Source organism: Streptomyces sp. NPDC086519 (assembly GCF_040686075.1).
Taxonomy (GTDB): Bacteria; Actinomycetota; Actinomycetes; order Streptomycetales; family Streptomycetaceae; genus Streptomyces; species Streptomyces shenzhenensis.
Genome location: NZ_JBFBJL010000032.1, coordinates 1 through 55,859, shown reverse-complemented (window position 1 = coordinate 55,859; position 55,859 = coordinate 1). Strand labels below are relative to the sequence as shown.

56 protein-coding genes and 2 tRNA genes (1 of these 58 running past the window's edge) are annotated in these 55,859 nt (G+C 71.4%); 24 read left to right on the top strand and 34 right to left on the bottom strand.

What is annotated here, in order from left to right; translation table 11 throughout:
* Positions 1-1,029 carry the 5' portion of an NAD(P)/FAD-dependent oxidoreductase gene (locus tag AB0P24_RS27965; protein WP_365798638.1) on the bottom strand. Its footprint begins 513 nt before the window's first position, so the window shows 1,029 of its 1,542 coding nt (coding positions 1-1,029); its start codon is at positions 1,027-1,029; its stop codon lies off the left edge, out of view.
* A 210-nt stretch (positions 1,030-1,239) separates the two neighbouring features.
* Here AB0P24_RS27965 and AB0P24_RS27960 point away from each other — a divergent pair, with 210 nt between their 5' ends.
* Complete coding sequence (locus tag AB0P24_RS27960; RefSeq protein ID WP_365798735.1) at positions 1,240-1,866, top strand: MerR family transcriptional regulator; 627 nt, start codon at positions 1,240-1,242, stop codon at positions 1,864-1,866.
* Positions 1,867-1,986: 120 nt separating this feature from the next.
* Here the strand turns inward: AB0P24_RS27960 and AB0P24_RS27955 are convergent, their stop codons facing one another.
* On the bottom strand, positions 1,987-2,790 hold the full coding sequence (locus AB0P24_RS27955; protein ID WP_365798636.1) for an exodeoxyribonuclease III: 804 nt from the start codon (positions 2,788-2,790) through the stop codon (positions 1,987-1,989).
* A gap of 79 nt (positions 2,791-2,869) precedes the next feature.
* Here AB0P24_RS27955 and AB0P24_RS27950 point away from each other — a divergent pair, with 79 nt between their 5' ends.
* Entirely contained in the window at positions 2,870-3,370 is a 501-nt protein-coding gene (locus AB0P24_RS27950; protein WP_365798634.1) for a GNAT family N-acetyltransferase, read from the top strand.
* A 121-nt stretch (positions 3,371-3,491) separates the two neighbouring features.
* On the opposite strand, the gene AB0P24_RS27945 is transcribed toward AB0P24_RS27950, so the two are convergent.
* The 7 genes from AB0P24_RS27945 to galU all read right to left on the bottom strand — a co-directional run bounded on the left by AB0P24_RS27945 (position 3,492) and on the right by galU (position 9,549).
* A tRNA-Ala gene (locus AB0P24_RS27945) sits at positions 3,492-3,565 on the bottom strand.
* 105 nt (positions 3,566-3,670) lie between these two features.
* Positions 3,671-5,026: a gephyrin-like molybdotransferase receptor GlpR gene (gene glpR / locus AB0P24_RS27940; protein WP_365798632.1), complete on the bottom strand. Its 1,356-nt coding sequence runs from the start codon at positions 5,024-5,026 to the stop codon at positions 3,671-3,673.
* Positions 5,027-5,211: 185 nt separating this feature from the next.
* Complete coding sequence (locus AB0P24_RS27935) at positions 5,212-5,892, bottom strand: GNAT family protein (protein ID WP_365798630.1); 681 nt, start codon at positions 5,890-5,892, stop codon at positions 5,212-5,214.
* Between the two features lie 20 nt (positions 5,893-5,912).
* A complete protein-coding gene (locus AB0P24_RS27930) occupies positions 5,913-6,449 on the bottom strand; it encodes a molybdenum cofactor synthesis domain-containing protein (RefSeq protein WP_365798628.1) in 537 nt (178 codons plus the stop codon).
* A complete protein-coding gene (moaC, locus tag AB0P24_RS27925) occupies positions 6,446-6,958 on the bottom strand; it encodes a cyclic pyranopterin monophosphate synthase MoaC (RefSeq protein ID WP_361287248.1) in 513 nt (170 codons plus the stop codon). Before moaC ends, AB0P24_RS27930 begins: the two co-directional genes overlap by 4 nt.
* Before the next feature lie 360 nt (positions 6,959-7,318).
* Positions 7,319-8,641 (bottom strand): gephyrin-like molybdotransferase Glp, encoded by a 1,323-nt coding sequence (gene glp / locus AB0P24_RS27920; RefSeq protein WP_365798625.1) that lies wholly within the window; start codon positions 8,639-8,641, stop codon positions 7,319-7,321.
* On the bottom strand, positions 8,638-9,549 hold the full coding sequence (galU, locus tag AB0P24_RS27915) for a UTP--glucose-1-phosphate uridylyltransferase GalU (RefSeq protein ID WP_365798623.1): 912 nt from the start codon (positions 9,547-9,549) through the stop codon (positions 8,638-8,640). Before galU ends, glp begins: the two co-directional genes overlap by 4 nt.
* Before the next feature lie 132 nt (positions 9,550-9,681).
* On the opposite strand from galU, the gene AB0P24_RS27910 reads away from it, so the two are divergent.
* Positions 9,682-10,263, top strand: coding sequence for a 5-formyltetrahydrofolate cyclo-ligase (locus AB0P24_RS27910; protein ID WP_365798621.1), 582 nt, complete (start codon positions 9,682-9,684; stop codon positions 10,261-10,263).
* An 89-nt stretch (positions 10,264-10,352) separates the two neighbouring features.
* Here AB0P24_RS27910 and AB0P24_RS27905 read toward each other — a convergent pair whose 3' ends face one another.
* The gene (locus AB0P24_RS27905) at positions 10,353-13,112 is read right to left on the bottom strand and encodes a penicillin acylase family protein (RefSeq protein WP_365798619.1); all 2,760 of its coding nucleotides are present in this window, start codon (positions 13,110-13,112) and stop codon (positions 10,353-10,355) included.
* Positions 13,113-13,381: 269 nt separating this feature from the next.
* Between AB0P24_RS27905 and AB0P24_RS27900 the strand changes: the two genes are divergently transcribed.
* The 6 genes from AB0P24_RS27900 to mscL all read left to right on the top strand — a co-directional run bounded on the left by AB0P24_RS27900 (position 13,382) and on the right by mscL (position 19,340).
* On the top strand, positions 13,382-14,923 hold the full coding sequence (locus AB0P24_RS27900; protein WP_365798733.1) for a potassium/proton antiporter: 1,542 nt from the start codon (positions 13,382-13,384) through the stop codon (positions 14,921-14,923).
* A gap of 269 nt (positions 14,924-15,192) precedes the next feature.
* Positions 15,193-16,485 carry an MFS transporter gene (locus tag AB0P24_RS27895; protein WP_365798617.1) on the top strand — a complete coding sequence of 431 codons (1,293 nt, stop codon included), beginning with the start codon at positions 15,193-15,195 and terminating at the stop codon, positions 16,483-16,485.
* Between the two features lie 67 nt (positions 16,486-16,552).
* Complete coding sequence (locus AB0P24_RS27890) at positions 16,553-16,900, top strand: FmdB family zinc ribbon protein (RefSeq protein ID WP_365798615.1); 348 nt, start codon at positions 16,553-16,555, stop codon at positions 16,898-16,900.
* A gap of 102 nt (positions 16,901-17,002) precedes the next feature.
* A complete protein-coding gene (locus AB0P24_RS27885) occupies positions 17,003-17,836 on the top strand; it encodes an S-methyl-5'-thioadenosine phosphorylase (protein ID WP_365798613.1) in 834 nt (277 codons plus the stop codon).
* A 304-nt stretch (positions 17,837-18,140) separates the two neighbouring features.
* Positions 18,141-18,722, top strand: a complete 582-nt coding sequence (locus AB0P24_RS27880; protein WP_365798611.1) for a hypothetical protein — start codon at positions 18,141-18,143, stop codon at positions 18,720-18,722.
* Positions 18,723-18,860: 138 nt separating this feature from the next.
* Positions 18,861-19,340: a large conductance mechanosensitive channel protein MscL gene (gene mscL / locus AB0P24_RS27875; RefSeq protein ID WP_365798609.1), complete on the top strand. Its 480-nt coding sequence runs from the start codon at positions 18,861-18,863 to the stop codon at positions 19,338-19,340.
* 37 nt (positions 19,341-19,377) lie between these two features.
* Here mscL and AB0P24_RS27870 read toward each other — a convergent pair whose 3' ends face one another.
* Positions 19,378-19,554, bottom strand: a complete 177-nt coding sequence (locus tag AB0P24_RS27870; RefSeq protein ID WP_181809695.1) for a hypothetical protein — start codon at positions 19,552-19,554, stop codon at positions 19,378-19,380.
* An 89-nt stretch (positions 19,555-19,643) separates the two neighbouring features.
* Between AB0P24_RS27870 and AB0P24_RS27865 the strand changes: the two genes are divergently transcribed.
* The 3 genes from AB0P24_RS27865 to AB0P24_RS27855 all read left to right on the top strand — a co-directional run bounded on the left by AB0P24_RS27865 (position 19,644) and on the right by AB0P24_RS27855 (position 23,055).
* Positions 19,644-20,879, top strand: coding sequence for a low temperature requirement protein A (locus AB0P24_RS27865; RefSeq protein ID WP_365798606.1), 1,236 nt, complete (start codon positions 19,644-19,646; stop codon positions 20,877-20,879).
* 41 nt (positions 20,880-20,920) lie between these two features.
* On the top strand, positions 20,921-21,955 hold the full coding sequence (locus AB0P24_RS27860) for a P1 family peptidase (protein WP_365798604.1): 1,035 nt from the start codon (positions 20,921-20,923) through the stop codon (positions 21,953-21,955).
* Between the two features lie 353 nt (positions 21,956-22,308).
* Positions 22,309-23,055 (top strand): DUF6227 family protein, encoded by a 747-nt coding sequence (locus AB0P24_RS27855; protein WP_365798602.1) that lies wholly within the window; start codon positions 22,309-22,311, stop codon positions 23,053-23,055.
* A gap of 19 nt (positions 23,056-23,074) precedes the next feature.
* Here AB0P24_RS27855 and AB0P24_RS27850 read toward each other — a convergent pair whose 3' ends face one another.
* The 7 genes from AB0P24_RS27850 to AB0P24_RS27820 all read right to left on the bottom strand — a co-directional run bounded on the left by AB0P24_RS27850 (position 23,075) and on the right by AB0P24_RS27820 (position 31,838).
* Entirely contained in the window at positions 23,075-23,326 is a 252-nt protein-coding gene (locus AB0P24_RS27850; protein WP_365798600.1) for a hypothetical protein, read from the bottom strand.
* Positions 23,327-23,442: 116 nt separating this feature from the next.
* On the bottom strand, positions 23,443-25,533 hold the full coding sequence (locus tag AB0P24_RS27845; RefSeq protein WP_365798598.1) for a fructose-specific PTS transporter subunit EIIC: 2,091 nt from the start codon (positions 25,531-25,533) through the stop codon (positions 23,443-23,445).
* Between the two features lie 247 nt (positions 25,534-25,780).
* A complete protein-coding gene (gene pfkB / locus AB0P24_RS27840; RefSeq protein WP_365798731.1) occupies positions 25,781-26,728 on the bottom strand; it encodes a 1-phosphofructokinase in 948 nt (315 codons plus the stop codon).
* Positions 26,729-26,757: 29 nt separating this feature from the next.
* Positions 26,758-27,519 (bottom strand): DeoR/GlpR family DNA-binding transcription regulator, encoded by a 762-nt coding sequence (locus tag AB0P24_RS27835; protein ID WP_365798596.1) that lies wholly within the window; start codon positions 27,517-27,519, stop codon positions 26,758-26,760.
* 197 nt (positions 27,520-27,716) lie between these two features.
* Entirely contained in the window at positions 27,717-28,235 is a 519-nt protein-coding gene (locus AB0P24_RS27830; RefSeq protein ID WP_365798594.1) for a hypothetical protein, read from the bottom strand.
* 147 nt (positions 28,236-28,382) lie between these two features.
* Positions 28,383-29,114, bottom strand: a complete 732-nt coding sequence (locus AB0P24_RS27825) for a Crp/Fnr family transcriptional regulator (RefSeq protein ID WP_365798592.1) — start codon at positions 29,112-29,114, stop codon at positions 28,383-28,385.
* Between the two features lie 1,329 nt (positions 29,115-30,443).
* A complete protein-coding gene (locus tag AB0P24_RS27820) occupies positions 30,444-31,838 on the bottom strand; it encodes an MFS transporter (RefSeq protein WP_365798729.1) in 1,395 nt (464 codons plus the stop codon).
* Between the two features lie 248 nt (positions 31,839-32,086).
* Here AB0P24_RS27820 and AB0P24_RS27815 point away from each other — a divergent pair, with 248 nt between their 5' ends.
* Complete coding sequence (locus AB0P24_RS27815; RefSeq protein WP_365798591.1) at positions 32,087-33,052, top strand: YafY family protein; 966 nt, start codon at positions 32,087-32,089, stop codon at positions 33,050-33,052.
* A gap of 235 nt (positions 33,053-33,287) precedes the next feature.
* Here the strand turns inward: AB0P24_RS27815 and AB0P24_RS27810 are convergent, their stop codons facing one another.
* Both AB0P24_RS27810 and AB0P24_RS27805 read right to left on the bottom strand, forming a co-directional pair.
* On the bottom strand, positions 33,288-33,887 hold the full coding sequence (locus AB0P24_RS27810; RefSeq protein ID WP_365798727.1) for a TetR family transcriptional regulator: 600 nt from the start codon (positions 33,885-33,887) through the stop codon (positions 33,288-33,290).
* A 686-nt stretch (positions 33,888-34,573) separates the two neighbouring features.
* On the bottom strand, positions 34,574-35,590 hold the full coding sequence (locus tag AB0P24_RS27805; protein WP_365798590.1) for a sigma-70 family RNA polymerase sigma factor: 1,017 nt from the start codon (positions 35,588-35,590) through the stop codon (positions 34,574-34,576).
* Between the two features lie 237 nt (positions 35,591-35,827).
* On the opposite strand from AB0P24_RS27805, the gene AB0P24_RS27800 reads away from it, so the two are divergent.
* Positions 35,828-36,346, top strand: a complete 519-nt coding sequence (locus tag AB0P24_RS27800; protein ID WP_365798588.1) for an N-acetyltransferase family protein — start codon at positions 35,828-35,830, stop codon at positions 36,344-36,346.
* A 127-nt stretch (positions 36,347-36,473) separates the two neighbouring features.
* On the opposite strand, the gene AB0P24_RS27795 is transcribed toward AB0P24_RS27800, so the two are convergent.
* A complete protein-coding gene (locus AB0P24_RS27795) occupies positions 36,474-37,265 on the bottom strand; it encodes a class III extradiol ring-cleavage dioxygenase (protein ID WP_365798586.1) in 792 nt (263 codons plus the stop codon).
* A 148-nt stretch (positions 37,266-37,413) separates the two neighbouring features.
* On the opposite strand from AB0P24_RS27795, the gene AB0P24_RS27790 reads away from it, so the two are divergent.
* Entirely contained in the window at positions 37,414-37,926 is a 513-nt protein-coding gene (locus tag AB0P24_RS27790; protein ID WP_365798584.1) for a MarR family transcriptional regulator, read from the top strand.
* 100 nt (positions 37,927-38,026) lie between these two features.
* Here AB0P24_RS27790 and AB0P24_RS27785 read toward each other — a convergent pair whose 3' ends face one another.
* Both AB0P24_RS27785 and AB0P24_RS27780 read right to left on the bottom strand, forming a co-directional pair.
* Positions 38,027-39,565, bottom strand: coding sequence for an MFS transporter (locus tag AB0P24_RS27785; protein ID WP_365798581.1), 1,539 nt, complete (start codon positions 39,563-39,565; stop codon positions 38,027-38,029).
* A 209-nt stretch (positions 39,566-39,774) separates the two neighbouring features.
* Positions 39,775-40,425 (bottom strand): TetR/AcrR family transcriptional regulator, encoded by a 651-nt coding sequence (locus AB0P24_RS27780; RefSeq protein ID WP_365798579.1) that lies wholly within the window; start codon positions 40,423-40,425, stop codon positions 39,775-39,777.
* A gap of 587 nt (positions 40,426-41,012) precedes the next feature.
* On the opposite strand from AB0P24_RS27780, the gene AB0P24_RS27775 reads away from it, so the two are divergent.
* The 6 genes from AB0P24_RS27775 to AB0P24_RS27750 all read left to right on the top strand — a co-directional run bounded on the left by AB0P24_RS27775 (position 41,013) and on the right by AB0P24_RS27750 (position 47,204).
* Positions 41,013-42,272 (top strand): M6 family metalloprotease domain-containing protein, encoded by a 1,260-nt coding sequence (locus AB0P24_RS27775; RefSeq protein ID WP_365798725.1) that lies wholly within the window; start codon positions 41,013-41,015, stop codon positions 42,270-42,272.
* A 354-nt stretch (positions 42,273-42,626) separates the two neighbouring features.
* Positions 42,627-44,210: a helix-turn-helix domain-containing protein gene (locus AB0P24_RS27770; RefSeq protein ID WP_365798577.1), complete on the top strand. Its 1,584-nt coding sequence runs from the start codon at positions 42,627-42,629 to the stop codon at positions 44,208-44,210.
* A 169-nt stretch (positions 44,211-44,379) separates the two neighbouring features.
* Positions 44,380-45,024, top strand: a complete 645-nt coding sequence (locus AB0P24_RS27765; RefSeq protein ID WP_365798723.1) for a sigma-70 family RNA polymerase sigma factor — start codon at positions 44,380-44,382, stop codon at positions 45,022-45,024.
* Positions 45,021-46,112 (top strand): CU044_5270 family protein, encoded by a 1,092-nt coding sequence (locus AB0P24_RS27760; RefSeq protein ID WP_365798575.1) that lies wholly within the window; start codon positions 45,021-45,023, stop codon positions 46,110-46,112. The genes AB0P24_RS27765 and AB0P24_RS27760 overlap by 4 nt, the downstream gene beginning before the upstream one ends.
* A gap of 138 nt (positions 46,113-46,250) precedes the next feature.
* Complete coding sequence (locus AB0P24_RS27755; RefSeq protein ID WP_365798573.1) at positions 46,251-46,463, top strand: SDR family oxidoreductase; 213 nt, start codon at positions 46,251-46,253, stop codon at positions 46,461-46,463.
* 665 nt (positions 46,464-47,128) lie between these two features.
* Positions 47,129-47,204, top strand: a tRNA-Arg gene (locus AB0P24_RS27750).
* Positions 47,205-47,280: 76 nt separating this feature from the next.
* Here AB0P24_RS27750 and AB0P24_RS27745 read toward each other — a convergent pair.
* From AB0P24_RS27745 to AB0P24_RS27695, 11 genes are all read right to left on the bottom strand, one after another.
* On the bottom strand, positions 47,281-48,435 hold the full coding sequence (locus tag AB0P24_RS27745; RefSeq protein ID WP_365798571.1) for a site-specific integrase: 1,155 nt from the start codon (positions 48,433-48,435) through the stop codon (positions 47,281-47,283).
* On the bottom strand, positions 48,435-48,617 hold the full coding sequence (locus tag AB0P24_RS27740) for a helix-turn-helix domain-containing protein (protein WP_289933434.1): 183 nt from the start codon (positions 48,615-48,617) through the stop codon (positions 48,435-48,437). Before AB0P24_RS27740 ends, AB0P24_RS27745 begins: the two co-directional genes overlap by 1 nt.
* Positions 48,610-49,914 (bottom strand): replication initiator, encoded by a 1,305-nt coding sequence (locus tag AB0P24_RS27735; protein ID WP_365798721.1) that lies wholly within the window; start codon positions 49,912-49,914, stop codon positions 48,610-48,612. The genes AB0P24_RS27740 and AB0P24_RS27735 overlap by 8 nt, the downstream gene beginning before the upstream one ends.
* Before the next feature lie 139 nt (positions 49,915-50,053).
* Positions 50,054-50,302 carry a SpdD protein gene (locus AB0P24_RS27730; protein WP_365798568.1) on the bottom strand — a complete coding sequence of 83 codons (249 nt, stop codon included), beginning with the start codon at positions 50,300-50,302 and terminating at the stop codon, positions 50,054-50,056.
* Positions 50,303-50,327: 25 nt separating this feature from the next.
* Positions 50,328-50,522 carry a hypothetical protein gene (locus AB0P24_RS27725; protein WP_365798566.1) on the bottom strand — a complete coding sequence of 65 codons (195 nt, stop codon included), beginning with the start codon at positions 50,520-50,522 and terminating at the stop codon, positions 50,328-50,330.
* 16 nt (positions 50,523-50,538) lie between these two features.
* On the bottom strand, positions 50,539-50,730 hold the full coding sequence (locus AB0P24_RS27720; RefSeq protein ID WP_123975881.1) for a mobile element transfer protein: 192 nt from the start codon (positions 50,728-50,730) through the stop codon (positions 50,539-50,541).
* A 2-nt stretch (positions 50,731-50,732) separates the two neighbouring features.
* Positions 50,733-50,915, bottom strand: coding sequence for a hypothetical protein (locus AB0P24_RS27715; protein WP_365798563.1), 183 nt, complete (start codon positions 50,913-50,915; stop codon positions 50,733-50,735).
* A 12-nt stretch (positions 50,916-50,927) separates the two neighbouring features.
* A complete protein-coding gene (locus tag AB0P24_RS27710; protein WP_365798561.1) occupies positions 50,928-51,560 on the bottom strand; it encodes a DUF2637 domain-containing protein in 633 nt (210 codons plus the stop codon).
* Between the two features lie 88 nt (positions 51,561-51,648).
* Positions 51,649-53,028, bottom strand: coding sequence for an FtsK/SpoIIIE domain-containing protein (locus tag AB0P24_RS27705; protein ID WP_365798559.1), 1,380 nt, complete (start codon positions 53,026-53,028; stop codon positions 51,649-51,651).
* The gene (locus tag AB0P24_RS27700; protein WP_352222640.1) at positions 53,028-53,384 is read right to left on the bottom strand and encodes a hypothetical protein; all 357 of its coding nucleotides are present in this window, start codon (positions 53,382-53,384) and stop codon (positions 53,028-53,030) included. Before AB0P24_RS27700 ends, AB0P24_RS27705 begins: the two co-directional genes overlap by 1 nt.
* A gap of 170 nt (positions 53,385-53,554) precedes the next feature.
* A complete protein-coding gene (locus tag AB0P24_RS27695) occupies positions 53,555-54,346 on the bottom strand; it encodes a GntR family transcriptional regulator (RefSeq protein ID WP_365798557.1) in 792 nt (263 codons plus the stop codon).
* 107 nt (positions 54,347-54,453) lie between these two features.
* On the opposite strand from AB0P24_RS27695, the gene AB0P24_RS27690 reads away from it, so the two are divergent.
* The 3 genes from AB0P24_RS27690 to AB0P24_RS27680 are packed head-to-tail and all read left to right on the top strand — an operon-like array spanning position 54,454 to position 55,737.
* Positions 54,454-54,861, top strand: coding sequence for an NUDIX hydrolase (locus tag AB0P24_RS27690; protein ID WP_365798719.1), 408 nt, complete (start codon positions 54,454-54,456; stop codon positions 54,859-54,861).
* Between the two features lie 46 nt (positions 54,862-54,907).
* A complete protein-coding gene (locus AB0P24_RS27685; RefSeq protein WP_362719576.1) occupies positions 54,908-55,336 on the top strand; it encodes an ATP-binding protein in 429 nt (142 codons plus the stop codon).
* The gene (locus AB0P24_RS27680) at positions 55,336-55,737 is read left to right on the top strand and encodes a hypothetical protein (protein WP_365798716.1); all 402 of its coding nucleotides are present in this window, start codon (positions 55,336-55,338) and stop codon (positions 55,735-55,737) included. Before AB0P24_RS27685 ends, AB0P24_RS27680 begins: the two co-directional genes overlap by 1 nt.
* Positions 55,738-55,859: the final 122 nt, after the last annotated feature.

Here is a 55,859-nt window from a genome sequence, read left to right as displayed (position 1 = left end):
GTCGGTGACGTGGAAGCCGGTGCCGAAGATGATCGCGTCGACCTCGGCGCTGCTGCCGTCGGCGGCGACGACCGTCGACCCGCGCACCTCGCTGAGCCCGCTGGCCACCACGTCCACGTTCCGCTGGGTGAGCGCCGGATAGTAGGAGCTGGAGAGCAGGATCCGCTTGCAGCCGATGCGGTAGTCCGGGGTGAGCTTGGCGCGCAGCGCGGGGTCCTTGACGGCACGGGCCATGTTGCGCTTGGCGAGGCTCTCCACCAGGCCGAGCTCGTCGGGCCGCTTGGTGAACGCCTGGACCTGGAGTTCCCGGATCCCCCACAGGAGTCCGCGCCGGGCCTGGGCGGTGAAGGGCAGCGCCCGGTGCAGCCGGCGCTCGGCGGCGCTGATGGCCCGGTCCATCCGGGGCATCACCCACGGCGGGGTGCGCTGGAAGAGGGTGAGCCGCGCGACGTCGGGCTGGATGGCGGGCACGATCTGGATGGCGGAGGCGCCGGTGCCGACCATGGCGACCCGCTTGCCGCGCAGGTCGTAGTCGTGGTCCCAGCGGGCCGAGTGGAAGACCTTGCCGGGGAACGAGTCCAGCCCTGGGATCTCGGGGATCTTCGGGTCGGACAGCGGCCCGGTGGCCGAGACGACGACGTCGGCGGAGAAGGAGCCGGCGGCGGTCTCGATGTCCCAGCGCAGTTCCTCCGTGTTCCAGGTCATCCGCTTGACCTCGGCGTCGAGGCGGAGGTGCGGCCGGAGCCCGAACACGTCGGCGACGTGCTCCAGATAGGCGCGGATGTGCTCCTGCCCGGAGAAGGTGCGCGGCCAGTCGGGGTTGGGCGCGAAGGAGAAGGAGTACAGGTGGGAGGGCACGTCGCAGGCGCACCCGGGATAGCTGTTGTCCCGCCAGGTACCGCCGACGCCGCCGGCCCGTTCCAGGACGACGAAGTCGGTGATCCCCTCCCTGCGCAACCGCACGGCCGCGCCCAGCCCGCCGAACCCGGACCCGATCACCGCCACCCGTACATGCTCGTGCTGGGCCATCCCGGAGCCTCCACACCTCGCCCGTGATTACGCCAGTGAACACTGGCACGGTTGGACTGTAGAGCAGCCGCGTACTGATGGGTAGGGGGCGGACGGGCGAAAGTTACCGCCGGTACAACATAAGCTGCGCACGTGGCAGACGACGGCGGACGACGCACCCACACGGACCGCGGCCCATCCGCCGGGCAGGGCGGCCCGCGTGAGTACCGCATGGAGGAACTGGCCGCGCTGGCCGGCATAACCGTGCGCACCCTGCGCTTCTACCGCGAGCGCAAGCTGATCCGGCCACCCCGCCGCGAGGGCCGTATCGCCTGGTACGACGACCACCACCTGGCCCGGCTGCACACGATCTCGGCGCTGCTGGAACGCGGCCACACCCTGAACGGCATCGCCGAACTGGCGGAGGCCCTCGACCACGGCAAGGACGTCGCCGAACTGCTCGGCGTCGACACCCCCACCGAGGAGGAGCCGGTCCGCCTGACCCCCGAGGAACTCGCCGCCCGCTTCGAGGGCGAGGTCACCCCGGAGAACCTCGCCGCCGCCATGGAGCTCGGCTACCTCGGCACCGACGGGGACGACATCGTCCACATCAGCCGCCGCCTGCTGGACGCCTCCTCGGCCCTGGTCCGCGAGGGTTTCCCGCTCGCCGAGGTGCTGGCGGCCGGCCGCAGCGTCCGCGAGCACGCCGACGCGCTCGCCGAACTCTTCGCCGAACTCGTCCTGCGCCACGGCCCCGAGGAGGACATGGAACGCCTGCGCCCCCTGGCCCGGAGCGTGGTGGAGGCGGAGGTGTCACTGGCACTGGACCGCCGGCTGCGCAAGAAGCCGCAGTCGTGACAGAAGCCGCAGTCGTGGCGGAAACCGCAGTCGTGGCGGAAGCCGCGGTCGTGGCGGAAGCCGCAGTCGTGGCGGAAGCCGCAGTCGTGGCGGAAGCCGCAGTCGTGGCGGCGGAGGCGGTCAGTGGTCGTAGACGACGGTGACCGGCGCATGGTCGGACCACCGCTCGGCATGCGTGGCCGCGCGCTCCACGAACCCCTTGACGGCCCTGCCGGCGAGCCCGGGCGTGGCCAGCTGGTAGTCGATACGCCACCCTGAGTCGTTGTCGAAGGCCCGCCCCCGGTAGGACCACCAGGTGTACGGCCCTTCGGCCTCCGGGTGCAGCGCGCGCACGACGTCGACGTACCCGCCGCCGGCCGGGTCCAGGACACCGCCGAGCCACTCCCGCTCCTCCGGAAGGAAGCCGGAGTTCTTGGTGTTGCCGCGCCAGTTCTTCAGGTCGGCCTGCTGGTGGGCGATGTTCCAGTCGCCGCAGACGACGACCTCACGCCCGTCGGCGGCGGCCCGCTCGCGCAGTTCCTTCAGATAGGCCAGGAACTCGCCCATGAAGCGGTACTTCTCGTCCTGCCGCTCGGTGCCCACCTCCCCGGAGGGGAGATAGAGGGAGGCGACGGTGACACCGGGCAGGTCGGCCTCGACGTAGCGCCCGCTCGCGTCGAACTCGTCCGACCCGAAGCCGACGCGCACGCGGTCCGGCTCACGCCGGGTGTACAGGGAGACGCCCGCGCGCCCCTTGGCCGCCGCGGGGGCGTGCACCACGTGCCAGCCGCCGGGCGCGCGCACCTCCTCCGGGAGCTGTTGCGGCTCCGCGCGCACCTCCTGCAGACAGAGCACGTCCGCGGAGGTCTCCGCGAGCCACTCCACGAAGCCCTTCTTCGCGGCGGCCCGCAGCCCGTTCACATTCACCGAGGTCACAGTCAGCACGCCGGAACGATACCGGCACACTGGACGGAGTCCCGATGTCCACCGCGTTCGCCGCCCGCACGAATATACGATGCCTCACATGATTATACGCCCGGTTGCCTTCGACCACCCCGACGCCGTGAAGCTGAACGACGAGGTCCAGGCCGAGTACCAGCTGCGCTACGGCGACGGCGGCGACGCCACCGCCCTCGACACGGCCGACTTCGAACCGCCGAACGGCGTCTACCTGATCGCGTACGACGAGTCCGACCGCCCCGTGGCCACCGGCGGCTGGCGCAGCCAGGACGCGAACGGCGAGGGCAACGAGGACGGCGACGCCGAACTCAAGCGCATGTTCGTCATCGAGGCGATGCGCGGCCGGGGCCTGGCCCGCCGCATGCTCGCGGCCCTGGAGGACGACGCCCGCGCGGCCGGCCGCCTCCGCATGGTCCTGGAGACCGGCACCAAGCAGCCGGAGGCCATTGCCCTGTACACCTCCAGCGGCTACGAACCGTGCGCCAAGTTCGGCTACTACCGCCACTACGAGTCGAGCCGCTGCTTCGCCAAGGCCCTGCGGGCGGACGTACGGGCGGACCTGTAGGCCCCAACCACCGTGGCGCACCGACCGGGTGGTGGCTCAGCCGCCGCCCACCGGTTCGGTACCCGGAGAACGACGAAGACCCCGCACGATCCTCACGATCGTGCGGGGTCTCACCGTGCAGTGGACCTGAGGGGATTTGAACCCCTGGCCCCCTCGATGCGAACGAGGTGCGCTACCGGACTGCGCCACAGGCCCTTGCAACGAGTGAAACTCTAGCATCCCCGTCGGGGTGCTTGGAAATCCGTTCCCTGACTGGTCAGGAGCGGGGCGCCGGGGCTGCCCCGCCCTCTCGGCCTCGGGTCATTCGTTGGCCGCGCGCGGGCGGTCGCCGTCCTCGTACTGGTCGAAGAGGGGCGTGCGGCCGCGCTCGCGGGCCCGGCGCGCGGAGGCCGCGGCGGAGTTTCCCCCGCGCGAGCGCCGCCGAGCGGGCGGGAGGGCGTCGGCCCCGTCGGCCGCCGCCTTGTCGTCGGCGGCCGGCTCCGGCTCCGCCGCCTCGGCCTCCGGCGCCGCCGGCTTGGTCTCCTGCTCCGGCGCGACGGTGCTGGACCGCGCCGAACTCCACGCGTCCGGCGCCGACAGGTCCACGTCGGAGGTGGCGCGCGGCGCGACCGGCGCGGTCACGTACGTCGGCAGGGGCACCGGCACCGGGTCCCAGCTGTCGCCGTGCCCCGGGCGGCGCTGCCGCTCGCGCTGCTGGTCGACCCATTCGGCGTGGTCGGTCTGCTCGACGAGGGCGCGCCGGTCGGCGGCGAGGGCGGACAGCCCGGGGTCGGTACCGGTCTCTGGTCCCTCCTCCGGTTCGTCCGCGCCGGCTCCGGGGTCGAGGGGCGGGCGCCGGCGCCGCTGGCGCTCCCGCAACCGCTGTGCGGCGGCCTCGGCCTGACGCCGGTCCATCTGATAGGCGAAGCGCCGGCGCTCCTGAGCGCGCAGGTAGGCGATGTAGGCGCTGAGCATGACGGCGGGCACACCCGGTGCCCACAGGAACGCGAGTCCCCCGACGGCGGCGACGATCGCGCCCAGCGTGAAGGCGACGAAGAGCAGGACGGTGGTGCGCCGACGGCGTGCGAGCGCCTTCGAGCGCCGGGCGCGTTCCGCGGCCGCCTGCGCGGAGGGCGCGCGGCGTGGGGTCGGAATCCGGCCGCGCGCGGACGTGGAGCCGGACGCGGAACCGGACTTGGGCGCGGACGTGGAGGCGGAAGCCGAGGCGGAGGGGTGCGCCGAGGCGGATGCCGACGCCGTGGCCGGCGTGCCGGCCGCCTGACCGGACGGCACGGACGGGGACTTGGCCGCCGGCGCGACCGCCCGGTCGCGCGCCGGTTCCTGACGCCCGGGCGCCTCCGGTTCCCTCTCGGTCTGGACGTCTGCCCGGACCTGACGGCGGGTCGGAGGCATGGCGAAGGCCCGGACGTCCACCGAGTCGGTGACGGCGTCCGGATCGCCGGCGTCCTGCTCCCCCTCCGAGGCGGAGCGCGCCCGCACGTCCCTGGCGTAACGGCGCTCCATCCCCGCCCGTCCGGACAGCAGCCGGATGGCGGTGCTGAAGCGTTCCGTCGGACGGGCCTCGTTCAGCTCGTCCTGCCTACGGAGCCACATCGGCACCAAGTAGGCGGCCCAGGCCCCGACAATGACTGCGTAGATGAGGCCGCTGCTGCTCACGCCTCACACGGTAGAGGGGTTTGCGTGGGGCCATCTGCCAATTGCGCCGGTGTGTCGCACGATCCGGCTGATATTTCGAGCTTTTTTTGTGACCGATGCGATCAGCAGGCTGCCCGGGCCGTGAATTCAATGGCGCGAGACGGTCAAGAACCGATCAATTTCGAACACACATTCAATTTGTTCGGCTAGCCGGGATTCCCTGGAGTGTTCTGCGGATTGCGGGGCACGTGCGGAGGAGTGCCCGCCGGCCCCGGCCCCGGCGCCTTCGCGGACGCGCTCTGGGAGCGTGCCCGCCGCCAGCGGCCCAGCAACCCCTCGGGCACCTCTTCCGCCGTGAGGGCGAAGACCATGTGGTCGCGCCAGGCGCCGTCGATGTGGAGATATCGCGGCCGCAGCCCCTCCTCGCGGAATCCGAGTTTCTCCACGACCCGGCGGCTCGGCCGGTTCTCGGGGCGAATGCAGACCTCGACGCGGTGCAGACCGACGGTGCGGAAACAGTGGTCCACCACGAGCGCGACGGCCGTCGGCATCACCCCGCGGCCGGCCACCGACTGGTCCACCCAGTAACCGACGTGCCCCGAGCACATCGACCCCCAGGTGATTCCGGCGACCGTCAACTGCCCCACCAGCCGGCCCTGGTACTCGATGACGAACGGCAGCATGCGACCCGCGTTCGCCTCGGACCGCAGGTGCCGGACCATCTGCCGGTAGGTCGGCCGGTGCGCTATCGGCCCGCTGGGCGTGGGCGGCGGGATGGTCGCCTCCCACGGGCGCAGCCAGTCGCGGTTGCGGCGGTTGACCTCACGCCACGCCCGCTGGTCGCGCACCCTTATGGGCCGGAGGACGACGTCGCCGTCCGCCAGCACGACGGGCCAGGACGAGGTGTTCAGCTCGCACCCCCACTGCTGGTTCCGGGGTGGTCGCCGCCGCGGATCTGGTCGACGGCGTGCGCCAGCAGCGGTTCCAGGACGGCGAGACCGTCCCGCACCCCGCCGGTGGACCCGGGAAGGTTGACGATCAGTGTCCGGCCCGCCACTCCGGCCAGGCCCCGGGAGAGCGCGGTGGTGGGCACCTTCTCCCGTCCGAACGCCCGCACGGCCTCGGCGATGCCCGGCACCTCGTAGTCGAGCACCGCGCGGGTCGCCTCGGGCGTGCGGTCGGTGGGCGAGACGCCGGTGCCGCCGGTGGTGACGACGACGTCGTACCCGGCCTCGACCCCGGCGCGCAGCGCGGCCGCCACGGGTTCCCCGTCGGGCACCACCCGCGGCCCGTCCACGCTGAACCCGAGGCCCGCCAGGCCCGCGGCGACCAGCGGACCGCCCTTGTCCTCGTAGACCCCGGCGGCGGCACGGTTCGAAGCCGTCACGACCAGCGCGCGATACGGCGCGCGCGGCGCACCGCCGGCGGACGGCCCGGCGCTCACGCCCTGCTCCAGTCGCCCGACTTTCCGCCCGTCTTCTCCTCCACGCGTACGTCCGTGATGACCGCTCCCTTGTCGACCGCCTTGACCATGTCGATCACGGTGAGCGCCGCGACGGAGACCGCGGTGAGGGCCTCCATCTCGACACCCGTGCGGTCCGTCGTCCGTACCGTGGCCAGGATCTCCACCGCGTCGTCCGCGACCGACAGATCCAGTTTCACACCGGACAGGGCCAGAGGGTGACACAGCGGAATCAGGTCCGGGGTGCGTTTGGCACCCATGATCCCGGCGATGCGCGCGGTGGCGAGGGCGTCGCCCTTCGGAACGCCCTCACCGCGCAGCAGCTCGACCACGCGGGGCGAGACGAGGACACGTCCGCTCGCGCGGGCGGTGCGCGCGGTCACGTCCTTGCCGGACACGTCGACCATGCGGGCGGCGCCCGCGTCGTCGAGGTGCGTCAGTCGGTCTGGCACGGAGGGTCCGGGGGTGTCCCCCCGGAAGGGCTCAGTCATGCTGTGTGGCGCTCCCGGTCCTGGCCCGTCGCGGTGCGGCGCTCGGACCTGCTGTGCGCGACACGGTACCGCCAAGACGGCCCGCACGAGCGGGCAGGACCGCCCGGCGGACGGGTACGCGCGCGCGGCAGGACGTCCGGCGGACGGATACGCACGCCGCGGCGAGACGCCCGGCGGACAGATACGCACGCCGCGGCGAGACGCCCGGCGGACAGATACGCACGCGCGGCGGGACGCCCGGCGGACGGGTACGCGGGCGTGGCAGGACGCCCGGCGGACAGATACGCACGCCGCGGCGAGACGCCCGGCGGACGGATACGCACGCGCGGCAGGGCGCCCGGCGGACGGACGGGACACCCGTCAGCCGAGCAGGATGACCTCGACGTCCGTACCGGGCTCGACGGACTCCACGTCCTCGGGTACGACGATCAGCGCGTCGGCGTGTGCCAGGGCGGCGACCAGGTGCGAGCCGGCGCCGCCCACGGCGGTCACCTCGCCGTCGGCGTACGCCCCGCGCAGGAACTGCCTGCGTCCCTTGGGCGAACCCAGCGTCTTGTCGGCCCTGAGGGTCGCGGTGGTGCGGGGCCGGTGCACGTCGTCGAGGCCCCTCAGGGTGCGGATGGCGGGGCGGACGAACAGTTCGAAGGAGACGTACGACGACACGGGGTTGCCCGGAAGCGCGAGCAGGGGCGTGTGGTCGGGGCCGACGGAGCCGAAGCCCTGGGGCTTGCCGGGCTGCATGGCGAGCTTGCGGAAGTCGACGCCGGCGCCCGGCTCGTCCTCGTCGCCGACGTGCGCCAGCGCCTCCTTGACGACGTCGTACGCCCCCACGCTGACCCCGCCGGTGGTGACCAGCAGGTCGGCGCGGACGAGCTGGTCCTCGATGGTGGCGCGGAGGGTCTCGGCGTCGTCGACGACGGCGCCCACCCGGTAGGCGATGGCGCCCGCGTCCCGGGCGGCGGCGGTGAGGGCGAAGCTGTTGGAGTCGTAGATCTGCCCGTTGCCGAGTCCCTCGCCGGGCTGGACGAGTTCGCTGCCGGTGGACACGACGACCACGCGCGGGCGCGGGCGCACGCGTACGGTGCCGCGGCCGATCGCGGCGAGCAGCGCGATCTGCGGCGGTCCGAGGAGGGTGCCGGCCTCCAGGGCGAGGTCGCCGGCCTTCACGTCGCTGCCCCGCGCGCGTACGTGCGCGCGTGCCTCGGCCGACCGGTGCACGCGCACGTGCCCCTCGGCGCCCTCGGGGGCGAGGCTGCGCGCCCGCATCCCCGCCACCGGTCCCTCGCCGAGCCCGCCGTCGGTCCACTCCACGGGGACGACGGTCTCGGCGCCGGGCGGCAGCGGGGCGCCGGTCATGATGCGGGCCGCCTGGCCGGGGCCCACCGGGGTCAGCTCGGCCGCGCCCGCCGCGACGTCCCCGACGACCTCCAGGACGGCCGGGAACTCCTCGCTCGCGCCCGCCACATCCGCGACCCGTACCGCGTACCCGTCCATGGAGCTGTTGTCGAACGGCGGCAGCGACAGCGGCACCATGACGTCGTCGACCAGGACGCAGCCCTGGGCATCGAGGAGTTGCAGCTCGATGGGGTCCAGGGGGCGGACGGTGGTGAGGATGTCCTCCAGGTGCTCGTCCACCGACCACAGGTGGTCCGGGCCGGCGGGGCGGGTCGCGGCGCTGCTCAACTCTGCTGCATCTCCTCGGCTACGTAACTGCGAAGCCAGGTCCGGAAGTCCGGGCCCAGGTCTTCACGTTCGCACGCGAGCCTGACAATGGCACGCAGATAGTCGCCGCGGTCGCCGGTGTCGTAGCGGCGGCCCTTGAAGACGACGCCGTGCACGGGGCCGCCGACCTTTTCGTCCTGGGCGAGCTGCTGGAGGGCGTCGGTGAGCTGGATCTCGCCGCCGCGGCCGGGCTCGGTGCGCCGCAGTATGTCGAAGACGTGCGGGTCGAGGACGTAGCGGCCGATCACCGCGTAGCCGGACGGGGCGTCCGCCGCATCGGGCTTCTCGACCAGGCCGGTCACCTTGACGACGTCGCTGTCGGCGGTGGTCTCCACGGCGGCGCAGCCGTAGAGGTGGATCTGCTCGGGGTCGACCTCCATGAGCGCGATCACGCTGCCGCCGTGCTGCTCCCGGACCTCGATCATGCGCTGGAGCAGGGGGTCGCGCGGGTCGATCAGGTCGTCGCCGAGCAGGACGGCGAAGGGCTCGTGGCCCACGTGCGGGGCCGCGCACAGCACGGCGTGGCCGAGGCCCCTGGGGTCGCCCTGACGCACGTAGTGCATCGTGGCCAGGTCGCTGGACTCCTGCACCTTGGCGAGCCGGCCGGCGTCGCCCTTCTTCTGGAGTGCCGACTCCAGCTCGTAGTTGCGGTCGAAGTGGTCTTCCAGCGGACGCTTGTTGCGTCCGGTGATCATGAGAACGTCGTCGAGCCCCGCCGACACGGCCTCCTCGACCACGTACTGGATCGCCGGCTTGTCGACGACCGGCAGCATCTCCTTGGGAGTGGCCTTGGTGGCCGGCAGGAACCGGGTGCCGAGGCCTGCCGCGGGAATGACAGCCTTGCTGATCCTGGGGTGCGACTGAGTCATGTCCGCCACCTTATCCGGTGCCTTTGCGGAGAATCTGAGGCTCCGGTTAATTGGCACGCATATGAACTGATAAGGAAGGGTGCGGAACGACCTGTGGAGCATGGTGGACCTGGCGCCGAGACTGACAAGCGGATGTTGCGCCGAGAAATCCTCGGGGTGAGGAACAGGTTGACGACCGATGTCGTCGGGGAGGCGGCCGACGCGTTGGCCGAGCGCGCTCTGGAGCTGCCCGAGCTGGCGCGGGCCCGCACGGTGGCGGCGTACGTCTCCGTCGAGAACGAGCCCGGCACGCTCACGCTGCTGGACGCGCTGCTCGCGCGGGGGGTGCGCGTCCTGCTCCCGGCGCTCCTGCCGGACCACGATCTGGACTGGGGGGCGTACGCCGGGAAGGGCTCCCTCGCCCGCGTCCAACACGGCGGGAAGATGGCGTTGTTCGAACCCTCCGGTGAACGCCTCGGGCCGGACGCCGTGCTCGGCGCCGACGTCGTGCTGCTGCCGGGGCTCGCGGTGGACGCGCGCGGGATGCGCCTGGGGCGCGGCGGGGGGTCGTACGACCGGGTGCTGGCGCGCCTGGAGCGCGCGGGCGCGCGCCCGGCGCTCGTGGTGCTGCTGTACGACACGGAGGTGGTCGAGCGGGTGCCCGCTCAGGGGCACGACCGGCCGGTGCAGGCGGTGGTGACGCCGTCGGGGGTGCGCCGGTTCACGAGTGCCTGAGCGGTTCTCGCCGGAAGCGGAAACGGCCCTCCACGCGTGCGTGGAGGGCCGTTTCACCGGCGGATGCCCGTCGGCTCAGGGCTTTCGGCTCAGGGCTTGAGGACGAGGGTGTCGCTGGTGCTCTTGTCGACCACCTTGTCCGAGAACGACCACGGGAGCAGTTCGCCGTCGGCCCACTTGCCCGTCTGGTCGGTGTAGTGGGCGCTGAAGGCGTGTCCGGAGGCTCCGGTGAGGTTGATCCACTTGGATTTGTCGAGGTCGTCGAGGTTGACGACCATCCGCATGGAGGGGACCCAGACGACGCCGTAGCCGCCGGCCGCGTTCCAGCCGGTCGCGTCGACCGTGGCCTCGCCGCCGCTGAGCTTCCAGGGGCCGCGGTTGAGGACGTACTGGACGATGCCCGGGCCGTCGGTGCCGAGGGTCTGGTTCTTCAGGAACAGGCGGTGCAGCCGGCCCCAGCTCCAGGTGTCGATGTCCTTGCCGAGCTTGGCGGTCAGCTCCCAGCGGGCGTCGATCATGGCGCGCTTGAACAGCTCGTCCATGTTGTCGGCCTTGTTGCGGTCGCCCACTCCGGCCGGCGTCTTCCACCAGTCGCTGTTCGGCTTCTCCATGAGGTTGCGGACCACCTCGAACCAGCGGTCGCCGCCGTCCGGCTGGGCCTGGTCGGCGTCGCGCTCGCCGCACTCGCGCACCTTGGTGTCCTCGTCCACCGGACCGGTGCTGTCGACCTTGTCGACCCACAGGCACTGGCCCTTGACGCGCAGTTCCTTGGGCAGCTTGTTGCCGAAGGCGAGCTTGAGGATGTTGCGCCAGACCGCGTTGAAGTAGGCCGCGGCCGCGGAGTCGGCGTCCTGGGTGTAGTCCCAGCCCTCAAGGAGTTTCTGCGCCTCGCGCACGTCCTTGTCGTCAAGGTTGATCTTCAGCAGCCTGGGCACCAGCAGCTTGGCGATCTCACTGCTGTTGTCCGTCTGCATCTGGCGCATGTCGTCGGTGGAGATCTTGCCGCCGTCCTTGATCTTCGACTCGATCAGGTCGGTGATGCGCTGGCTGCGGGTGCCGTAGCCCCAGTCCGTGGTGAGCGTGTAGGGGTACTTGTCCTTGTCGATCACGGCCTGGTTGGCGGTGACGATGTAGCCCCGCTTCGGGTTGTACTCGTAGGGCAGTTCGTCCTGCTTGATGAAGCCGGTCCACTTGTACTTGGAGTCCCAGCCCGGCGCCGGGATGGACCCGTCGTCGACCGACGAGCGCGTGGGGATCTTGCCGGGCAGCGTGTAGCCGATGTTGTTCTTGGTGTCGGCGTAGATCAGGTTCTGCGAGGGCACGTCGAACTGGGCGGCCGCCTGGCGGAAGGAGTCCCAGTCGGACGCCTTGTCGAGGGCGAAGACGGCGTCCATGGTGGTGCCCGGGTCCAGGGCGGTCCATCTCAGGGCGATGCCGTAGCCGTCGCCGCGGTCGGGGGCGGCGGTGTCGACGGTCGCCTTCTTGCCGACCTGGACGAGTTCGTCGTCGCGGTCGGACAGCAGCGGCATGCCGTCGGCGGTCTGGCGTATGACGATCTTCTTGGACGCGCCGCCGGCGACCTTGATGGTCTCCGTGCGGGTCGTGAAGGGCTTGGTCTCGCCGTCGTACAGGTAGCCGTCGCCGGAGAGCTTCTCCAGGTAGAGGTCGGTGACGTCGACACCGGAGTTGGTCATGCCCCAGGCGATGTCCGCGTTGTGGCCGATTATCACGCCGGGCATGCCGGCGAAGGTGTAGCCGGTGACGTCGTACTGGCACTTGCTGGAGATCGTGGTGCAGTGCAGGCCCATCTGGTACCAGACGGACGGCAGTGACGCCGACAGGTGCGGGTCGTTGGCGAGCAGCGGTTTGCCGGTGATGGTGTACTCGCCCCTGACGACCCAGGAGTTGGAGCCGATGCCCTGGCCGTTCACGCCGACGGCCGTGGGAACGCCGTCCAGGACGTTGTAGAGGCCCTCCAGCTGGCTTGTGAGCGCCGAACCGGCGGACGAGGTGGTCGAGGAGCCACTCGTGGTCGTCGAGGACCCGGAGCCGCTCGCGGAGCCGCTCTGGAACGTCTTGGTGACCTCGTCGTACTGGCCCTGCTGGACGATCGCCTTGTTGCGGCTGTACGGGTAGTCCGGGTAGAGGTCCTTGATCTGCTGCGGGCCGAGGCGGCTGGTCATCAGGGCGCGGTCGATCTCGTCCTGCATGTTGCCGCGCAGGTCCCAGGCCATCGCCTTCAGCCAGGAGATCGAGTCGACGGGGGTCCACTGCTCGGGCGTGTAGTCGTTGACGAACCCGAGGGCGGCGTACTCCAGGGAGATGTCCTTGCCGTTCTTGCCCTGGAGGTAGGCGTTGACCCCCTTGGAGTACGCCTGGAGGTACTTCTTCGTGGCGGCCGACAGCTTGGTGTCGTACTCCTGCTTCGCGACCCGGTCCCAGCCCAGGGTGCGCAGGAATTCGTCGGCCTTCACCTGGCTCTTGCCGAACATCTCGGACAGCCGCCCCGCGGTCATGTGGCGGCGCACGTCCATCTCGTAGAACCGGTCCTGCGCCTGGACGTAGCCCTGCGCCATGAACAGGTCCTCGTCGGTCGAGGCGTAGATCTGCGGGATGCCGTAGCCGTCGCGCTTGACGGTCACCGGTCCGGAGAGGCCGTCGATCGTGATCGAACCCTTGGTCTGCGGGAGGGACGCGCGGACCGTGCTGACCGACCAGTACGCCCCGTAGAAGACGCCACCGATGACGGCCAGGACGAGCACGAGCACGAGCAGCCGGGCTCTGCGCCCCTTCTTCCTGCCGGACTTGCCAGGCTTGTCACCCGTTGTGGCGGTGGTGTTGGGGGGCATCGCTGTCCTTGCTGTCCTAACGCGAGCGGCAGACGGGCATGTGCTTTTGACTGAGCGCTGGAGCAACCATAGGCGCAGGGCCTCACGCCACTTGACGCGGAGTGGGGAACCGGCGGGCATGGGCGTTCGATCTTGCCTCGGGAAGCGTCAAGAAAGCGTCAAGAGTTAGGTAAGGTAATGAAGTACTTGGGTGCGGAGTGCCGCACTCTCGGTCCTGTGTACGTGCGCTTCCGCGTCGCCCGCGCGCGAGCCAACGAAGGGAACCGCCGCTGACTGTCCACCACCTCAACCAGCTCCTGCTCCTCTGCTCCGTGGTCCTGCTCATCGCCGTCGCGGCCGTCCGGATCTCCTCGCGCAGCGGGCTCCCCAGCCTGCTCGTGTACCTGGGGATCGGTGTCCTCATGGGCCAGGACGGCATCGGCGGCATCCACTTCACCAACGCCGAACTCACCCAGGTCATCGGCTACGCGGCCCTGGTCGTGATCCTGGCCGAGGGCGGTCTCGGCACGAAGTGGAAGGAGGTCCGACCCGTCCTGGCGTCCGCCTCCACGCTGGCCCTGGCCGGGGTCGGGGTGAGCGTCGGCATCACCGCGGCGGGCGCGCACTACCTGGTCGGGCTGGAATGGCGGCAGGCGCTCGTCATCGGCGCGGTGGTGTCCTCGACGGACGCGGCGGCGGTCTTCTCGGTGCTCCGGCGCATTCCGCTGCCCGCGCGGGTGACGGGCACCCTGGAGGCGGAGTCCGGCTTCAACGACGCCCCGGTGGTCATCCTGGTCGTCGCCCTCTCCACCGCGGGGCCGGTCGAGCACTGGTACGTCCTGGTGGGCGAGATCGCCATGGAGCTGGCCATCGGCGCCGGCATCGGCCTCGCGGTCGGCTGGCTCGGCTCCTGGGGCCTCAGGCGCGTCGCCCTGCCCGCCTCCGGCCTCTACCCGATCGCCGTGATGGCCATCGCGGTCACGGCGTACGCGGCCGGCGCGCTGGCGCACGGCAGCGGCTTCCTCGCGGTCTACCTGGCCGCCATGATGCTCGGCAACGCCAAGCTGCCGCACTGGCCCGCCACCCGCGGTTTCGCCGAGGGGCTCGGCTGGATCGCCCAGATCGGCATGTTCGTCCTGCTCGGCCTGCTGGTCACCCCGCACGAGCTCGGCGACGACATCGTGCCCGCCGTCGTCATCGGGCTGGTGCTCACCATGGTGGCGCGCCCGGTGAGCGTGGTCATCAGCCTCGCGCCCTTCCGGGTGCCCTGGCCGGAGCAGACCCTGATGTCCTGGGCCGGCCTGCGCGGCGCCGTGCCCATCATCCTGGCGACGATCCCCATGGTGAACGGCGTCGACACCAGCCACCGGATCTTCAACATCGTCTTCGTCCTGGTCGTGGTCTACACCCTCGTCCAGGGGCCGACCCTGCCCTGGCTGGCCCGCACACTGCGGCTCGGCGAGGGTCCGGAGGCCGCCGACCTCGGCATCGAGTCCGCGCCCCTGGAGCGGCTGCGCGGACACCTGCTGTCCGTCTCGATCCCCGAGGGGTCCCGGATGCACGGCGTGGAGATCAACGAGCTGCGGCTGCCGGCCGGGGCCGCCGTCACCCTGGTCGTCCGCGAAGGAAAATCGTTTGTGCCGCTGCCCGCGACGGTGCTGCGGCGCGGGGACGAACTCCTCGTGGTCGCCACCGACCCGGTGCGGGACGCCGCGGAACGGCGGCTGCGCGCGGTCGGCCACGGGGGCAAGCTGGCGGGCTGGCTGGGTACGAACGGGCCGGCCGACGCGGGGCCGACGTCGCGGCCGGGGGGCGTGCGGGGCGTGCGTTAAGGACATGTTTCGGACGGTTCACACCCCGGCCAATCCCAGGCGAACGGACCCGGCGGTGCTCGTTTTCACAGGCGTACCGAGCCTTCACCCCTGTACGATGAAAGCACCCTGATCGAACCAACTCTGCCTGACGCAGAGCTGGCGCGACCGTATGGCGGCCGGATCACTCCTCGCAGGGGACGCCGGTATCTACCGCAGTTCCGCGCAAGAGGACAGCTCTCGGCGCCCCCCGCACGGGCGCGCTACCAGGCGGCAGAAAGGCACGGGCCGTGGCATCCACGGTCACCACCGAGCCGTCCGGGAACCCGGCGGCGCCGTCCCGCCCGGGATACGGACAGCTGCTGCGCACCCGCGGCGCCTGGACGTTCCTGCTCCCCGGTTTCGCGGCGCGCCAGCCGTTCGCGATGCTCACCATCTCCATCGTGCTGCTCGTGCGGCACACCACCGGCTCGTACGGCGCCGCGGGAGCCGCCGCGGCCGCCACCGGTGTCTCCATGGCGCTGTTCGCGCCCTACAGCGGCCGCCTGGCCGACCGCCACGGGCAGCGCGCGGTGCTGGTCCCCGGAGTGCTCGTGCACACGCTGTCGGGTCTCGCCCTGACGGCGCTCGCACTGGCGCACGCGCCCCTGTGGGCCCTGTTCGCGGCGGCCGTGCCGACCGGCGCCTCGGTGCCGCAGATCGGGCCCATGGTGCGCGCCCGCTGGGGCGTGCGGCTCCAGGACTCCCCTCTGCTGCCCACCGCGGCCGCCTTCGAGTCCGTCACCGACGAGCTCACCTTCGTGGTCGGCCCGCTGCTCGCGACCGCCCTGTGCACCACCGTCGCCCCGGCCGCCGGCCTGGTCACGGAGGCCGCGCTCACCCTGGCCGGCGGCCTGCTGTTCGCCGCGCGCAAGAGCACCCAGCCCCAGGTGGCCGGCACCGCCCACGCGCGCGTGCGGCACGCCTCGGCGCTCCGCGTGGCGGGTGTACGCGTACTGATCGCGGCCTTCCTGGGCATCGGATCCGTCTTCGGCGGCATGCAGGTCTCCCTCGCCGCGTTCACCGAGTCGATCGGAGAGCCCGGCCTGAACGGCGTCCTGTACGGCACCTTCGCCGCGGGCAACATGCTCTCGGGCGTCGTCTGCGGCACGCTCGCCTGGAAGGCCGCCCCGCACCGGCGCCTGCTCGTCGGCTACGCGGCGCTCGCGCTGACCGCGTCGGCACTGTGGACGTCCCACTCGGTGCTCGTCCTGGCCGGTCTCGGCCTGCTGGTCGGCATGTGCATCGCGCCCGCCCTGATCACCGGCTACACGCTGGTCGAGAGCCTGGTCCCGGCCGGCGCCCGCACGGAGGCGTTCACCTGGCTGACCGGCGCGGTGGCACTCGGCCAGGCGGCCGCGGTCACGGTCGCCGGACAGCTGGAGGACCGCCTGTGGGGCGGTGCCGGATTCCTGGTGCCGATGGCCGGCACCGTACTGGCCCTGGTGACCCTTCTGGCGCTGCGTTCACGGCTGGCCACCCGGCCCCGGAACCGTACCGTCGCACGTGGCGTCGGTCACCGCGTGCCCGTGACGGTGGACTGATCCTCAGGAATACGTCACTATGGACCGTCGTTAGCACTCATTGAGTGAGAGTGCCAGGAGGAAGACAGTGCCGACCTACCAGTACCAGTGCACCGAGTGCGGCGAGGGCCTCGAGGCGGTGCAGAAGTTCACCGACGACGCCCTGACCGAGTGCCCCAACTGCGGTGGCCGCCTGAAGAAGGTGTTCTCCGCAGTCGGCATTGTCTTCAAGGGCTCGGGCTTCTACCGCAATGACAGCCGCGGCTCCTCGTCGAGCAGCAGCCCCGCGTCGAAGTCGTCGAGTGCTTCGTCCGAGTCGAAGACGTCCGAGTCGAAGACGTCCGAGTCGAAGACGTCCGACTCGAAGTCGTCGACGTCCTCGTCCTCGACATCGACCTCGTCCTCCACGGGCTCGGCCAGCAGCTCCGCCGCCTGAGACCTCAGCCCTCGGGACCCCGCCGCCGGTCGGCGGCGGGGTCTTGAGGCGTTCCCAGGCACCGGCTCCGGCCCGCCCGGGCGGCGAGCTAGTGTGCTGCGCATGGTGAACGCAGAGATCGGCGTAATCGGCGGTTCCGGCTTCTACTCGTTCCTGGACGACGTGACCGAGATACAGGTCGACACGCCCTACGGGCCGCCCAGCGACTCCCTCTTCCTTGGTGAGATCGCCGGCCGGCGGGTCGCCTTCCTGCCCCGCCACGGACGCGGCCACCATCTGCCGCCGCACCGCATCAACTACCGGGCCAACCTCTGGGCGCTGCGCTCCGTCGGCGTTCGCCAGGTGCTCGGCCCGTGCGCGGTGGGCGGTCTGCGCCCCGAGTACGGTCCGGGCACCCTGCTCGTACCGGACCAGCTGGTGGACCGTACGAAGTCCCGGGCGCAGTCGTACTTCGACGGGCTGCCGCTGCCCGACGGCAGCGTCCCCAACGTCGTGCACGTCTCCCTGGCCGACCCCTACTGCCCCGCCGGACGGGCGGCGGCGCTGAAGGCGGCCAGGGGCCGGGACTGGGAGCCGGTGGACGGGGGCACGCTGGTGGTGATCGAGGGGCCGCGCTTCTCGACCCGCGCCGAGTCGCTGTGGCACCAGGCGCAGGGCTGGTCGGTGGTGGGCATGACCGGCCACCCCGAGGCGGCGCTCGCCCGTGAACTGGAGCTCTGCTACACGTCGATGACGCTGGTCACCGACCTGGACGCGGGCGCCGAGACCGGCGAGGGCGTCTCGCACGACGAGGTGCTGCAGGTGTTCGCGGCCAACGTGGACCGGCTGCGGGGCGTGCTGTTCGACGCCGTGGCGGCCCTGCCGGACAGCACGGCACGGGACTGCCTGTGCACGAGCGCGCTCGGCGGCATGGATCCGGGGTTCGAGCTGCCGTGACGCGGGCCCGGACGCAGGGCCGGGCGTGTGCCGTGGCGCGTGCACTGACGATCGCGTGCAATGACGATGCCGTGACGTGCGGCGTGACGTGTGCCGTGACGCGACCGATGACGAGTCCCGTGACCTGTGCCGTGACGTGTGCCGTGACGCGGGGGCCTTCCGCGGGGCGGACAGGGGCGGAATTCCCCGTTCGGGTGGCCGAGTTGTCCACAACCGGCCGGTAGTCCACCGGCTCCGGCGGGTTTCGGCGCGAGAGGTCATCGTGGTCTCGCAAGCCGATTCCTCGTCGCAGGTGGTGATCCCGATGTCCGTTCCCCCGTCTCCCCGCCCCGCCTTCCCTCCTCCCCCGCGCGTCCCGCGCCCGCTGGGCACCGACGCCCCCGCCACCTGTGAGGTCCCGCACTTCGAACCGGTGCGGGTACGCGGCGGGCGGTATCAGCTCCACCGGCTGCTGCGGCACCGCAGGCGGGCCCTCGCGACCGGCCTCGCGATCACGGCGGCGGCGCTCGTCGCGGCCGGACCGCGCACCGCCACCGGCCCGCCGCGTGCCGAGCGGCGGCCCCTGGGGCACCCCACCGTCGCCCAGCCGGTACGACGGCACATCCCGCCCGTGGACATGGTGACGGCACCGGTGCGGATCGCCGACGCGGCCACCGTCCGGCTGCTGCGCCCCGGCGACCGGGTGGACGTCGTCGCCGCCGGGGATCCCGCGGCGGGCGGCCGGGCCCGGGTGATCGCACGCGGGGTGCGCGTGACCGAACTGCCGGAGCCGGTCGACGCGGCCGCGGAGAGCGGGGCACTGGTCGTGCTCTCGGTTCCCCGGGACACCGCGGCCCGACTGGTCGGGGCGAGCGCCACGGCACGGCTGGCGGTGACCTTGTACTGAACATCCCGGGGTGATTTACGGGACGCTTCGTGTCAAGTCACACATCGTGACTACCGGATTGGGCGCGACGGCCCCACGGTGACGTAGGTTGCGGAGCGCTTTGTTCCACAGCCTGTGCATGTGAGGAGAGTCCCCGAGGTGAGTGCGAAGAAGGATCCGAGTATCTGGCAGGGCTTCAAGGCCTTCCTGATGCGCGGCAACGTCGTCGATCTGGCAGTCGCGGTGGTCATCGGCGCCGCCTTCACGAACATCGTCAGCTCTGTGGTGAAGGGGATCATCAACCCGCTGGTCGGCGCGATCGGCACGAAGAACCTCGACAACTACAGCTCGTGCCTGAAGGCCCCTTGCGCACTGAACGCGGACGGCACGGTGAAGACCGGCATTCCGATCATGTGGGGCGAGGTCCTGGGCGCCACGCTCTCCTTCGTGATCACCGCGGCGGTCGTGTACTTCCTGATGGTCCTGCCGATGGCGAAGTACCTGTCCCGAATAGAGGCCCGCCGGAAGGCGCGGGAGGGCACGCACGAGGTGGTCGAGGTGACCGAGCTGGAGGTGCTGAAGGAGATCCGCGACGCCCTGGTCGCACAGCGCGGAAACGGTCGCGACGCGCGTTATTAGCCGCATTGGCAGCGCCGCCGCGGACGGACCGGGCGGCTCAGAGGTGGTGGGGCGGCTTCTCGTCGAGGAAGCGCTTGAGGTCGGCGGCCGAGTCGCCCTCCGGGCGGTCGCCCCAGCCGCGGTCCGTGTCGTCCGACGACTGCCGGTCGAGCGGGTCGTCGAAGATCAGCGCGGCTTTCGGGTCGCGCGGCGCGGGTTCGGGGGCGGTACTCATGCCTCAAGACTACGGCCCTGCCACCCGCCCCCCGCCCTCCGCGAACCCGTTCGCAGGCTTTCGGCTCCCTTTTCTGCTGTGCTGGACCCATGACGTCGAGTTCTCCTCCTGCTCCCGCCTCCCGGCACGCACCCCAGCCCCGGCCACTGCGCCGGCTCACCGCGCGCGGGCGCGACGAGGCCCACCGGGTGGCCTCACCCCTTGAGCTCTTCTTCGACCTGTGTTTCGTGGTGGCCATCGCGCAGGCGGGCGTGGAGCTGGTGCACGCCGTGGCGGCCGGGCACGCGGGCGAGGGCGTCCTGAACTACGCGATGCAGTTCTTCGCCATCTGGTGGGCGTGGATGAACTTCACCTGGTTCTCCTCGGCGTACGACAACGACGACGTGCTCTACCGGGTCGTCACCCTGGTCCAGATCGCCGGCGTCCTGGTGCTGGCGGCAGGCATCTCGCAGGCCTTCACCGACCACGACTACCTGGTGGTCTGGCTGGGCTACGTGATCATGCGGCTGGCGATGGCCGCGCAGTGGCTGAGAGCCGCGCGATGGGCCCGCGACGCGGAGCGGACCATGGCGCTGCGGTACGCGGGCGGGGTGCTGCTGTGCATGGTCGGCTGGAGCGGCCTGGTGGTGCTGCCCGTGGACGCGCGCGCCTGGGTGTTCCTGGTGATGGCGGTCGCCGAGATGTGTGTGCCCCTGTACGCGGAGAAGGCCTCCACGACCGCCTGGCATCCGCACCACATCGCCGAACGGTACGGACTGTTCACGATCATCGTGCTCGGCGAGACGATCGCGGCGGCGACGGTCGCCGTGAAGTCGGCCGTGGCCGAGCACGACGCGCTGAACGAGCTGCTGCCGATCGCGGCGGGCGGACTGCTGATCGTCTTCTCGGCGTGGTGGATCTACTTCGTGGTGCCGATCCACGGCCATCTGCGCTCCAACAGGGAGTCCTTCCTGTGGGGTTACGGCCACTACCTGATCTTCGCGTCGGCGGCCTCGATCGGCGCGGGCATCGAGGTGGCCGTCGAGGAGGCGGTCGGCAAGGCGCACATCTCCGCGACGGCGGCGTCGGCGGCCGTGACCGTGCCGACGGCGCTGTACCTGCTGACCGTGTGGGTGCTGCACGCGCGGTACTTCAAGGTGGGCCTCGCCCAGCAGCTGGTGCTGCCGGTGACGGCGCTGCTGGTGGGCTGTTGCACGTTCCTGGGTGACTGGGCGGTGCCGGCGGCGGGTCTGGTTTCGGCGCTGGCGGTGGCGACCGGGACCACGCTGACGGCGCGCACGGCCGGTCGCCGGCGCCTCGCGGAGACCGCCACGGCCGCCTCCTGACCGGCCCCGGGACCGCACCGGGCTGGGCCAGACTGGCCCTCATGACTGTTGACGCATTGACGGACGTGGCCGGGCTGCGGGTGGGGCACGCCACCCGTACCGGCGCGGGCTGGCTCACCGGTACCACGGTCGTCCTCGCCCCCGAGGGCGGCGCGGTGGCCGCCGTGGACGTGCGCGGCGGGGGTCCGGGCACCAAGGAGACGGACGCGCTGGATCCGCGCAACCTGGTGCAGCGGGCGGAGGCGATCGTGCTCACGGGCGGCAGCGCGTACGGGCTCGACGCGGCGTCCGGGGTGATGGCCTGGCTGGAGGAGCGGGGGCGCGGGGTGCGGGTGGGGCCGCATCCGGCCCATGTCGTGCCGGTGGTGCCGGCCGCCTGCGTCTTCGACCTGGGGCGGGGCGGGGACTTCCGGGCCCGGCCGGACGCGGCGACGGGGCGGGCGGCGGTCGAGGCGGCCGCGGCGAGCGCGCCGGGCGCCCCGGTCGCGCAGGGATGCGTGGGCGCGGGTACGGGCGCCGTGGCCGGGGCGGTCAAGGGCGGGGTGGGCAGCGCGAGCACCGTGCTGGACTCGGGGATCACGGTGGCCGCGCTGGTGGTGGCGAACGCGGCAGGCGCGGTGCTGGATCCGGAGACGGGGGTGCTGTACGGGGAGTTGTTCCAGGGGCGCGTGGCGTATCCCGAGGAGCGGGTGCACGAGGCCGCGCGCCGGCGGCTCGCCGAGACCGCCGCCGGGAACGGGCCGCCGCCGCTCAACACCACCCTCGCGGTGGTCGCGACCGACGCCGCGCTGTCCAAGGCGCAGGCGCAGAAGCTGGCCGGGACGGCGCACGACGGGATCGCGCGCGCCGTGCGGCCGGTGCACCTGCTGCACGACGGGGACACGGTGTTCGCGCTGGCGACGGGGGCGCGCCCGCTCGACGCGAGCCCGCTCGCGCTCAACGAGATCCTCGCGGCCGGCGCGGACCTGGTGACCCGCGCGATCGTGCGGGCGGTGCGGGCCGCCCGGCCGGTCGACGGGCCGGGCGGGGCGTGGCCGTCGTACGAGGAGCTGTACGGGGCGCGCGGCGAGCGGTGAGGGGCGGGCCGGAACCTCGCGGCTTCCTGTCGGTTGTCCCGGTTGCGGCACCACGGCCACGTGGTTCTACGACAGCTCGCCCGTCGGGGACGTCGTGATCGTGGGGACATCGCCCGGCAGGACCGCGCCGCCGGACAACGGACTCAGCGGGTGGCACCTGCCGTGGCGCGAGCGGGCCACCGGAAGTGCCTTATGACCGGCACGTTTTGACGGAACGTCGGGCCGCACGGGAACTTTTCGCGCGGCCCGCGCGTTTTCCCGGCGTACGTTTTCTCGGTTCCCGGACATGATGTCCGACCGAGGGGCTACGGTATGCACCCACAAGGTGACATGCAGCAACGCCGGGAGAAACCTTGAGCGTTCCGTACGAGACGGCAGCGTACGAACCAGCCGAGTCGCCCGAGTCTCCGGAGGAGCACCTCGCGCGGCTCCTCGGCCGTGCCCTGAACTCCTTCGAACTGCCCGACGAGGTCATAAGGCAGCTGGACTGCCCGCTGGCCCAGGACAGTTCGCTGCACTCCGCGCACCACAGCTCGGGGCTGCACCGGGAGACGTACCGGCACACCTGGCTGCTGGCCGACGGCTCGGCGGTCACCCTGTGGGAGCTCGTGCACAACACCGCGCCGGGCAGCGACCCGCAGCACGAGGTGTACGTCGACGAGGAGGAGCTGCGGGTCGCGACCGCGCGGCTGCCCCTGCCGCCGGACACCCCGGACTTCGAGCTGCCGGTGCTGGTGACGCCGGCGCCGGTCCCGATGCCCCGGCACGTGTACGTGCCGGACGACTCGGCGGACCACGCGCGCCGGCTGCTGCGCCGCGCGGAGAACCCCGACCGGCCGGACACGGAGACGGCCGAGGTGCTGTCGACGGCGTTCGCGCACCAGATCACCCAGGCGTTCGGGCGGCCGGGCCGGGCGGGCAGGCCGGGTCTGGCCTTCTCGCTGTACGAGCACGCGTTCCTGCTGCGGGACGGCCGGGAGCTGTCCCTGTGGGAGGTCGAGCACACGGCGACGCCGGACGGCCGGCACATGTGCGAGGTGTACCCGACGGAGGCCGCGGCCAGGAACGCGATGGAGCGGCGGGCCACCCGGCGGGGCTAGCCCGCGCCGGCCGAGAGGCTCAGCGGCGGCCCAGGCGGCGGACCAGGCCGGCGAAGGCGTCCTGTTCGTCGGGGGTCAGTTCGACGGTCTCGCGCGGCGGGGCGGCCTGGAGCTGGCGCGGGAGGGCAGGCAGGGCGCGTGCGGCGTGCCAGGCGAGGGCTTCGCGGCGGTTGCGGCGCAGCAGGCGGGTCACGACGACCACCCAGGCGACGGCCGCCAGGGTGAGCGCGGTCATGCCGATCAGCTGGAATGTCGAGACGTGCGCGGGCATACGCCCCAGTACACACCACGGTCCGGGACTTTGGTCCCGGACCGTGACGAATCTCGCAGGTGCCGTGAACAACTCACAGCGAATCAAAGGGACAAGGCGGCAACGCGGTGCGGGGGTCAGGCCGCGACCGGCTGCTTGGCCTCCTTCGCGGCGGCGGCCGGGCCGGCGGCGGAGCCGCCCGCCGGGGTCTGCTGGGCCGGCTTGCGCAGGCCCTTGAGGAGGACGACCAGGGCCGTGGTGACGCAGACGCCGACGGCGATGGCGATCAGGTAGAGGAACGGGTTGCCGATCAGCGGGACCACGAAGATGCCGCCGTGCGGGGCGCGCAGGGTGGCGCCGAAGGCCATCGACAGGGACCCGGTGATGGCGCCGCCGACCATCGCGGACGGGATGACGCGCAGCGGGTCGGCGGCCGCGAACGGGATCGCGCCCTCGGAGATGAAGGAGGCGCCCAGCACCCAGGCGGCCTTGCCGTTCTCGCGCTCGGTCTCGGTGAAGAGCTTGCCGCGCACGGTGGTCGCCAGGGCCATCGCCAGCGGCGGGACCATGCCGGCCGCCATGACCGCCGCCATGATCTTCATCGCGGAGTCACTGGGGTTGGAGACGGCGATACCGGCGGTCGCGAAGGTGTACGCGACCTTGTTGACGGGGCCGCCGAGGTCGAAGCACATCATCAGGCCGAGCAGGGCGCCGAGCAGGATGGCGTTGGAGCCGGAGAGCCCGTTCAGCCAGTCGGTCATGCCCTTCTGGGCGGAGGCGATGGGCTTGCCGACCACGACGAACATCAGGAACCCGACGACCGCCGAGGAGATCAGCGGGATCACCACCACCGGCATGATGCCGCGCAGCACCGCCGGGATGTTGATCTTCTGGATCGCCATCACCACACCGCCGGCCAGCAGACCGGCGACCAGGCCGCCGAGGAAGCCCGCGTTGATGGTGGAGGCGATCATGCCGCCCACGAAACCGGGGACCAGGCCCGGCCGGTCCGCCATGCCGTAGGCGATGTAGCCCGCCAGGACCGGGACCAGGAAGCCGAAGGCGACGGCGCCGATCTGGAACATCAGGGCGGCCCAGCTGTCGGACTGCGTCCACACGAAGTGGTTCAGTACCGACGGCGCCGACTTGATCTCGTAGCCGCCGATCGCGAAGCCGAGGGCGATCAGCAGACCGCCGGCCGCGACGAACGGGACCATGTAGCTCACGCCGGACATCAGCCACTTGCGCAGCTTGGTGCCGTAGCCCTCGCCGGCCTCGCCCGCCCGCTCGACCGGTGTGGCCGGTGCGGAGCCGGAGGTGGCCTCGCCGCGGGCCGCCTTCGCGCGGACCTCGCCGATCAGGTCGGCGGGGCGGTTGATGCCCGCCTTCACGCCGACGTCGACGGTCGGCTTGCCGGCGAAGCGCTCCTTCTCGCGGACGGGGACGTCGTGCGCGAAGATCACGCCGTCCGCCGCCGCGATGACCTCGGGGGCGAGCCGGGTGAAGCCGGCCGAGCCCTGCGTCTCGACGACGAGCTCGACGCCTGCCTCCCGGCCCGCGTTCTCCAGGGACTCGGCCGCCATGTAGGTGTGGGCGATGCCGGTAGGGCAGGAGGTGACGGCGACGATACGGAAGGGACGCCCGTCGGCCTCCGGGCCCGGGTCCGTGGTGGCCGCCGCGGTGCCGGCGGAGGCCGCCGCCGGCGCCGCAGCGGTGTCCTGGGAGGCGCCCTCGGCGCCCGCGGTGGCGGCCGCGGCCGCCGCCTCGCCCTTCGCGGGCGCGGACTTCTCGTCGCCCCGGATCAGCGCCGCCGCCGTCACCGCGTCGCCGGCCGACCGCAGCGCGTCCGTGAACTCGCTGTTCATCAGCTGGCGGGCCAGCGAGGAGAGGATCGTGAGGTGGGCGTCGTCGGCGCCGGCGGGGGCCGCGATCAGGAAGATCAGGTCGGCGGGGCCGTCCGGGGCCCCGAAGTCGATACCGGCGGCGCTGCGCCCGAAGGCGAGCGTCGGCTCGGTGACGTGGGCGCTGCGGCAGTGCGGGATGCCGATGCCGCCGTCGAGGCCGGTGGGCATCTGGGCCTCACGGGCGGCCACGTCGGCGAGGAAGCCCTCCAGGTCGGTCACCCGGCCCAGGGCCACCATGCGCTCGGCGAGGGCGCGCGCCGCCGCTTCCTTGGTGCCGGCGGACAGGTCGAGATCGACCAGGTCCGCGGTGATCATGTCGCTCATCGCGGGCTCCTATGCACGCGTATCGCCCGAAGTGTGGGGTGGGCGGGGGTGGGGACGGGGATGCCGTGGGGGGCGGGGTGGGAGACGGGGCCGGGGAAGCCCCGCCTCCCGGGGACGGCGGGGCGGCTCAGGGTGCCCCGACGGCCCGTCGGCGCGGCGAGTAACGAAGGGCCCCGCCGCGCCTGGGGCGGTTGTCGGCGGGCGGCGCCGGGGAGTAGCGCGGCCGCGTGCGGGGGCGTGGGTACGTTCATGACACCGGCTCCGTCAGTTCGCGGTCGAGGGGGATCCGGTCGGTGACGGTCACCGCCGTGGGGTCCAGGTCGGCCGGGGTGGGCATCACGCTGCCGGGCAGCCGGACGGCGGCGGCGCCGTGCGCGACGGCGGAGGCGAGGGCCTTCGGGCCGCTGCCGCCGGCGATGAGGAAACCGGCGAGGGAGGAGTCACCGGCGCCGACGTTGCTGCGGACGGTGTCCACGCGGGCACTCGCGAACCAGGCGCCCTCGTCCTCCACGAGCAGCTGGCCGTCGGCGCCCAGGCTGGCGAGGACCGCGTGTGCGCCCATGCCGCGCAGCTCCTCGGCCGCCTTCAGCGCGTCGCCCACCGTCGCCAGGGGGCGCCCGACCGCTTCCGCGAGCTCCTCGGCGTTCGGCTTCACCACGTCGGGCCGGGCACGCAGCGCTTCGAGCAGCGCGCGCCCCGAGGTGTCCAGCGCGATGCGCGCGCCCCCGGCGTGCGCTCGGGCGACGACATCGGCGTACCAGGAGGGCGCGAGGCCGCGCGGCAGGCTGCCGCAGCAGGCGATCCAGTCGGCGCCGCGGGACTGCTCGCGCACGGTCTCCAGGAGCAGTTCCTGCTCCTGGGCCGAGAGTTCCGGGCCCGGCGCGTTGATCTTGGTGAGCACCCCGTCGGACTCCGCGAGCGCGATGTTGGAGCGGGTGGCTCCGGCGACCGGGACGGGTGCGACCTCGATGCCCTGCGCGTCGAGCAGGTCGGCGACCAGGGCGCCCGGCGCTCCGCCCAGGGGCAGGACGGCGACGGTGCGCCGGCCGGCGGCGGCGACGGCGCGGGAGACGTTCACGCCCTTGCCGCCGGGGTCCATGCGCTCGCCGGAGGCGCGGATGACCTCGCCGCGTTCCAGGGCGGGGACCTCGTAGGTGCGGTCGAGGGAGGGGTTGGGGGTGACGGTGAGGATCACGCCCGTACCGGTCGTGGCGCTCGTGGTGCTCATGCTCGTACTACTTCCGTGCCGCCGCGCTCGATGGCGGCGGCGTCCTCGGGGCTCAGCCCGCTGTCGGTGATCAGCAGGTCCACGTCGCTCAGGTCGCCGAAGCGGGCGAAGTGCTCCTGGCCGTGCTTGGCGGAGTCGGCGAGCAGGACCACCCGGCGGGCCGCGGCGACGGCCGCCCGCTTGACCGCGGCCTCGGCGAGGTCGGGGGTGGTCAGGCCCTGGTCGGCGGAGAAGCCGTTGGCGGCGACGAAGAGGACGTCGGCGCGGATCTCGCTGTACGCGCGCAGCGCCCAGGCGTCCACGGCGGCGCGGGTACGGTGCCGTACGCGCCCGCCGACCAGGTGGAGCTGGATGCCCGGGTGGTCGGCGAGGCGGGCCGCGATCGGGAGGCTGTGGGTGACGACGGTGAGCGTCGCCTCCAGCGGGATGGCCGCGGCCAGGCGGGCGACCGTCGAACCGGCGTCGAGGATCAGGGTGCCCTCGGTGGGCAGCTCCGGGACGGCGGCCTTGGCGATGCGGTCCTTCTCGTCGGCCGAGGTGGACTCGCGTTCGGCGAGGTCCGGCTCGAAGTCGAGGCGCCCGGCCGGGATGGCGCCGCCGTGCACCCGGCGGACGAGGCCGGCCCGGTCGAGGGCCTTCAGGTCGCGGCGGATCGTCTCCGCCGTGACCTGGAACTCCTCGGCGAGCGACACGACGTCCACCCGGCCGCCGTCACGGGCGAGCCGGAGGATCTCCTGCTGCCGCTCCGGTGCGTACATGCCCCTGTGCCTCCGCTCGAAGATACGTCCGCGATGTGCCCGATGCCTGGCACACCCGTCCACTGGCGCCCCGGCCGATGTCCGACTGCGTCCGACTCGTGCCCGAACTTGTGGTTTCGCTCGGAGGCTACGCCGGGATTTCCGGAAAGTAAACAGGTTCGGGCACGAGACAGACACATACGGGCAGGGATGCCGGGTCACCCGTATCTCAGGGCCTTGATCTTCTGCTCGGCGGCCATGACGGCGTGTGCCAGTTCGCCCCGGGCGGCCTCCTGCCGCATGGCCTGGACGAGCCGGGCGTGCAGCTCGGGGGCGGTGACTTTCGGGGCCGGGCCGGGCTCGGGCAGAGCGGTGGCGACATAGGCGTCGACCCGCTCGGCGACCTCCGTCAGCTCGGGGCGGAGGGCCCCAGCGTGGTCGGCGATTCCCTTGATCATGTTGCCGGTCTGGGAGATGTCCTCGAAGTCGCCGGCCCGGCAGGGCTTCCGGGCGAGGCGGCACAGGGCCTTGTAGAGGTCGGTGAGCCACTCGGCCGGCCTGTCGAGTTCGGCGTTCGCCTCGTCCCGGCCGCGGATCTTCCGCATCCAGGCGAAGACCTGCTTGTGGTGCCGGAGGGTGGAGGTGGCGAGGACACCCGTGACGAGAGCGGAGACGGTGCTCAGCACGAGAGTGCCGGCGCCGGTGCCGATCGCCAGCGTGGTGGTGCTGGTCATCATGCGGTGATCCGTTCCAGGGTCGAGCGTCAGCGGCGAGGGCCGGTGCGCCGGGGTGTGGGAACGGCGCACCGGGGCGGTGCCAGTGATGGGGCAGTGCCAGTGCGGGGACAGTGCCAGTGATGGGGCGGTGCCAGTGATGGGGCGGTGTCAGTGCCCGGCGGCGAGGTGGCGCAGCGCGTCGACGTCGTGGATGACGAACTGGCGGTACCGGGCCTCGACGATCCCGTGGTAGCGCAGGGTCCGGATGGCGCTCTCCGTGGTGGAGGTGGCGAGCTGGAGAGCGGAGGCGATGTCCTTCTGGCTCGGGCCGGCGACAACGGTGGAGTCCGTCCGGGGTCCGGCGACGCCCGCGGTGTCGGCGAGGTGCGCCAGCAGTCCGCTGACGCGCTGCAGGGGCGGCCTGGTGACCAGGGTGTAGACGAGTTCGTCGCTGCGGCCGCGGTCCTCCAGGCTGCGCAGGAGGGCGAGTTGGATCTCGGGCCGGCGGCGCAGCAGGACGTTGAAGTGGCGGGCGCGGCAGGGGATGACCACGGTCCTGGTCAGGCATGTGGTGAGGACGGTGGAGCGGGGGGCGATGAGCTTGGCCTCGCCGACCAGTTGGCCGCCGCCGCGGAACCGCGTCACGGCGGGGAGGTTCTCCCCTTCGCCCAGCGGGAAGCGGTCCTGGCGTACGACGCCTTCCCAGATGATGTACACGTTCCGGTCGTCCGGTCCCATCGGCAGCCGCTCGTCCCGGGCGTAGCTGCGGCTGCGCAGCCTCGCCTCCAGCAGGACGTGCCACTCCGCGGCGGGCAGCCGTTGCAGGAAGCTGCCCTCGGGCTTGTTCTCGTGCCCGAGAAGTAAGTCGATCGACCGGGCGGTGTCGATGGCCGAAGGCATGGTCACTCCCCCGCACCGGCGGCCGTGGCGGCGCGTGTCCCGGCGTACGCGCCCCGGAGCACGTGATGGTGACGACGCGTCACGGGCAGGGCGCCGCGAGGCACAGGGCGGTGACGACGCGTCACGGGCAGGGCGTCGCGGGGGTGACAGCACGGCGGCACGAGGAGGCCGTCGTCGTTGACGGTACGCACTTGGCTCTGATCCCTTTCTCTCGATGTTCTGAGAACCCGCTGGTCAGCTGGGTTCCGTTGGTGGGTCCGGCGGTGGTTCTCGGCTCCCTTGCCGGGAGGTACGACAGCGCCCGGGTGGTGAGGCCGGGCGGGTTGAGACAGGTGAGCGAGATAAACCGTACCGCCCGCCGCAAGCGAAGAGCCAGTTACCTTTCCGAAGGCGCCGCGAAGAATAGTGATCATGGCGGAAACCCCTGACCGCGGGGCTTTGTTACAGAAGATCACACGCGATCCGGCTGGACGGGCCGGCCGCCCTTCGGGAAATTCCAGATATCGGTTTTCGCGGTTATCCGCATACCCTCACAGATACACGACAGCGCTCTTTCCGACGTGCGGCACATGAGCGACGCATGGCATCCACGCATACCGCAGGCAAAAACGAGAGGCCCCGGGGCACCACCCCCAGGACCTCCCGGAAAAGGTCCGGACCCACCAGGGATCAGACCGGTGCCCAGTAAACACCACGGACGGCCTTTGGGTCACTCCCCATCGGTCGACAAGGAGTCACCACCGGCCGACTCGTAGGGCGAAATCCCCGACAGCGGGGAATCTCACGGACAGTACCCCGCCCCGCACAGGCCGTCGAGACGCTCCACCCGGCCGCGCGGTTTGCCCCCTTTATGCCCCCGAGGGCGAGGGGAACCAAGATCCCCGCCGGGACGTGACAGCGTTATCAAATGATTGCCATCGATCAAGAGCAAACAGATTCGGTCAGCCGGGCCACGCCCCACCGGCGACCCCGAACCGCGACCCGTCCGGACGGAAGCATCACGGAAAAACCCGCACAGCGGGCCGCCGCTCCGCTGGAATTAACCGTCACCGTTTCGGCAATTCCTTTCCGGGAGACAGCCAATGCCGACAGAAAACGCGGCGAGTTCGCGCGAAGCGCGGATTCCCGTACGGAAATCCGCGCTTCGCGCCACCCACCCCTCAAATGTCGATTAGTGAACAAGGGCACTGCGGCTCGGTCCCGACCCCGCCCTATGCCCTGTCAGTTTCCTTTCAGAACAGTCGAGTTGAGCGCGTCAGGCACTCGAAGTCGGAGGGTTCAGCACATAAGGTGTCATTTTCTGGCGAAGGGCATCCATCGCCCACGGCCTCAGCTCCCGCCCGGCTCCCGCGCAGCCGCTCGCCGCGGCAGCGCGAACATCAGCAGAAAGATCAGGCCCAGCACCGCGGCCACCCAGAGCAGGGCATGCCGGAAGGCGTCCGCGAAGACCGGACCGGGCTGGGCTGCTGCGAGCCGGTCGTCGATGACGCCGTAGAAGACCACCGAGACCAGGCCGAGGCCGAGCGCGTTGCCCATCTGCTGCACGGTGTTGATCAGGCCGGAGGCGGACCCGGCGTGCCGGCGCGGCACCTCCGACAGCACCGCGTCCGTCAGCGGGGCGACGATCAGGCCCATGCCCACACCCATCACGACCAGCGGCAGGGCCATCTGCCAGGAGGCGATGGCGAGGCCGTAGCGGTCCGACTCCCAGATGTAGAGCAGGACCCCGAGGGCCATCAGCAGGGCGCCGGCCTGGAGCACCTTGCGTCCGAAGCGCGGGACCAGCTTCTGCACGGACACGCCGGCCGCGACGGAGACGGAGATCGAGAACGGCACCCCGGTCAGGCCGGCGTGCAGCGGGGTCCAGCCGAGGCCGACCTGCATGTACAGCGTCCAGACCAGGAAGAAGATGCCGAGCGCGACACCGAAGACGGTCTGTACCGCGATACCCGCGGCGAAGCTCTTGACCGTGAAGAGGGAGGGTTCGATGAGGGGAGAGCCGTCGCGGGCCGCCTTGCGGCGTTCGTAGCCGACGAGTACGGCGAAGACGGCGAGCGCGCCGGCCATCGACGCGTACCCCCACAGCGGCCAGCCCAGCTCGCGGCCCCGGGTCAGCGGGTAGAGCAGCATCAGCAGCCCGAGGGTGACCAGGGCGACGCCGACGAGGTCGAGCCGCAGCGCGTGCGGGGCCTTCGACTCGCCGATGCAGCGGCGGCCGAGGAGGAGAGCGGCGACACCGACCGGGAGGTTGATCAGGAAGATCGGGCGCCATTCGAGACCGAGGAGGTTCCACTCGGTCAGCAGCGCGCCGAGCAGCGGGCCGGAGACCGCGCCCAGGCCGACGATCGCGCCGAACAGGCCGAAGACCTTGCCGCGTTCGTGGGCCGGGAAGGTGGCGTGCACGATCGACAGGACCTGCGGGACCATCATCGCGGCCATGCCGCCTTGCAGGATACGGGCGGCGACCAGCATCTCCGGGCCGGCGGCGAAGCCGCACAGGGCCGAGGCGAGGGTGAAACCGGCGACGCCGGTCAGGAACAGCCGTTTACGGCCGTGGATGTCGCCGAGGCGGCCGCCGGTGATCAGGCCGGCGGCGAAGGCGAGGGCGTAGCCGGCGGTGATCCACTGGATCTGGCTGAAGGAGGCGTGGGCGTCGCGCTGGATGGACGGGATGGCGATGTTCACGATCGTCACGTCGACCAGGTCCATGAAGGCGGCGGTCATGACGATGGCGAGGGCCAGCCAGCGGTGCCGTGCACCGGCGGAGGCCGACGATCCGAGCGCCGTCGGGGGCGGTGCGGCGGTGTCTGTGCCGGGTCGTTGTGGCTGGCCGGGCCCCGCGGCGGGGCCGCTGATCGATACAGTCCCGCGCCCCTCGGGGATGTCGGTGCCGACGTCGGTGAAGGTCATGACGTCACCCTAGGAACCGATTAGGCCAGTTCCTGTCCTATTGATACGGCATCCTCGTCCGCATGACGACAGACACTCCGGCTCGGCTGCTTCAGTTGCTGTCTCTTCTTCAGACTCCCCGTGAGTGGCCCGGCGGGGAGCTCGCCGACCGGCTCGGGGTGTCCCGGCGTACGGTGCGGCGGGACATCGACCGGCTGCGGGAACTGGGGTATCCCGTGGAGGCCAGCAAGGGGGCCGACGGGGGGTACCGGCTGGTCGCGGGGAAGGCGATGCCGCCGTTGCTGCTCGACGACGACGAGGCCGTCGCCATCGCGGTCGGGCTGCGGGCCGGGGCCGGGCACGCCGTGGCGGGGGTGGACGAGGCGTCGGTGCGGGCGCTGGCGAAGCTGGAGCAGGTGCTGCCGGCCCGGCTGCGGCACCGGGTGACCACGTTGCAGGCCGCGACCACGCCGCTGACCAGCGGGGACGGGGCGAGTATCGCGCCCGAGACGCTGACCGTGATGGCGTCGGCGGTCGCGGGGCGGGAGCGGCTGCGGTTCGCCTACCGGGCGGCGGACGGGAGCGAGACGCGGCGGCAGACGGAGCCGTACCGGCTGGTGTCGACTGGGCTGCGGTGGTACCTCGTGGCGTACGACGTCGATCGCGACGACTGGCGGACGTTCCGGGTCGACCGGGTGAGCGAGCCGTTCGCGACCGGGGTGCGGTTCGCTCCGCGGGAGATGCCGACGGGGAGTGCGGCGGAGTACCTGCGGCGGTCCATCCAACGGCAGCAGGAGACGTACGGGTTCGCGGTCGCGTTCGCCGGGACGGCGGCGGAGGTGAGGGCTCGGCTGCCGGGGTGGCTGGGGACGCCGGTGGAAGAAGAGGGCGGCTGGTGTGTGGTGCGGGGCGAGAGCGGGGATCCGGTGGAGTGGCTGGCGGTGCGGTTGGTGATGGCGGGGTGTGAGTTCGTCGTGCGGGAGCCTGCGGAACTGGTGGCGTGCGTGCGGGAGTTGGGGGGTCGGTTGAGCCGGGCCGGGGGTGTGTGAGGGGAACTGGGCCGGGGGTGGGGGCGTTTACCGGGGCGCCGGCTGGGTGCCGGCTGGGCGCCGGCTGGGTGCCGGCTGGGTGTCTCCGCCAGAGGCGGGAATCCCCGGAGGGGAATCCCCGATCCCCGGAGGGGGTACCGCAGCGCCCGCCCTCCCCCACGCTCGGCTTCGCTGGAACGGCGCCCAAGAGGGGCGCGGGACTGTGTCGGTGTGCGGCTCCGCCGCGTGGGCGCGATCAGTCCCCACCCGGCCGCAGGCTCCACGCGAACCCCCGTAGCGCTTCCAGGTTCTGAAGGGCCAGGGCTGCCGGGCCCCCCGGGCCCGTGGGGTCGGCGGTGCCCGCCGCCCAGGATTCCACCGCCGCCCGCACCGCCGCGCCGGCCACCGCCGCGGTGAAACGGAGGTGGGCGGGCGGGGCGACGTTGTCGATGGTGGTGGAGGTGCGTTCCGCCAGGATCGACGTCAGGAGGCGGTCCGAGGACTGGCACACCTCCGCCCACACCTTGCGCAGGGCCGGGCTGCTGTCGGCCAGGCGGATCAGCGTGCGGACCCATTCCCAGGAGGCGGCGGAGACTCCCACGCCCGGGGTCAGGGTGCGGTGGACGGCGTGTTCCAGGGCCTCGGGGACGGAGAGGGCCGCGGGGGCCGCCCGTACCGCCTCCGTCCAGCGCTGGGCGCCCGCCGCGTAGAGCGGGGCGACCGCCTCCTCCTTCGTGGCGAAGTAACGGTAGAACGTGCGGGGGGCGATGCCCGCGGCCTGCGCGATGTCCTCGGCGCGAGTGGCCCGCAGGCCCCGCCGTACGAACAGGCCCGCGGCCGCCCGGGCGATCTCCATGCGGGTCTCCGCCTTGCGCCGTTCCGTGAGGGAGAGGGGGGCGACGTCCTGCGCGGGGGTGTCGCCGGTGGTACTGGGGGTGCTCACCTCGGCAGGCTATGCCGCTGTGGCAGAATCTGCCATCCGGTGGTTCACCCCGTGGTTCAGGTACGGGGTGAACCACCGTCTCAGCATGCCCGGGCGCGTCGGAACCCGGGCGAACGCAGCTCTCCGCCCCCGGTGGAAAGGGTGGAGCCGGGCTCCGGCGCCCGGGGGGACAGGCGCCGGAGCCCGGCTCTGGGAGAGTCCCGGCGCCGGGGGGATGGTGCGTCGGGACGTGGCTTGTTGACGTCGACAGGGCGGCAGAGCTGTCGAGGGCCGTGGGTCGTTGGGCCGTGGGTCGTGGGCCTTTAGGCCGTGGGTAATGGGCCTTTGGGCCGTGGGTCGTTGGGCCGTGGAGAGTTGCCTTCGGCGGTCGCCGGTTGCGGCGGTCGCCCGGCCCCGGCAGTCGTGGCCGGGGGCCTCGATCTCCCGGCCCGGGTTGGTTGTTCCCTGCACCCGAACCTTGAAGCGGCGGTACCGCGCCATGTTCGCGCCGTCTTCCGCCACCCGGCGCACGCGCCCGGTGAGAACGGAGTCTGAGCGGGTCTCGCGTGCGCCCGTCACGCGAGCCCCACTCGTGCGAACCCTGCCCCCGCACAACCCCCTTACGCGGCCGGCTCGAACCCGGTGGAGCGGGCCAGCTTCTTCAGCTCCAGCAGTGCGTGCTTCTCGATCTGGCGGATGCGCTCACGGGTCAGGCCGTGCTCCTTGCCGACCTCGGTGAGCGTGCGCTCGCGGCCGTCCTCGATGCCGTACCTCATCTTGATGATGGAGGCCGTGCGCTGGTCCAGGCGACCGATCAGGTCGTCCAGTTCCTCGCTGCGCAGCAGGGTCAGGACGGACTGCTCGGGGCTGACCGCCGACGTGTCCTCCAGGAGGTCGCCGAACTGCGTCTCGCCCTCGTCGTCCACCGCCATGTTCAGCGAGACCGGGTCACGGGCCCAGTCCAGCACGTCGATGACGCGCTCCGGCGTGGAGCCGAGTTCGGCGGCGATCTCGGCGGGCTCCGGGTCCCGGCCGTGCTCCCGGTTGAACTCGCGCTGGACGCGCCGGATCCGGCCCAGCTCCTCCACCAGGTGGACGGGGAGCCGGATGGTCCGGGACTGGTCGGCGATGGAGCGGGTGATCGCCTGGCGGATCCACCAGGTGGCGTACGTGGAGAACTTGAAGCCCTTGCGGTAGTCGAACTTCTCCACCGCGCGCACCAGGCCGGCGTTGCCCTCCTGGATCAGGTCGAGCAGGGGCAGGCCGCTGCGCGGGTAGCGTCGGGCCACGGCCACGACCAGGCGGAGGTTGGAGCGGATGAAGACGTCCTTCGCCCGCTCACCGGCGGCGACGAGCGCCTCCAGTTCCTCGCGGGTGGCGTCGGACGCGGACTCCTCCTCGCCGTCGAGGACCTGCCGAGCGAACACACCCGCCTCTATGGTCTGGGACAACTCGACTTCCTTGGCGGCGTCGAGGAGCGGTGTGCGCGCGATCTCGTCGAGGTACATGCCGACCAGATCGCGGTCGGCGATCTCGCCGCCATGGCCGCGAACGCCATGGGCGCGAACACTGCTTGCCGAGTCGGCCGTCTCGCCGGTGGCGGCGGACTGACGACGGGCGACGGCACGGGTTGCCATGCGTGCTCCCTTGCGATGGTGGGCGGGCGGGTGGTCCTAGCGGTTCTTCCCGGTCTTCGGTGGATGCCTGGCGCTCCACTGGCAGCGCTTCGGAACTCCACTTCTGGAACTCCTCGGACTGTCGCCGAGTGCCCGGCATCTGATGGAAACAACGACTGGAATCCGGACAGAATTCCCATGCCGTCCCCCGATTTTTGTGATCATGCAGTACCCTGTCGGACCTCGTGAGGAGGTGCGGTGCCGCCGGAACGTACAGAGGTGCAGGTCAGACCGGGAGCCGAGGGGGACCTCGAAGCCCTCACGGAGATCTACAATCACTACGTTCGTGAGACGTCCATCACATTCGACACGGTGGCCTTCACGCCGGAAGAGCGTCGTCCGTGGCTGCTCTCCCACCCGGAAGACGGCCCGTATCGCCTGATGGTTGCCACGTCGGAGGACTCACAGGAGATTCTCGGGTACGCCACATCCAGCCCCTACCGCGCGAAACCGGCCTACGGGACCTCGGTGGAGGTGACGGTCTACGTCGCCCCGGACGCCGGCCGGCGCGGTGTCGGCACGCTCCTCTACAAGGCGCTCTTCGAGGCGCTCGCGGGCGAGGACCTGCACCGTGCCTACGCGGGCATCGCCCAGCCGAACGAGGCGTCCACCCGGCTGCACGAGCGGTTCGGCTTCCGGTACGTCGGCACGTACCGCGAGGTGGGCCGTAAGTTCGGTCGCTACTGGGACGTGGCCTGGTACGAGAAGGATCTCTGACCTGGGCGGGCCGCCCCAGGGGCTTTCCCGGAGGGCTCCGCGAGGGGCTTACCCGGGGGCCTCTCCCGGAGGGCTTCTACGGGGGCTTCCCCGGAGGGGTCTCACCCCTGGGGAAGCCCCCGGCCGGTCACCCGAACTGCACCGACCGCTTCGCCAGCCCCATCCAGAACCCGTCGATCACCGACTTCTGGGCGTCCAGTTCGCCGCCCGCCTCGGCCGCGCCCATGGTGACGAAGAGCGGGGCGAAGTGCTCGATGCGCGGGTGGGCGTAACGGCCGGCCGGAGCCTTGTCGAGGAAGGCCAGCAGGGCGTCCCAGTCACGGTTCTCCAGGGCCCGGTGCCCCCAGTCGTCGAACTCGGCGGACCAGGAGGGCACCCCGCCGCCGACGTGCCGCAGCGCGGCCAGGTTGTGGGTGAAGAAGCCGGAGCCGACGATCAGCACGCCCTCGTCGCGCAGCGGGGCGAGCCGGCGGCCGATCTCCATCAGGCGAACCGGGTCGAGGGTGGGCATGGAGATCTGCAGGACAGGGATGTCCGCGGCCGGGAACATCTCCACCAGGGGCACGTAGGCGCCGTGGTCGAGGCCGCGGTCCGGGATGTCCTGCACGGGGGTGCCGGGGGCGCGCAGCAGCTTGCGCACGGACTCGGCCAGCTCGGGCGCGCCGGGGGCCGCGTACTGCACCTTGTAGTAGTGCTCCGGGAACCCCCAGAAGTCGTAGACGAGGGGGACGGTCTGGACGGCACCGAGGGCGAGGGGCGCCTCCTCCCAGTGGGCGGAGACCATCAGGATCGCCTTGGGGCGGGGCAGGCCGGCGCTCCAGGCGGCGAGTTCGCCGGGCCAGACGGGGTCGTCGGCGAGCGGCGGAGCGCCGTGGCTCAGGTAGAGGGCGGGCATGCGCTCCGGTGCGGCGGCGGACATGGCGGCGACTCCCTTCGAGTGCCGGGCTGCCTCCCCGGCTCCTCGCTCCAGCGGCTCAGCGGTTCATGTTTTAACTCTCAAGCTTTCTCCCTCCACCTTACGCGTCATTTGTTTAAAATTCAAGGAGAGGCCTCGTACAGTGGGACACATGACTACGGCATCCGCTTCCGCCACCACGCAGAGCCGCTGGCTCACCGACCACGAACAGCGGGTCTGGCGCTCGTACCTGCATGCCACGACCCTGCTGGAGGACCATCTGGACCGTCAGCTCCAGCGGGACGCGGGGATGCCGCACATCTACTACGGCCTGCTCGTCGGGCTCGCCGAGGCGCCCGACCGGCGGCTGCGGATGACCGAGCTGGCGATGAGGGCGAAGATCACCCGGTCCCGGCTCTCGCACGCCGTCGCGCGCCTGGAGAAGAACGGCTGGGTACGGCGGGAGGACTGCCCCTCCGACAAGCGGGGCCAGTTCGCCGTCCTGACCGACGAGGGCGCCGAGGTGCTGCGACGCACCGCACCGGGCCATGTGGCCGCCGTACGGCAGGCGTTGTTCGAGCGACTGACGCCGGAACAGCAGCAGGCCCTCGGCGAGATCATGCAGATCGTCGCCGAGGGCCTGCAGCCCGACGAAGCGGGCGCGGACCTGCCCTGGCTCCGCTGAGGAGCCGGGACAGGTCCGCGTGCGGGTACCCCTACGGTCTGTCTGTCGGCCGGTGCTGTCTGTGTCTCTCGGCTGGCCGGCCGGCCGACCGCTCAGCGGCTCAGTGGGCGACCACCGGGACCGCCACCTCGTCCTCCGCGCCCTCACCGGAGGCCACCGTGGTGGTGTCCGGCTTGCCGGCGTTGACGAAGGTCACCACGATCACCGAGGCCAGCACCAGCATGCCGACGGCGACCCAGATCGCGTTGGCGTAGCCGTGCACCGCGCCCTGCATCTGGACCAGCTGCTGCTGGGACTTGGAGGTCGCGGTCGCGATGTGGTCCTTGATGTACGACGTCGTCGCGGAGGCGGCGATCGTGTTCAGCAGGGCCGTACCGATGGCACCGCCCACCTGCTGCGAGGTGTTGACCATCGCGGAGGCGACACCGGCGTCCCGGGGCTCGACGCCGAGCGTGGCCAGGGACATGGCCGGCATGAACGCCGTACCCATGCCGAGACCGAGCAGCACCATCGCCGGCAGGATCGTCGAGGCGTACGAGGAGCCGATCTCGATCTGCGTCATGACCAGCATGCCGCTCGCGGCGACCAGGAAGCCGGGGCCCATCAGCGCCCGGGCCGGGACCCGGGTCATCAGCCGGGTGCCGATCTGGGTGGAGCCGACCATCATGCCCGCGATCATCGGCAGGAAGGCGAAGCCGGTCTTGATCGGCGAGAAGCCCTTGATGACCTGGAGGTAGTAGGTCAGGAAGAGGAAGGTGCCGAACATCGCGATGATCGCGACGCCGAGGGAGAGGTAGATACCGCCGCGGTTGCGGTCGGTGACCACGCGCAGCGGCAGCAGCGGGGCCTTGACCCGGGCCTCGGTGACGACGAACGCGAGCAGCAGGACCGCGGAGGCGACGAACAGGCCGACGGTGGTGGTGTCGCCCCAGCCGTCGGACTCGGCGCGGGTGAAGCCGTAGACCAGCGAGACCAGGCCCAGGGTGGACAGGAGCACGCCGGGGATGTCGAGCGGGTTGCGGTTGCGGCCGCCCTCCGGCTCACGGATGACGAAGTACGCGCCGAGCGCGGCGACGATGGCGAACGGGATGTTCACGAAGAACGTCCAGCGCCAGTCCAGGTACTCGGTGAGCACACCGCCGAGGATGAAGCCGACGGCGCCGCCGCCACCGGCGATCGCGCCGTAGATGCCGAACGCCTTGGCACGCTCCTTGGCGTCCGTGAACATCACGGCGAGCAGGGAGAGCGCGGCCGGGGCGAGCATGGCGCCGAAGACGCCCTGGAGGGCACGGGCGCCGAACATCATGGCGCCGCTGGTCGCCGCACCGCCGAGCGCGGAGGCGGCGGCGAAGCCGGTCAGGCCTATGACGAAGGCCCGCTTGCGGCCCCACAGGTCGGCGATCCGGCCGCCGAAGAGCAGGAGACCGCCGAAGGCGAGGGCGTAGGCGGTGACGACCCACTGCCGGTTGCCGTCGGAGATGCCCAGGTCGCTCTGGGCGGAGGGCAGCGCGATGTTCACGATGGTGGCGTCTAGGACGACCATCAGCTGGGCGAGCGCGATGAAGACCAGCGCTTTCCAGCGGTTGGCATCACCGGACTGTGCCGGTGCGCCGGGAGCCTTTGCGGCTGTTGCTGACATGGGGGTACCCACTTCGTGACTTCGTGACGGAAAAAGTGATGCTTGAAGTGATGCTTGGGATGCTTGAAGTGATGCTTGAGGTGAGGGACCGGCGGACGGTCCCTGACTGATCGGCCCGATCGGCGGTTCGTGACCGAGTCGGATGCGTCGGATACGTCGAAGGTGTCGGATACGTCGAAGGTGTCGGCTGTCTCGGCTGTCTGGCTGGGTCAGGCCTGGCGGAGGTCCTCCACGGTCACGGCCGTGCCCGGCAGGGCGGAGCGGGCCGGGGCCCGCAGTCCGTCCAGGAACAGCTGCAGATGGCGATGGACGAAGCGGTCGCCGACCAGGCAGTCGGTGCCGAACGGGGGCCGGCTGAGCTGGGCCACGGCGATCATCACATCGCCGACGCCCACGTCCGGACGGAGCTGTCCGGCCGCCTTGGCACGGTCCATGAGCTGCCCGATGAGCTGCTCGCACCGCTGACGCGCCGCTTCGAGGTCGGGGTGGTTCTTGTCGAAGGTGCTGGAGACCATCGGGCACAGCGCGCTGACCCGCTCGTCGGCGGAAATGTGCACGAAGCGCTCCAGCGCGTCGAAGGCGTCCCCGGTCTCCGCGAGTGCCAGCTCGGCCGCTTCCGACGTCCGGTCCATCACGGAGCAGACGACCTCACGGACGAGCGCGTCGCGGTCGGGGAAGTTGCGGTACACCGTGGCATTACCGACGCCGGCCCGGCGGGCGATGTCGTCGAGCGGCACGTCGGGGCCGTACTCGGTGAACATCTCGCGGGCAGCGGTGACGATCCGCTCCCGGTTGCGCAGGGCGTCGGCGCGGGGCCGGGGTGCCTTGCGCACGGCGGGAATGGCGGTCGCGGTCTGCACGGCGCACTCCTGGTCTGTGGACTTTCCGCGATCCGGGGAGGCGCTCCCCGTTTCGCGCGGACACAGGTCTAAACGGGGAGGGAGTCCCCGGTTATTTCCGCCCCTTCCCCTCATTTCATGTGACCTGAGTCACATCACCTCAGAGCGCCTCTTCGTCCGGCCCTCGCAGGCCACGACATCCCACGATCGGCCTTTCCAGCGCGCGCCCGCCGCCCCCTCGACACAGGGTGATCGAAAGGGTGCAGCCGGAGACCGGCGGCTGCCGTGGCGCGAAAGGTCCGTGCATGCAGCCGCAGCCCAGCCGCCGTAAACCCGCTCGTCTTCACATACCCGCCCGCCTCCGCACGCCCCTGCGCCTCACGAGCCGCCATGCCTCGCCCCGCCGTAGTACGCCGTCGGTCCGTCGTACGCCGTCAAGCCGCCGCCCCACACCGGACCGCCGCCCGACACCGGACCGCCGCCCCACACCGGACCGCCGCCCCACACCGGACCGCCGCCCCACACCGGACCGCCGCCCCGCACCGGACCGCCGCCCGACACCGGACCGCCGCCCCGCACCGGATCGCGGGGCACGGCCGACCCGACGCATACGCCACCGCCGTGCGGCCTGCCTCGCCGCCGTGGCCGCGCTGATCCTCGCGGTCGGCACCTCGGCGGGCACCGGGCACCTCACGGCGGCTCCCTCACCGACCGGCGCCGGACCGATCGCGCTGTCCCGCTCCTCCGTGTACGGCCCCTGCATGATCACCGGCGGCAACGACGTCCAGATGACCGAGGGCATCCCCACGCCGGGCGGCTACTCCCGCTCCACCGGCACCGTGCACGCCCTCACCCTGATGGTCGACTTCCCCGACGCGCCCGGCCAGGGCAGCGCGCTCGACCGCTACCACGAGTTCTTCCCGCAGACCCAGGACTGGTTCCGCACCGCCTCCTACGGCAAGCTCGACTACCAGCCCGTCGCCCCCATCGACCACTGGCTGCGGATGCCCAAGCCGTTCAGCGAGTACGGCATAGAGCGCGGCGCACCCTTCGATCCCGGTTACCGGGAACTGGTCCAGGACCTCGTGGCCGCCGCCGACCCGGACGTGGACTTCCGGTCGTACGACCTCCTGAACGTGCTGGTGACCCCGAACGCCGGCCCCTCCGCCCTGGACACCGTGCTGTCGGTGACCTTCGCCGGCAACGGCGACGCCCCGGTCGCCGACGGCGTGCCGGTCTCCAACGCCTCCTTCGTCTACTCCCGCCAGGACGACGGCTCGGGCTCCTACGACCGCACCGGCTACCGGGTCCTCCCCCACGAGAACGGCCATGTCTTCGGCCTGCCCGACCTCTACACGCAGGAGGGCGGGGGCGCGGCCGGGCACTGGGACATCATGAGCGAGGACTGGGGGGCCGACAACGACCTCCTCGCCTGGCACAAGTGGAAGCTGGGGTGGCTGGACCCCGACCAGGTCACCTGCGCGGCGAGCCGCGGCAGCGCCGAGTACACGCTGACACCCCTCTCCCGGGCCGGCGGCCGCAAGCTGATCTTCATCCCTGTCGACGCCCGCACCGGCTACGCCCTGGAGGTACGCACCAAAGGCGGCAACGACGAGGAGGTGTGCTGCCCCGGCGTCCTCATCTACAAGGTCGGCGCGAACGTCGACACCGGCCGCGGGCCGATCAAGGTGTACGACGCCCACCGCAACACCGGCGGCTGCACCCGCAGCCCCAACGTCCAGGCGGAACTCTCCGACGCCCCGTTCGGCCCGGGCGAGAGCTTCAAGGATCCCGCGCACGGGATCGAGGTGCTGGTGTCGGGGGCGGACGGGGAGGGGAACTACCGGGTGCGGGTGAGTCGGGGGTAGGGGCGTGCGGGGGGCGTGCGGCGGGCGTGCGGCTGCGGGCTCCGGGCCACTGGGGGGGTGCGGGTCGCAGCATGCCGGGCGGTGGTGCGGGGGGTGCCGGTCGCAGCATGCGGGGCGGGGTGCGGGGGGTGCGGGTCGCGGGGTTGCCGGCCGCGGGGATACGGGTCGCGGTGCGCGATCCGGCGCTGGCCAGGTGGGCCACGGTTTACGGTAGGCGTGCGCTGATCGCCGTGTCGAAGGTCGTGCCGTACCGGAGATCGCGGACATCACGAAAATCGCGGAGATCACGGAGATCACGGAGATCACGGAGATCACGGAGATCACGGAAACCGTCGTACCGGAGCCGGAGAGTCGATGACAGCCCCCTTGCCCTCCTCCCCCGCGGCGCACGAGCCGCCCGCCGAGGCGGTGACGCCGTTGATCCGGGGCGTGGCGGTGCTGGAGGCGCTGACCGAGGCGGGCGGGACGCTGAACGCGAGCGCGCTGGAACGGCGTACCGGCCTGGCCCGTTCCACGGTGGACCGGATCATCGCCACCCTCTCCCGGACGGGTTACGTCCGCCAGGACGGCCGGGACGCGGTGCTCACCCCCCGGGTGATGGAGCTGGGCAACGCCTACCTGGCCGCTCTCCGCCTGCCCGCGCTGCTGGACGGCCACGCCGACGCCCTCGCCGACGAACTGGACGAGTCGGTCTCCCTCGCCGTCGCCGACCGGGACGGCATCCGGTTCATCCACCAGGCGACCCGCCGCCGCGCGATGTCCGTCAGCTTCCGCATCGGCGACCTGCTGCCGGCCGAACGTACCGCCCCCGGCCCGCTGTTCGCGGCGGAGTGGACGGAGCGGGAATGGTCGGTGTGGCGGGCGAGGCGCGCGGCGGACCCCGCGGACGCGGGCTTCCCGGCCGTACCGCCCCGGAATCCGGCCGCCGCCGACGACTTCGAGACGCGGACCGAGGAGGCCCGGCACAGCGGCTGGGCCCTGGACGACCAGTTGATCGAACCGGGCCTGGTCGCGGTGTCCGTCCCGGTGCGCGACCCGCGCACCGGACGGGTGGCGTGCGTGGCGAGCGTCGTCAGCCACACCAGCCGCCACACGGCGGCGGACCTGCGCGAGACCCTGCTCCCCCGGCTGCGTACGGCGGTGACCGCGATGGAGGCGGAGCTGCGCGAGGCCGGCTCCCGGCCCGCCGAGCCGGGGCCGCCCCCCTGCGGCCTCGCCGTCTGGACCACGGCCTCCAAGCACGAACTGGGCCGCGACTTCGTGGAGTCGCTGGCCCGGGGCCTGACCGTCCTGACGGCCTTCGGCGAGGGCCGCTCGGCGCTGACCCTGACGGACGTGGCGAAGGCGACGGGCCTGGCCCGGGCGACGGCCCGACGGGCCCTGATCACGTACGAGCACCTGGGCCTGGTGACCTCGGACGAACGCGATTTCGCCCTCACCCCCCGGGTGCTGTCCCTGGGCTACCCGCCGCTGTCCCGCACCACCCTCGCCCGCCTCGCGGCCCCCCGGCTGCGCGCCCTCGCGGACCGGCTGCACGAACCGACGGCGCTGGCGGTGCGGGTACCGGGGGCCGATCCGGCGGAGATCCAGTACGTCGCGGTGGCGGCCGCGAGCCGGGTCCTGACGGTGGACATCACGGTGGGCACCCGGCTGCCGGCGAGCCCTACGGCGCTCGGCCGGGCCCTGCTGGGTCTCGCCGAACCGGGCGGATACGCCCTGGCGGACGAGGAGCTGGAGTCGGGCCTGCGCTCGATCGCGGTGCCGGTACGGGACCGGACGGGCCGCCCGGTCGCCGCCCTGAACGTGGCCACCCACGCGGCCCGCCGCACCCTGGCGGACTGCGTGAGCGAGGTGCTGCCGGCCCTGCACGCCACGGCGGCCCAGGTCCAGGACGACCTCCGCATCGCGTCCCGCTTCACGAAGGTTCCGCTGTCCTGAGCCCGCCGCCTGCCCGCCGCTCGCCCGCCGTCTCCCGCCACCCGCCTGCCCCCAGTACCCCTGACCCTCTGGGCGGCAGGAGGACTGGGAGGAAGGGAGAGTCGGATGTGACCCGGATCACGGGAAGGCGATGCGGAGTGCCGGACAGCTCAGTGACGTGAGCACACATATGCGTACCCGGGTACGGGCCGGGGAGCCGAGCGCGTTCGCGGAGCTGTTCGACAGCTACTCGCGCACCGTCTACAACCACGCCTTCCGGCTGACCGCCGACTGGTCGGTGGCCGAGGACGTGATGGCCGCGACCTTCCTGGAGGCCTGGCGGCTGCGCGACCGGGTGGACCCCGAGGGCGGTTCGCTGCGGCCGTGGCTGCTGGGCATCGCCACCAACACCGCCCGCAACCAGTACCGCAGCAACCGCCGGTACCGGGCCGCCGCGAACGCCGCGGCGGCGGCCCAGCTCTCGGTGCCCGACCACGCGGACGAGGTGGCCGACCGCGTCGACGACGGGCACCGGCTCGCCGCCGCCCTCACCGCCCTGGGCAAGCTCCGCAGACCCGAGCGCGAGGTCGTCACGCTCTGCCTGGGCGAGGGCCTCGACTACGAGGCGGCGGCGGAGGCGCTCGGCATCCCCGTCGGCACCGTCGCCTCCCGGCTCTCCCGCGCCCGCAGAAAGCTGCGCGACCTCGCCGGTCCCCCGTCGGCCGGACCGCCGCCCGAAAAAGCTCGCGGAATCCGGGAAGGCGGCCGCCGCTCCCGACAGACAAGAGGTGATCACACCAACGTGATCCGGCCCGCACAGGAAGGAAGACCATGACCGTGAACACCTCCCGGAACCACCCGGCCGAGGGGGACGGCAGCGCCGAGCTGCTGTCCGCCACCGCGCGGGACCTTCCGCCGGGCCGCCACCAGTTCCACAAGGAGCGACTGATGGCCCAGATCCACGACATGCGGCAGGCGGAGCAGACCACGACCCCCGTACGGGAGCGCCGGCGCCGGTTTCCCCGGCCGGTGATCGCCCTGCCTTTGACGGCGGCCGCGCTGGCGGCGGCGGTCGTCGCGGGCGTGACCCTCTCCGGCAACGGCGGCAACGGCGTGCAGGACGCCGGCCCGGCCCTCACCACCGCCATCGGCGCGGCCACCACCAAGGGCGTTCCCCAGTTGCTCGACCAGATCTCCCTGGCCGCCGCCGAGACCTCGGCCTCCCGTCCCGCCGCCAAGCCCGGCCAGTACATCTACATCAAGTCCGAGTCGGCCGAAAGCTACATCAGCAACGTGGACGGCAAGTCCTCCCTGGCCAGCCACCCGCTGCACACGCGGCAGGTCTGGCGGTCCCCGGACGGCGCCAAGGGCTGGCTGATCGACCCGGCCGTCAACAAGAGCCCCGAGGGCGAGACCCTGTCCCTCCCCGACGAGCAGGGCAACACCCCGAAGCCGTCCCTGAACGGCCCGTCGTACGACTACCTCACCAAGCTCACCACCGACCCCGACAAGCTGCTGGCCAAGATCTACACGGAGACGAAGGGCCAGGGGAACTCTCCCGACCAGGAGGCCTTCACCACCATCGGCGACCTGCTCGGCGAGAGCTACCCGCCGGCGGAGCTGTACCCGGCGCTGTTCAAGGCCGCCGCGAAGATCCCCGGGGTCGTCGTGGTCGACGACGCGACGGACGCGGTGGGCCGGCACGGGGTGGCGGTGGCCCGGCTCGACGAGACCAGCGGTGAACGCGAGGAGTGGATCTTCGACAAGAAGAGCCACGTCTTCCTGGGCGAACGCTCGGTGCAGGTGCGCAGGAACAGCGGCACCGACGCCCTGATCACACCCGGCACCGTGCTCTTCACCAGCGCGATCCTGGAGCGCACGGTCGTGGACGGCATCAAGCAGACGCCCGCGGCGAAGTCCTGACCACCGTCCGGCCCGGGCCCGCCCCCGCCCGGGCCCGCAGCGTCGGAGGACTGGGGAGTCGACGTCTCCGAACCTGACAGTAGGACCGGCGTGCTGGAGGCCCGGCGTGCCGAAGGACCGGCGTGCCGAAGGGCCGGCGTGCCGAAGGGCCGGCGTGCCGGCCCGATCGACGCCCCGTCGGCGCGGGCCCTGCCTCCGGAGGTGCGCAAGGTCATCGCCGACAAGACCGCGATGAAGCGCCCCGGCACCGTGGAAGAGGTCGCCGCCGTCGCGGCCTTCCTGCTGTCGGACGAGGCGTCCTTCGTCACCGGCTCCGTTTACGAAGTCAACGGCGGCCAGACCCAGTTGTGACCGCCGCACCGCCCCAGGGCTCCGCGTCGCGGGAGCGCTCCGTCCCACCCGCCGTCGGCCTCTCACAACCCGCGGCAGAAGTGCCGCCCCTCACCGCCCCGGCACGATACGCGGTTCTCCTTCGGCACCGGCGTCATCGGCCAGACCATCGCCGTCAAGCTCGCCTCCCTCAGCCACGAGGTGGCCATCGGCACCCGCGACGTAGCGGCCGCCGCCCCAGCCAGGTACTCGGGAGTGTCGGCCGCGACCACCGGCTCCGGCAAGATCCTCATCGACATCCCCAACCCGCTGGACTTCTCCGCCGGAATGCCACCGTCGCTGCCCCTGGTCGACACCGCAGCCCCTCGGCGAGCAGATCCAGCGCGCCTTCACCGAGGCGAAGGCCGTCAGGACTCTCAACGCCGTCAACGCGACGGTCATGGCGCAGCCGTCTCAAGTAACCGCCGCGCACAACCTCTTCGCCTTCGCCTTCGTTTTCGTCTCCGGCGACACCATCAACGCCAAACCCCACCGATCACGAACCCGCTGAGGCACCAGCCTCAGCCCATCGCCCCACCCCGATCCGCTACCCTGTCAGTGACCGCCACGTCAGTGGTGGTCCGTCCTTGCCGAGACCGCCGTGAATAGTCACTCAGAGTATTCATCGACGTTTTACGCAGGGCCCCGCCTTCGTAGCTCAGGGGATAGAGCACCGCTCTCCTAAAGCGGGTGTCGCAGGTTCGAATCCTGCCGGGGGCACCAGGTCAGAAGGGGACCAGTTCCGGATATCCGGAGGTGGTCCCCTTCTGACATCCAGATCTGACATCAACGAGGTCGGTCACTCACGACCGGGGCGCCTCTTCCTGAGCAGCCGGTCCATGTGGCTCATGGCTTCGCGCTGCGTGTCCTGGACGACGTGGGTGTAGACGTCCATGGTGATGCTGATCTGGGAGTGGCCAAGGATCTCCATCACGACGCGGGGCGCGACCCCGGCCGCCGTGAGGAGGGTGGCGGTGCCGTGGCGGGCGTCGTGCAGCCGGATGACGCGGAGGCCGGCGGACTCGGCGACGCGCGTGAAGGAGCGATAGAGGTTGCGCGGCTCGACCGGGCGGCCGGTGCGAGTAGCGAAGACGTAGTCCGAGTCCCGCCACTTCTCCCCCGCCTTGGCGCGGGCATCTGACTGCCGCATGCGGTGCCAGCGCAGGGGTGCGATGCAGAGGGCGGGCAGCGGGACGGCTCGGCGACGGCGGCTCTTGGGATCGTCGTCGTACAGGACGCCACGGCGGCGCTGGACCTGGTGGCGGACGTAGAGAACGCGGTTGTCGAGGTCGAGGTCCGACCACCGGAGACCGACGATCTCTCCCCGGCGCAGGCCCATGGCGATGGCGAGGACGAAGGCAGCGTAGAGCGGGTCTTTTCGGGAGGCGGCGAGGAAGTCGAGCGTCTCGTCCAGGGTCCAGGGGTGCAGCTCGGGCGTATCCGTGCGGGGCGGCTCGACGAGCTTGGCGACGTTGCGCGTGATGAGTTCCTCGCGGCAGGCGGAGGACAGAGCCGAGCGCAGAACTCGGTGCGATTCCTTGGCGGTTGCGGCGGTGGTCTCCTTCTCCAGGCGGACGAGGAAGCGTCGGACGTCGGCGACGCCGAGGGATTCGAGGCGCTTGGCACCGAGGAGGGGCACCAGGTAGAGGCGGACGTGCGTCTCGTACTTGTCGAAGGTGCTGAGCTTCCGTCGGGGCTTGATGACGTTGTCCAGCCAGTACGGCAGCCACTCGGAGAGCTTGGCGGACTTGGTGGGCACGGGCACGCCCTGGTCCACCTTGTCGAGCAGCTCACGACGCTTTGCGTCGCACTCGGCCCAGGTCTTGCCATAGGCGAACTTGCGGGCGCGGGTGCCGTCCGGCTGGAGCACGTAGACCGCGCACTGGAAGCGGCCGTCCTTGCGCTTGGTGATGGTGCCGGCGCCGTTCGGATTGCGCTTGCGTTGCTGGGCCATCAGGCCGCCGCCTCCAGTTCGTTGGTGATGTAGTCGCGGACAGCTCGCGCCGGGATGCGACGGCACCGGCCGATGGTGAGCGAGGGCAGGCGCCGGGAGCGGATCAGGTCGTAGACCGTGGAGCGGCCGAGCTTGAGTCGGGCCATGACGTCCGGGACCGTCAACAGCTCTTCGTCAGCCATGCGTGGGCTCTCCTTCCGTTCCGAGGGCTGGTTCGAGGGATGCGGCAAGCCACGTCTCTGCGGCGCTGAGGCCGGTGCCGGCGAAGACCCAGTGGGCGAGGACGTACGTCGTGTCCGGCTGAGAGTTGGCGGCTGCTGTCACCGCTTGTGCTCGGCGCCACTCGGCGCGGGCGTCACGGAGGGCGCCCAGGGTGGTGGAGTAGCGCCGGGACTTGGTGGAGAAGTGGCCGCGGAAGCCGAGCATGTGGGCCCACGCGCGGAGGCGGAGGTGTTCGAGGTCTTTGCGGGCGCCGAGGGTCCAGGCGGTTCGGATGAGGCGGCGGGCGTGGTCGCTGATGTCGAGTTGGGCGAGTTCGGCGGCGAACTTCAGCGGCCGGTCGAGGGCGCCTGTGGCGGTCTCGGCGCCCTTGGTGGCGTATTTGGCGATGTAGGCGGCGACGGCGCGTTCGGTGAGTTCCTGGCCGTCGTTGAAGTCGGCGGATCGGATGGTGCGGACGTCGAGTTGGCGACCGAAGGCGAAGGAGTGGGTACGGCCGTCGAGGGCCGGGCCGTCGACGCGGACCTTGGCAGTCGCCGCGCGGATGGCGTCGGTGAGGAGTTCGGCGGTGGCCCAGGGCGGGGGCGGGGTGTTGCCGCCTGTCGGGCCGTCGAGGCGGATGACGGCGTGGAAGTGGACGGCGCCGCGCTTTTGGTACTCGGCGACTTTCGCGAAAGACACGCGCGCGTGGTCGCGTAGGCGTCGCTGTGAGAGGCCCGCCCGCTTGGCGACCTCCCGGCGGAGATAGATCGAGAAGCGACGCCAGAGGGCGCCTGCGTGGGCGTTCCAGAGAACGGCCGCTTCGTAGTCGTAGGTGTCCGGGTCGAGCGGAGTGCCGAGGGCGTCGTCGTCCTGGTCGTGGTGGGTGCCGCAGCGGCAGGCGCGGCCGTCGGTGCGGCGGTTGTGGACGGGGCCGAAGCCGGGGGCGGTGAAGGTGGCGAAGACGCGGGGGTGTGCGGCGACGTGTTCCGGGGTTCCCTTGCCGCCCCGGAGTCCGGCGGTGATGAGGTGGAAGGTGTCGCGGCGGTAGACCTCCGCGCAGGCGGCGCAGCGGGTGGTACGGCGGTTGTTGCAGCGGACGAGGAGTTGGCCGGCGGGCAGGTCGGTCGAGTCGAGGTGCTGGAGCACACGGCCGATTTCGCCCGTCGTGGTGTCGAGGTCGTATTCGGTGCGGTGGCCGTCGAGGCGGATCGGGTTGGTGCAGCCGCCGAGGCCGGAGAGCTGTTGGAGGATGCCCGGCAGGGTGCCGTGCTGGGCCAGCCTGGAGAGTTCCGGGAGCGGGGGCGGGGTGGTGCGGGTGAAGATGGCTGTCTCCTTCTGACGGGATTGGTTAGGAGTGACGGGCCCCGGGGCGGCCGGATGCTTGGCGGTGTCGTGGCCGCCCCAGGGTTGGCGTGGATCAGCGCCGGTTGTGTTCGCGCAGCAGGGAGCGCAGGACCACGGCGGCGATGGCCACCGAGACGGCCGAGACGGCGACGGCGGCCAGGAGCGCGGTGAGGACCACACCGCCCGTGAGCACGGCGACGACGGCGCCGGTACTGACGGAGACGGCCGGGAGCGCGGAGCGCCGGTCGGGGGCCGGGTTGGTCGGGGTGTGGGTGTGCGCGGGCGGCTGGGTGGGGCTGTCGGGGTACTTGGGCAGGAACACGGCGGAACTCTCCTTATCTACTCGTCTAGTCATGTGAGCCGTTTATGACGGTCACGCCGGAGCGCGTACCGGTCTCGATGGCGGGGGCCAGGAAGGTGTGGGAGAGCCAGAAGCCGAAGAGGGCGACCAGGACGACGACCCAGGCACGGACGCCCAGGAACCTGACGGCGCCCCAGGCGAAGAAGCCGAGTACGACGACCAGCGGGAGACTGACGGTCACGGTGTTCGGGGTCCCTTCAGCGGACGGGGCAGCGGTGGGTGCGGGCGGCGAGTTCGGCGGCTGCGCGGCTGTCGTAGTCGGCGGAGAAGCCGCAGCGCGGGGCGGTGCAGGCGGCGGTGTGCTTCTCGCGGCCCCGGTCGTCGTAGGCGGTGCCGACCTGGACGGGGCCGATGCGGGTGACGTTGCGGAAGCGGCGGTTGGCTGTCATGGTCAGTCCTCCTGGCGCAGGCTGGAGCCGGGGAATTCGTTCAGGATCCGGAAGGCCTCGGCAGGGTCCGACGTGCGATCAGCGGCCTCTTCAGCGAGGAGCCGGGCCAGCGTCGGGCGCCCGGTGTCGGCCATCTCGCGGGCCGCTTCGAGGTAGTCGGCGGCTGTGTTGAAGCAGAGCGGCACGGTTCCTCCTGTTCAGGTGAGCTGGGCGGCGATGGCTTCGGCCATGGGCGTCGGGACGCCGAGGCGGGCGCGGAGGGTCGGGGTGTCGATCGGGGTGCCGGTACGGGTGTGGTGTTCGGCCGCGACCTTTCGGGCGTGGTCGACCAGGGCGGCCGGGACCGGGACGGGCGGGCGTTCCGGCAGCGCCTCGATGCTGGGTTGGACAGGCGGCGCGGGGGTGGCTTCGGGCTCGTGCTCCTGGTCCTCGATGACGTCAGCGCCGATCTCGCCGGTATCCGCCTTCGGCACCGAGTGAGCGAGAAGGGTGCCGCCGAGGAACGCGACGGCGGGCCAACCGGCCACGAGGATCCGCAGCCAGGCCGGGACGTCGTCCAGGTCGAGGAGGCCGGCGGTGGCGATGTTCGCGCCGAGGGATGCGACGAGGGCGATGACGAACCAGCACCAGGCCGCCGCCTTTGCCGTACCGGAGCGCAGGCGACGCCATGCGGCGACAAGCAGCAGGTCAACGCTGATCGGGTACGCCCAGGCTTTCCAACCATCCTGCCCGGCCGCCATGGCTACGTCATGGAGGTGGGCGAACGACAACGCGGCAGCAATGAGCGCCTGGACCAACACCGCGTCGACACGGCCGAGGTGGACGCGCACGGTCCGGCTCCTTTCGGTTTCGGGCATGGGAGAGGTAGGGACTTGGCGCGAGGCGGTCACGCCGACCGATGCGAGGAAGGGACGACGGTCAGTCGGTCACCGGACGCGGCCGGACGACCGGGGGCGGCGGCTCGACCGGGTGTACAGGCACGTGAGGCCGGAAGGGCTTGAGCGAAGGCAGGTCGGGCACCAGGTGCGCCGCCTCCCGGCAGGTCTCGGCGGCATCGCCGAGGGAGAGGTACGGGGTGCGGAGGCGGGACCAGCCGCCGGAGGTGTCGCCCGCGACGGCGAGACCGGGCATCTCAGGAGCGATGGAACAGGCAGCGTGAACGGCCTCGGGGGCGATGTCGCCGAGGGCCATCTTGGCGGAGGCTTCGTCGTTGACGCGATGGCAGACACGGCCGGTCAGCTGGGCGCGGAGCATGGTGGCGCCCTTGCCGAGTTCGGCGCCGAAGCGCTGCCCGCACACCTCCAGGTAGATACCGGCCGCGCGGCCGAGCTGAGCGAGGCGGATGAGCTGGGTGACCATCTCGTCCCGCCTTTCCTCGTCCTTGCGAGTGGCGGTGAGGAAGAGTTCCGCCACCTCGTCAACGAACAGCACGATGGGCACCGGACGTTCGCTCTCCGGCAGGCCCCAGATGTCAGAGGTGATCTCCTCGTCCGGAGTGCCGGGCGCGATGCCCTGCCGGGCCTTGATCAGGTCGTATCGGTCCTCCATTTCCTTGACCAGCACGGGCAACAGCTCGGCCGCTTCGTCCGGGTCGGTGGCGAGTGCGGAGAGACGGGCGGCGAAGGGCGCCAGTTCGACGCCCCGCTTGCAATCGATCCCCACGAGCGCGACGCCGTCCTGACGGGCCAGTCCGGAAATGAGGTGGCGCAGGTACATGGACTTGCCGGACAGGGTCGCGCCGAGGGTGAGTTGGTGGGGAACGGTGCGGTAGTCGCGGACGAAGGGCATGGCATCCTCGCGCAGCGCCACCGGCACCTTGAGGAACGCACCGCCGGTCTTGCGGGGCATGCGTACCCGCCGCAGGACGTCGTAGCCGACGAGCCGCAGTTCCACGACACCCGGCTTCACCGTGGTGACGTAGACGGCATGCACTCCCCAGGCGTGCCGCAACCGCTCGGCCGAGGCGGCGACGTCGGCGGGTTCCTGCCCCGGAGCGAGCCGGAGGCGAAGCCGCAGCCCGGTCGAGGTGGGACGGAGGATGCCCCGGCGAGGCGGGACCGGCCGGACATCCCGCCGGGTGGTTGCCTTGACGGCGAGAACCCGCAGCCGGGAGGGCGCCACGGTCAGGCCGCAGGCTTCCATGACGGAGACGTACGAGCTAGGCAGGCGGACCGTGGATATCGGGCCGCCGACTGCGGACCAGTAGACCGCCGGGTGCTTGGCCCGGGTGTAGGCGGCCCCGCCGCCGAGCGCGGCGACAGGACCACCCACCTCCAGGAGCGTTGTCAGGTCGGTCATCAGGCGGTGGCCCCCATGGCGGCCGGGAACGCGGCCGGGGTGACGGCAGCGGCCCGGTAGGCGATGCCGTGACGCTGCTGCCCGTTGAACACGGACTCCCACGGCCGGGCGACGAGGCCGGGGAGCGAGACCGGCGCACCGAGGTTCAGCCCCTCGGAGACGCCGCCTTCCGGCACGGTGACCTTGATCAGGGAGGACTCCCCGTCCTCGATGTAGACGACGCCGATGGTCATCAGCGCCTCACCGCTCACGGCGTCCTTGGCGATCTCGCCGGTCTGGCGGTCCCGGACCTTCGGCTCAGGAGCCTCGGTCAGCAGGATCGTGGCGGCGGTGGTCTCAACACGGATGGTGCGCACAGCACACTCCCTATCTACTCGTCTATATATGTAGCGGTCTACGAATCCGATCTCCCGGACTCATGACGATCACCCTGCCACACAACTTGCCCACTCGTCTATACGAGTATGCGTGTTGGGGTGTACGAGTTCGGAGAGCTGCGCCCGCGCACCACCGCAAACCATGACGATCAGGTCGCCGGGAGCTGGTACGACAAGACGTAGGCATCCGCCGCCATGACCGTGTCGCAGACTTCGACGGGCCGCCCCTCGGTGTCGAAGGCGGTACGGACCAGGTGAATGACCGGCACGCCGGAGGCCAGCCGGAGCGTCTTCACCTCGTCGGGCGATGGCATCCGGGCGCGGATCTCCTCTTCGAAGTGGTCGAGGCGGTGGCCCAGCTCTTCGAGGCGGGCGTAGATGCCGCCGGGGCCGGGGTTGGGTTCGGCGATCTGCGTACCGCGGGCGATGTCGAGGGGGAGGTAGGAGGTGGCGAACTCGACCGGCCGGCCGTCGAGGAGATACCGGCGCCGCCGGGCCAGCACGCGCCGCACGGACCCGAGCCGCGTGGAAATGTCCTGGCTGGCCTTCTCTTCCTTGACCTCAAGGCTGTCGACCTGAGGATGGCTGCCGGCTGCATCCGCCTCCACGATGAACGCGGACTTCCCCTGCTCCCGATGCCGCCGGGCGAACCGGTCGGAGGCGAGGCGCCGCACGGGAGGCCGGGGCCGGACGAACACACCCTTTCCGTGCTCGGCATGCACGAGCCCTTCCCCCTGGAGGATGGAGAAGGAGTTCCGGACCGTCATCCGGGACACCCCGTAGTGCTCGACAAGCTCAGCCTCCGAAGGCAGCTTCTCGCCCTCTCTGAACCGCCCACGGTCGATGGCTTCGCGCAGCTGGTCGGCGATCTGCCGGAAGACCGCACGATCGCTCGTGGGGTCGAGATCTCCGAGCAGGCCCGAGGGAAGAGCAGGGCTCACTTGTACTCCTTTAGGTATCTAGACGAGTGGGCGAGTGTTGTTGCTACGGTGGAGAGCCTAGCCAGCCGAGAGGGCCGAGGAACGTGAGCACAGAACGCCCGCACTCCGTGAGCGTCGCCGGGGTCGTCATAGACGCCCGCGGCCGGGCCCTCCTGATCCAGCGCCGTGACAACGGAAAGTGGGAACCGCCGGGCGGTGTCCTCGAACGCGAGGAGACCATCCCCGAGGCCCTGCAACGCGAAGTCCTCGAAGAGACCGGCATCAAGATCGCCCTTCCGGTGACCCTGACCGGCGTCTACAAGAACATGACGGGCCTGATCGTCTCCCTGGTCTTCCGCTGCCAGGCCGCCGACGGCACGCCCACCACGGGCGACGAGACCCGCGCCCTGCGCTGGGCCACCCGTGAAGAAGTCTCCGAGCTTGCCGACGAGGCCTACGCCATCCGCGTCCTGGACGCGATGGACGCGGTGTCTCCACCGGCGATCCGCGCCCACGACGGCGTGAAACTCGTCTAGCCCGAACCCGCTGCACATGGCGGCCTACCAGCACGAAGGAACTTGTATGCACGAGTATACGAGTACAGCCCGGGTCTGGGGGCTCAGTTGCCCAGGTTTCCCGGAAGAGGTCAGCCGGGCCCGACGCTGGACCCGCGACATCCTGCGCGGTTCCCCTTTAGCCGAAGACGCCGAACTGATCGTGAGCGAGCTGAGCGCGAACGCGATCCTTCACACCGCCAGCGGTCAAGAATCGGGCAGCTTCCATCTGGCTCTCGCCGTGTCAGCGCAGGTGATCGCGTTGTCCGTCACAGACGACGGAGGCGCCGGCACCGCCCCGAAAGCCGAGCGCCAGGACCAGGAGGCCGAGCACGGCCGAGGCCTGGGCATGGTCAGCGCGATCGCCCATCGCGTCGTCGTCCACCAGAGCGACAGCGGCCACACGGTTACCGCCGAGCTGTTCGCAGGACCCCGCACCGGAGGTCACCCGTGCTGATGGACAAGCCGCAGCGGGGCTACTGGTGCGAGTGCTGGACCGAGGACATCACCGACGGGGCGGCGTGGCCGGCGCTCCGGGCATCCTTCGACGCGTACTCCGCGCCCCAGGCAGACAGATGGGTTGCCATCGCACTCCGCACAATCTCACCGGCACTCGACCCCGACGCGTCCCAGGAAGCGTGGGAATGGCTGTACGACGGCCGCATAGCGACGAGGAAAGCTCTCCTGCGAGCCGAGCCCTGCACGGTGACAGTCACCCAGGCCAGTACCCGCATCACGTGGACGATCCAGCCCGTGATCTTCCTACCGCTGGCACACCGCCAAGGCAGCGAACTCCCATCCTGCACACAGGACTTCAAACCGCACACAGCACCTCAGGCGTCCCACACGCCCGACTGAGTTACAACCTTCTTTACGGGTTCAAGGGCGGCTCGCTCCGCTCCCCGCGCGCGGCCCGGCCCCCGGCCGGGCCTGCGCTCCTAATGGCGCGGTAAGACGCTGGGCGGTTCTCATGGCCGAGC

Bases quoted from the DNA above. Each gene is read 5' to 3' on its own strand.
- AB0P24_RS27960 (WP_365798735.1), top strand. From the start codon at position 1,240: ATGGAGGAACTGGCCGCGCTGGCCGGCATAACCGTGCGCACCCTGCGC.
- AB0P24_RS27805 (WP_365798590.1), bottom strand. From the start codon at position 35,590: ATGGCAACCCGTGCCGTCGCCCGTCGTCAGTCCGCCGCCACCGGCGAG.
- AB0P24_RS27860 (WP_365798604.1), top strand. From the start codon at position 20,921: ATGACTGTTGACGCATTGACGGACGTGGCCGGGCTGCGGGTGGGGCAC.
- AB0P24_RS27830 (WP_365798594.1), bottom strand. From the start codon at position 28,235: ATGATGACCAGCACCACCACGCTGGCGATCGGCACCGGCGCCGGCACT.
- AB0P24_RS27790 (WP_365798584.1), top strand. From the start codon at position 37,414: ATGACTACGGCATCCGCTTCCGCCACCACGCAGAGCCGCTGGCTCACC.
- AB0P24_RS27910 (WP_365798621.1), top strand. From the start codon at position 9,682: ATGTTGCGCCGAGAAATCCTCGGGGTGAGGAACAGGTTGACGACCGAT.
- AB0P24_RS27680 (WP_365798716.1), top strand. From the start codon at position 55,336: ATGGACAAGCCGCAGCGGGGCTACTGGTGCGAGTGCTGGACCGAGGAC.
- AB0P24_RS27720 (WP_123975881.1), bottom strand. From the start codon at position 50,730: ATGACAGCCAACCGCCGCTTCCGCAACGTCACCCGCATCGGCCCCGTC.
- AB0P24_RS27885 (WP_365798613.1), top strand. From the start codon at position 17,003: ATGGTGAACGCAGAGATCGGCGTAATCGGCGGTTCCGGCTTCTACTCG.
- AB0P24_RS27870 (WP_181809695.1), bottom strand. From the start codon at position 19,554: ATGAGTACCGCCCCCGAACCCGCGCCGCGCGACCCGAAAGCCGCGCTG.
- moaC (WP_361287248.1), bottom strand. From the start codon at position 6,958: ATGACTGAGCCCTTCCGGGGGGACACCCCCGGACCCTCCGTGCCAGAC.
- AB0P24_RS27770 (WP_365798577.1), top strand. From the start codon at position 42,627: ATGACAGCCCCCTTGCCCTCCTCCCCCGCGGCGCACGAGCCGCCCGCC.
- AB0P24_RS27820 (WP_365798729.1), bottom strand. From the start codon at position 31,838: ATGACCGCCGCCTTCATGGACCTGGTCGACGTGACGATCGTGAACATC.
- AB0P24_RS27905 (WP_365798619.1), bottom strand. From the start codon at position 13,112: ATGCCCCCCAACACCACCGCCACAACGGGTGACAAGCCTGGCAAGTCC.
- AB0P24_RS27845 (WP_365798598.1), bottom strand. From the start codon at position 25,533: ATGAGCGACATGATCACCGCGGACCTGGTCGATCTCGACCTGTCCGCC.
- AB0P24_RS27745 (WP_365798571.1), bottom strand. From the start codon at position 48,435: ATGGCCCAGCAACGCAAGCGCAATCCGAACGGCGCCGGCACCATCACC.
- AB0P24_RS27865 (WP_365798606.1), top strand. From the start codon at position 19,644: ATGACGTCGAGTTCTCCTCCTGCTCCCGCCTCCCGGCACGCACCCCAG.
- AB0P24_RS27815 (WP_365798591.1), top strand. From the start codon at position 32,087: ATGACGACAGACACTCCGGCTCGGCTGCTTCAGTTGCTGTCTCTTCTT.
- AB0P24_RS27785 (WP_365798581.1), bottom strand. From the start codon at position 39,565: ATGTCAGCAACAGCCGCAAAGGCTCCCGGCGCACCGGCACAGTCCGGT.
- AB0P24_RS27835 (WP_365798596.1), bottom strand. From the start codon at position 27,519: ATGTACGCACCGGAGCGGCAGCAGGAGATCCTCCGGCTCGCCCGTGAC.
- AB0P24_RS27825 (WP_365798592.1), bottom strand. From the start codon at position 29,114: ATGCCTTCGGCCATCGACACCGCCCGGTCGATCGACTTACTTCTCGGG.
- galU (WP_365798623.1), bottom strand. From the start codon at position 9,549: ATGACTCAGTCGCACCCCAGGATCAGCAAGGCTGTCATTCCCGCGGCA.
- AB0P24_RS27810 (WP_365798727.1), bottom strand. From the start codon at position 33,887: ATGGAGATCGCCCGGGCGGCCGCGGGCCTGTTCGTACGGCGGGGCCTG.
- AB0P24_RS27760 (WP_365798575.1), top strand. From the start codon at position 45,021: ATGACCGTGAACACCTCCCGGAACCACCCGGCCGAGGGGGACGGCAGC.
- AB0P24_RS27705 (WP_365798559.1), bottom strand. From the start codon at position 53,028: ATGACCGACCTGACAACGCTCCTGGAGGTGGGTGGTCCTGTCGCCGCG.
- AB0P24_RS27950 (WP_365798634.1), top strand. From the start codon at position 2,870: ATGATTATACGCCCGGTTGCCTTCGACCACCCCGACGCCGTGAAGCTG.
- AB0P24_RS27880 (WP_365798611.1), top strand. From the start codon at position 18,141: ATGTCCGTTCCCCCGTCTCCCCGCCCCGCCTTCCCTCCTCCCCCGCGC.
- AB0P24_RS27850 (WP_365798600.1), bottom strand. From the start codon at position 23,326: ATGCCCGCGCACGTCTCGACATTCCAGCTGATCGGCATGACCGCGCTC.
- AB0P24_RS27765 (WP_365798723.1), top strand. From the start codon at position 44,380: ATGCGTACCCGGGTACGGGCCGGGGAGCCGAGCGCGTTCGCGGAGCTG.
- AB0P24_RS27740 (WP_289933434.1), bottom strand. From the start codon at position 48,617: ATGGCTGACGAAGAGCTGTTGACGGTCCCGGACGTCATGGCCCGACTC.
- AB0P24_RS27685 (WP_362719576.1), top strand. From the start codon at position 54,908: ATGCACGAGTATACGAGTACAGCCCGGGTCTGGGGGCTCAGTTGCCCA.
- AB0P24_RS27795 (WP_365798586.1), bottom strand. From the start codon at position 37,265: ATGTCCGCCGCCGCACCGGAGCGCATGCCCGCCCTCTACCTGAGCCAC.